The 54492-nt window shown below is 72.0% G+C and carries 55 protein-coding genes and 4 pseudogenes (1 of these 59 only partly in view); 32 read left to right on the forward strand and 27 right to left on the reverse strand.

The genetic code is table 11. The annotated features are described in order from the left end of the window. The 3 genes and pseudogenes from ACWCP6_RS25950 to ACWCP6_RS25960 form a co-directional block, all read right to left on the reverse strand. A pseudogene (locus ACWCP6_RS25950) lies at positions 1-96 on the reverse strand (electron transfer flavoprotein subunit beta); the annotation flags it as partial. Positions 97-409: 313 nt separating this feature from the next. Next, positions 410-916 carry a flavin reductase family protein gene (locus tag ACWCP6_RS25955; protein ID WP_450934958.1) on the reverse strand — a complete coding sequence of 169 codons (507 nt, stop codon included), beginning with the start codon at positions 914-916 and terminating at the stop codon, positions 410-412. 222 nt (positions 917-1138) lie between these two features. Continuing rightward, positions 1139-1567, reverse strand: a complete 429-nt coding sequence (locus tag ACWCP6_RS25960) for a TlpA family protein disulfide reductase (protein ID WP_450934959.1) — start codon at positions 1565-1567, stop codon at positions 1139-1141. A gap of 142 nt (positions 1568-1709) precedes the next feature. Between ACWCP6_RS25960 and ACWCP6_RS25965 the strand changes: the two genes are divergently transcribed. Next, the gene (locus ACWCP6_RS25965; RefSeq protein WP_450934960.1) at positions 1710-2123 is read left to right on the forward strand and encodes a DUF4395 domain-containing protein; all 414 of its coding nucleotides are present in this window, start codon (positions 1710-1712) and stop codon (positions 2121-2123) included. 177 nt (positions 2124-2300) lie between these two features. Next, the gene (locus ACWCP6_RS25970) at positions 2301-3029 is read left to right on the forward strand and encodes a lysophospholipid acyltransferase family protein (protein ID WP_450934961.1); all 729 of its coding nucleotides are present in this window, start codon (positions 2301-2303) and stop codon (positions 3027-3029) included. A gap of 78 nt (positions 3030-3107) precedes the next feature. Here ACWCP6_RS25970 and ACWCP6_RS25975 read toward each other — a convergent pair whose 3' ends face one another. The 7 genes and pseudogenes from ACWCP6_RS25975 to ACWCP6_RS26005 form a co-directional block, all read right to left on the reverse strand. Beyond that, complete coding sequence (locus ACWCP6_RS25975; protein WP_450934962.1) at positions 3108-3806, reverse strand: B3/B4 domain-containing protein; 699 nt, start codon at positions 3804-3806, stop codon at positions 3108-3110. An 8-nt stretch (positions 3807-3814) separates the two neighbouring features. Beyond that, positions 3815-4408, reverse strand: coding sequence for a transglutaminase domain-containing protein (locus ACWCP6_RS25980; protein WP_450934963.1), 594 nt, complete (start codon positions 4406-4408; stop codon positions 3815-3817). 88 nt (positions 4409-4496) lie between these two features. Further along, positions 4497-5567, reverse strand: a complete 1071-nt coding sequence (locus ACWCP6_RS25985) for a threonine aldolase family protein (protein ID WP_450934964.1) — start codon at positions 5565-5567, stop codon at positions 4497-4499. Next, positions 5564-6313, reverse strand: coding sequence for an SDR family NAD(P)-dependent oxidoreductase (locus tag ACWCP6_RS25990; RefSeq protein ID WP_450935061.1), 750 nt, complete (start codon positions 6311-6313; stop codon positions 5564-5566). Before ACWCP6_RS25990 ends, ACWCP6_RS25985 begins: the two co-directional genes overlap by 4 nt. Before the next feature lie 29 nt (positions 6314-6342). Beyond that, on the reverse strand, positions 6343-7740 hold the full coding sequence (locus ACWCP6_RS25995; protein ID WP_450934965.1) for a DUF6421 family protein: 1398 nt from the start codon (positions 7738-7740) through the stop codon (positions 6343-6345). A gap of 82 nt (positions 7741-7822) precedes the next feature. After that, on the reverse strand, positions 7823-8767 hold the full coding sequence (locus ACWCP6_RS26000; protein WP_450935062.1) for an alpha/beta hydrolase: 945 nt from the start codon (positions 8765-8767) through the stop codon (positions 7823-7825). Between the two features lie 164 nt (positions 8768-8931). Beyond that, positions 8932-9471 (reverse strand): annotated as a pseudogene (locus ACWCP6_RS26005) (LLM class flavin-dependent oxidoreductase); the annotation flags it as partial. Between the two features lie 191 nt (positions 9472-9662). Between ACWCP6_RS26005 and ACWCP6_RS26010 the strand changes: the two are divergent. The 3 genes from ACWCP6_RS26010 to ACWCP6_RS26020 all read left to right on the forward strand — a co-directional run bounded on the left by ACWCP6_RS26010 (position 9663) and on the right by ACWCP6_RS26020 (position 11721). Continuing rightward, entirely contained in the window at positions 9663-9794 is a 132-nt protein-coding gene (locus tag ACWCP6_RS26010) for a hypothetical protein (RefSeq protein WP_450934966.1), read from the forward strand. A 172-nt stretch (positions 9795-9966) separates the two neighbouring features. Then, a complete protein-coding gene (locus ACWCP6_RS26015; RefSeq protein ID WP_450934967.1) occupies positions 9967-10824 on the forward strand; it encodes a helix-turn-helix transcriptional regulator in 858 nt (285 codons plus the stop codon). 213 nt (positions 10825-11037) lie between these two features. Then, complete coding sequence (locus tag ACWCP6_RS26020; protein WP_450934968.1) at positions 11038-11721, forward strand: glycerophosphodiester phosphodiesterase; 684 nt, start codon at positions 11038-11040, stop codon at positions 11719-11721. Positions 11722-11778: 57 nt separating this feature from the next. Here ACWCP6_RS26020 and ACWCP6_RS26025 read toward each other — a convergent pair whose 3' ends face one another. Continuing rightward, positions 11779-12330, reverse strand: coding sequence for a GNAT family N-acetyltransferase (locus ACWCP6_RS26025; RefSeq protein ID WP_450934969.1), 552 nt, complete (start codon positions 12328-12330; stop codon positions 11779-11781). Positions 12331-12409: 79 nt separating this feature from the next. On the opposite strand from ACWCP6_RS26025, the gene ACWCP6_RS26030 reads away from it, so the two are divergent. Next, entirely contained in the window at positions 12410-12814 is a 405-nt protein-coding gene (locus ACWCP6_RS26030; protein ID WP_450934970.1) for a VOC family protein, read from the forward strand. A gap of 53 nt (positions 12815-12867) precedes the next feature. Here ACWCP6_RS26030 and ACWCP6_RS26035 read toward each other — a convergent pair whose 3' ends face one another. Next, complete coding sequence (locus ACWCP6_RS26035) at positions 12868-13344, reverse strand: hypothetical protein (RefSeq protein ID WP_450934971.1); 477 nt, start codon at positions 13342-13344, stop codon at positions 12868-12870. Between the two features lie 269 nt (positions 13345-13613). Between ACWCP6_RS26035 and ACWCP6_RS26040 the strand changes: the two genes are divergently transcribed. Then, a complete protein-coding gene (locus tag ACWCP6_RS26040) occupies positions 13614-14195 on the forward strand; it encodes an RNA polymerase sigma factor (protein WP_450934972.1) in 582 nt (193 codons plus the stop codon). Beyond that, positions 14188-14889 carry a hypothetical protein gene (locus ACWCP6_RS26045; protein WP_450934973.1) on the forward strand — a complete coding sequence of 234 codons (702 nt, stop codon included), beginning with the start codon at positions 14188-14190 and terminating at the stop codon, positions 14887-14889. Before ACWCP6_RS26040 ends, ACWCP6_RS26045 begins: the two co-directional genes overlap by 8 nt. A 7-nt stretch (positions 14890-14896) precedes the next feature. Here the strand turns inward: ACWCP6_RS26045 and ACWCP6_RS26050 are convergent, their stop codons facing one another. Both ACWCP6_RS26050 and ACWCP6_RS26055 read right to left on the reverse strand, forming a co-directional pair. Beyond that, positions 14897-15427, reverse strand: a complete 531-nt coding sequence (locus ACWCP6_RS26050) for a MarR family winged helix-turn-helix transcriptional regulator (RefSeq protein ID WP_450934974.1) — start codon at positions 15425-15427, stop codon at positions 14897-14899. After that, positions 15424-17076, reverse strand: a complete 1653-nt coding sequence (locus ACWCP6_RS26055; RefSeq protein WP_450934975.1) for an FUSC family protein — start codon at positions 17074-17076, stop codon at positions 15424-15426. Before ACWCP6_RS26055 ends, ACWCP6_RS26050 begins: the two co-directional genes overlap by 4 nt. Before the next feature lie 245 nt (positions 17077-17321). Between ACWCP6_RS26055 and ACWCP6_RS26060 the strand changes: the two genes are divergently transcribed. The 4 genes and pseudogenes from ACWCP6_RS26060 to ACWCP6_RS26075 all read left to right on the forward strand — a co-directional run bounded on the left by ACWCP6_RS26060 (position 17322) and on the right by ACWCP6_RS26075 (position 20442). Continuing rightward, entirely contained in the window at positions 17322-17879 is a 558-nt protein-coding gene (locus ACWCP6_RS26060; RefSeq protein ID WP_450934976.1) for a DUF5134 domain-containing protein, read from the forward strand. Between the two features lie 130 nt (positions 17880-18009). Continuing rightward, complete coding sequence (locus ACWCP6_RS26065; RefSeq protein WP_450934977.1) at positions 18010-18945, forward strand: M56 family metallopeptidase; 936 nt, start codon at positions 18010-18012, stop codon at positions 18943-18945. Between the two features lie 85 nt (positions 18946-19030). Next, positions 19031-19747, forward strand: coding sequence for a phosphatase PAP2 family protein (locus tag ACWCP6_RS26070; RefSeq protein ID WP_450934978.1), 717 nt, complete (start codon positions 19031-19033; stop codon positions 19745-19747). A 1-nt stretch (position 19748) separates the two neighbouring features. Then, positions 19749-20442: pseudogene (locus ACWCP6_RS26075) on the forward strand (HAD family hydrolase). A 12-nt stretch (positions 20443-20454) separates the two neighbouring features. On the opposite strand, the gene ACWCP6_RS26080 reads toward ACWCP6_RS26075, so the two are convergent. Then, a complete protein-coding gene (locus ACWCP6_RS26080; RefSeq protein ID WP_450934979.1) occupies positions 20455-20877 on the reverse strand; it encodes a (4Fe-4S)-binding protein in 423 nt (140 codons plus the stop codon). A gap of 42 nt (positions 20878-20919) precedes the next feature. Continuing rightward, complete coding sequence (locus ACWCP6_RS26085) at positions 20920-21165, reverse strand: DUF2630 family protein (RefSeq protein WP_450934980.1); 246 nt, start codon at positions 21163-21165, stop codon at positions 20920-20922. 223 nt (positions 21166-21388) lie between these two features. Here ACWCP6_RS26085 and ACWCP6_RS26090 point away from each other — a divergent pair, with 223 nt between their 5' ends. The 7 genes from ACWCP6_RS26090 to ACWCP6_RS26120 all read left to right on the forward strand — a co-directional run bounded on the left by ACWCP6_RS26090 (position 21389) and on the right by ACWCP6_RS26120 (position 29253). Continuing rightward, positions 21389-22069: a TetR/AcrR family transcriptional regulator gene (locus ACWCP6_RS26090; protein ID WP_450934981.1), complete on the forward strand. Its 681-nt coding sequence runs from the start codon at positions 21389-21391 to the stop codon at positions 22067-22069. 212 nt (positions 22070-22281) lie between these two features. Then, on the forward strand, positions 22282-23631 hold the full coding sequence (locus tag ACWCP6_RS26095) for an FAD-dependent oxidoreductase (protein ID WP_450934982.1): 1350 nt from the start codon (positions 22282-22284) through the stop codon (positions 23629-23631). A 177-nt stretch (positions 23632-23808) separates the two neighbouring features. Further along, the gene (mmuM, locus tag ACWCP6_RS26100; RefSeq protein ID WP_450935063.1) at positions 23809-24705 is read left to right on the forward strand and encodes a homocysteine S-methyltransferase; all 897 of its coding nucleotides are present in this window, start codon (positions 23809-23811) and stop codon (positions 24703-24705) included. Between the two features lie 238 nt (positions 24706-24943). Then, the gene (locus ACWCP6_RS26105; RefSeq protein ID WP_450934983.1) at positions 24944-26029 is read left to right on the forward strand and encodes a WD40/YVTN/BNR-like repeat-containing protein; all 1086 of its coding nucleotides are present in this window, start codon (positions 24944-24946) and stop codon (positions 26027-26029) included. A 307-nt stretch (positions 26030-26336) separates the two neighbouring features. After that, the gene (locus ACWCP6_RS26110; RefSeq protein ID WP_450934984.1) at positions 26337-27014 is read left to right on the forward strand and encodes a uracil-DNA glycosylase; all 678 of its coding nucleotides are present in this window, start codon (positions 26337-26339) and stop codon (positions 27012-27014) included. 23 nt (positions 27015-27037) lie between these two features. Further along, positions 27038-28042: an N-acetylglucosamine kinase gene (locus ACWCP6_RS26115; RefSeq protein ID WP_450935064.1), complete on the forward strand. Its 1005-nt coding sequence runs from the start codon at positions 27038-27040 to the stop codon at positions 28040-28042. A 287-nt stretch (positions 28043-28329) separates the two neighbouring features. Further along, on the forward strand, positions 28330-29253 hold the full coding sequence (locus ACWCP6_RS26120) for a sirohydrochlorin chelatase (protein ID WP_450934985.1): 924 nt from the start codon (positions 28330-28332) through the stop codon (positions 29251-29253). Positions 29254-29520: 267 nt separating this feature from the next. On the opposite strand, the gene ACWCP6_RS26125 is transcribed toward ACWCP6_RS26120, so the two are convergent. The 3 genes from ACWCP6_RS26125 to ACWCP6_RS26135 all read right to left on the reverse strand — a co-directional run bounded on the left by ACWCP6_RS26125 (position 29521) and on the right by ACWCP6_RS26135 (position 33939). Continuing rightward, positions 29521-30570, reverse strand: a complete 1050-nt coding sequence (locus ACWCP6_RS26125) for a lactonase family protein (protein WP_450934986.1) — start codon at positions 30568-30570, stop codon at positions 29521-29523. Positions 30571-30702: 132 nt separating this feature from the next. Beyond that, positions 30703-32112, reverse strand: a complete 1410-nt coding sequence (locus ACWCP6_RS26130; protein WP_450934987.1) for a nitric oxide synthase oxygenase — start codon at positions 32110-32112, stop codon at positions 30703-30705. Positions 32113-32286: 174 nt separating this feature from the next. After that, positions 32287-33939, reverse strand: coding sequence for an FUSC family protein (locus ACWCP6_RS26135; RefSeq protein WP_450934988.1), 1653 nt, complete (start codon positions 33937-33939; stop codon positions 32287-32289). A 281-nt stretch (positions 33940-34220) separates the two neighbouring features. Between ACWCP6_RS26135 and ACWCP6_RS26140 the strand changes: the two genes are divergently transcribed. Both ACWCP6_RS26140 and ACWCP6_RS26145 read left to right on the forward strand, forming a co-directional pair. After that, positions 34221-34703 (forward strand): Lrp/AsnC family transcriptional regulator, encoded by a 483-nt coding sequence (locus tag ACWCP6_RS26140; RefSeq protein ID WP_450934989.1) that lies wholly within the window; start codon positions 34221-34223, stop codon positions 34701-34703. Between the two features lie 31 nt (positions 34704-34734). Then, positions 34735-35460 (forward strand): HAD family hydrolase, encoded by a 726-nt coding sequence (locus tag ACWCP6_RS26145; RefSeq protein ID WP_450934990.1) that lies wholly within the window; start codon positions 34735-34737, stop codon positions 35458-35460. An 83-nt stretch (positions 35461-35543) separates the two neighbouring features. On the opposite strand, the gene ACWCP6_RS26150 is transcribed toward ACWCP6_RS26145, so the two are convergent. Then, positions 35544-36254, reverse strand: coding sequence for an HAD family acid phosphatase (locus tag ACWCP6_RS26150; protein ID WP_450934991.1), 711 nt, complete (start codon positions 36252-36254; stop codon positions 35544-35546). Between the two features lie 507 nt (positions 36255-36761). Here ACWCP6_RS26150 and ACWCP6_RS26155 point away from each other — a divergent pair. Both ACWCP6_RS26155 and ACWCP6_RS26160 read left to right on the forward strand, forming a co-directional pair. Further along, positions 36762-36977 (forward strand): DUF4177 domain-containing protein, encoded by a 216-nt coding sequence (locus ACWCP6_RS26155; protein WP_450934992.1) that lies wholly within the window; start codon positions 36762-36764, stop codon positions 36975-36977. A gap of 277 nt (positions 36978-37254) precedes the next feature. Next, positions 37255-37995: a class I SAM-dependent DNA methyltransferase gene (locus ACWCP6_RS26160; protein ID WP_450934993.1), complete on the forward strand. Its 741-nt coding sequence runs from the start codon at positions 37255-37257 to the stop codon at positions 37993-37995. A gap of 36 nt (positions 37996-38031) precedes the next feature. Here ACWCP6_RS26160 and ACWCP6_RS26165 read toward each other — a convergent pair whose 3' ends face one another. The 3 genes from ACWCP6_RS26165 to ACWCP6_RS26175 form a co-directional block, all read right to left on the reverse strand. Further along, the gene (locus ACWCP6_RS26165; RefSeq protein WP_450934994.1) at positions 38032-39516 is read right to left on the reverse strand and encodes a DEAD/DEAH box helicase; all 1485 of its coding nucleotides are present in this window, start codon (positions 39514-39516) and stop codon (positions 38032-38034) included. Between the two features lie 167 nt (positions 39517-39683). Then, positions 39684-39887 carry a cold-shock protein gene (locus tag ACWCP6_RS26170; RefSeq protein ID WP_067004365.1) on the reverse strand — a complete coding sequence of 68 codons (204 nt, stop codon included), beginning with the start codon at positions 39885-39887 and terminating at the stop codon, positions 39684-39686. A gap of 578 nt (positions 39888-40465) precedes the next feature. Beyond that, a complete protein-coding gene (locus ACWCP6_RS26175; RefSeq protein ID WP_450934995.1) occupies positions 40466-41038 on the reverse strand; it encodes a TetR/AcrR family transcriptional regulator in 573 nt (190 codons plus the stop codon). A gap of 121 nt (positions 41039-41159) precedes the next feature. Here ACWCP6_RS26175 and ACWCP6_RS26180 point away from each other — a divergent pair, with 121 nt between their 5' ends. Beyond that, complete coding sequence (locus tag ACWCP6_RS26180; protein WP_450934996.1) at positions 41160-41600, forward strand: nuclear transport factor 2 family protein; 441 nt, start codon at positions 41160-41162, stop codon at positions 41598-41600. Between the two features lie 192 nt (positions 41601-41792). Here the strand turns inward: ACWCP6_RS26180 and ACWCP6_RS26185 are convergent. Together ACWCP6_RS26185 and ACWCP6_RS26190 are read right to left on the reverse strand one after the other, a co-directional pair. Continuing rightward, positions 41793-41965: pseudogene (locus tag ACWCP6_RS26185) on the reverse strand (IS982 family transposase); the annotation flags it as partial. A 70-nt stretch (positions 41966-42035) separates the two neighbouring features. Then, entirely contained in the window at positions 42036-42458 is a 423-nt protein-coding gene (locus ACWCP6_RS26190) for a YjbQ family protein (RefSeq protein ID WP_450934997.1), read from the reverse strand. Between the two features lie 121 nt (positions 42459-42579). Between ACWCP6_RS26190 and ACWCP6_RS26195 the strand changes: the two genes are divergently transcribed. From ACWCP6_RS26195 to ACWCP6_RS26220, 6 genes are all read left to right on the forward strand, one after another. Next, positions 42580-42663, forward strand: coding sequence for a putative leader peptide (locus ACWCP6_RS26195; protein ID WP_351373514.1), 84 nt, complete (start codon positions 42580-42582; stop codon positions 42661-42663). 440 nt (positions 42664-43103) lie between these two features. Beyond that, on the forward strand, positions 43104-43928 hold the full coding sequence (locus tag ACWCP6_RS26200; protein ID WP_450934998.1) for an ABC transporter permease: 825 nt from the start codon (positions 43104-43106) through the stop codon (positions 43926-43928). Then, positions 43901-44740 carry an ABC transporter ATP-binding protein gene (locus ACWCP6_RS26205; protein ID WP_450934999.1) on the forward strand — a complete coding sequence of 280 codons (840 nt, stop codon included), beginning with the start codon at positions 43901-43903 and terminating at the stop codon, positions 44738-44740. Before ACWCP6_RS26200 ends, ACWCP6_RS26205 begins: the two co-directional genes overlap by 28 nt. A 91-nt stretch (positions 44741-44831) precedes the next feature. Continuing rightward, complete coding sequence (locus tag ACWCP6_RS26210; protein WP_450935000.1) at positions 44832-45875, forward strand: ABC transporter substrate-binding protein; 1044 nt, start codon at positions 44832-44834, stop codon at positions 45873-45875. 3 nt (positions 45876-45878) lie between these two features. Further along, positions 45879-47087: an LLM class flavin-dependent oxidoreductase gene (locus ACWCP6_RS26215; RefSeq protein ID WP_450935001.1), complete on the forward strand. Its 1209-nt coding sequence runs from the start codon at positions 45879-45881 to the stop codon at positions 47085-47087. A 58-nt stretch (positions 47088-47145) separates the two neighbouring features. Beyond that, complete coding sequence (locus tag ACWCP6_RS26220) at positions 47146-48240, forward strand: NAD(P)-binding domain-containing protein (protein WP_450935002.1); 1095 nt, start codon at positions 47146-47148, stop codon at positions 48238-48240. Positions 48241-48264: 24 nt separating this feature from the next. Here ACWCP6_RS26220 and mltG read toward each other — a convergent pair whose 3' ends face one another. Next, positions 48265-49128 carry an endolytic transglycosylase MltG gene (mltG, locus tag ACWCP6_RS26225; protein WP_450935003.1) on the reverse strand — a complete coding sequence of 288 codons (864 nt, stop codon included), beginning with the start codon at positions 49126-49128 and terminating at the stop codon, positions 48265-48267. Positions 49129-49171: 43 nt separating this feature from the next. Then, positions 49172-50971 carry an ABC transporter ATP-binding protein gene (locus ACWCP6_RS26230; protein WP_450935004.1) on the reverse strand — a complete coding sequence of 600 codons (1800 nt, stop codon included), beginning with the start codon at positions 50969-50971 and terminating at the stop codon, positions 49172-49174. Between the two features lie 212 nt (positions 50972-51183). Between ACWCP6_RS26230 and ACWCP6_RS26235 the strand changes: the two genes are divergently transcribed. Beyond that, the gene (locus ACWCP6_RS26235; protein ID WP_450935005.1) at positions 51184-51642 is read left to right on the forward strand and encodes a MarR family winged helix-turn-helix transcriptional regulator; all 459 of its coding nucleotides are present in this window, start codon (positions 51184-51186) and stop codon (positions 51640-51642) included. A gap of 38 nt (positions 51643-51680) precedes the next feature. Further along, positions 51681-54492 carry the 5' portion of an FAD-binding and (Fe-S)-binding domain-containing protein gene (locus tag ACWCP6_RS26240; RefSeq protein WP_450935006.1) on the forward strand. Its footprint extends 116 nt past the window's final position, so 2812 of the gene's 2928 nt are visible here — the first part of the coding sequence; the start codon lies at positions 51681-51683; its stop codon lies beyond the right edge, outside the window.

A 54492-nucleotide genomic window follows, 5' to 3' on the forward strand; every position in this document is an offset into this window, starting at 1 on the left:
CACATCGTCCCGGTCGACGGTCAGGTCATCGGCGAAGTGCCGGTCGCCAGTGGCGTCGGGCACGTACTTCACAGTGACAACGATCCTCAAGCTCACGCCGGCTCTCCTACTGCATCGTCATTTCCGAGCTGCCTTGTTTCAGGCAGCATAGGCGCCTGAAGCGGCCAATCCCGGTCGGGGCGAATCCACGCCCCGACAGAAATATTACTCGCCAGTACACCTCCGGCGCCGTCGCTAAGCAAGCGCTTTGCATGTGACCTTCGCAACGCTGCGTAATCGCCGAACGGCGACCGGAATTCCGCCCGGCCGTGGTCGCCGGACGGGGCGGGGGTCCGCAGGGCGCTCTTCGCGCCCGCCGGGCCCGCCGGACGTGAACCACGGCCCCGGTGGCCGGCAGGGCCGCGGTCCTTCAGTCGCGCAGCGCGGTGAAGCCACCCTGGTGATAGAGCAGCGGACGGCCCGCGCCGGCAGGGTCACCGACGACGGCTTCGGCGAGGACGATGCGGTGGTCCCCCGCGGGGACGCGGGCGACGACGCGGCAGACGAGCCAGGCGAGCACGCCGTCGAGGACGGGCACCCCTTCGGGGCCCTCGTACCAGCTCGTGTCCGGGCCGAAGCGGTCGGCGCCGCTGCGCGCGAACGTGGCGGCCAGCCCCTGCTGGTGCTCACCGAGTATGTGGACGCCGATGTGCGTCGCCCGGGAGACCACGGGCCAGCTGGAGCCCTCGGTGCCGATACCGAAGGACACGACGGGGGGTTCGGCGGAGACCGACGTGAGCGAGGTGGCGGTGAAGCCGACGGGGCGGTCCCCCTGCGCGGTGATGACCGCGACCCCGGCCGCATGGCGGCGGAAGACGGAGCGCAGCAGTTCCGGTGTGGCGAGGCGAGGGGCGCCGAGGTCGGGCGTGGCCGTCATGGAGTTGTTCCTTCTGCCGAGTCGTGACGAGCGGGTCCGTGGCTGCTCAACAGTGCGGACAGCGCGCGCTCGCGTTGCGGGCGAGGTCCACGTCGACGCGCTCATGGAGAAGGAGTTCCGGCGGCATGCCGTCAGACTGACGATAGGTGTGGCATGCAGTCAAGCGCGTTCCGCGATACGAGAGATCTGTCACGACGTCAGCCATCGGGCAAATCCCCCATGTCACGCGCGCTCCGCCCGGACGGCCTCGCCCAGTGCCGCGATGACGTCGGCCTTGCGCGGCTGTCCGCCGGCGCGGCGCACGATGCGTCCGTCGGCGTCGAGGACGAGCACGGTCGGCGTTTTGAGGATGCCGAGTTCGCGTACGAGGTCGAGGTGTTCCTCGGCGTCGATCTCGATGTGGGCGACGCCCGGCACCATCCCGGCGACGTCGGCGAGCACGCGGCGGGTGGCCCGGCAGGGCTGGCAGAAGGCGCTGGAGAACTGGACCAGGGTCGCCCGCTCCCCCGGCGGCTCGCCCAAGTCGTCCCTGCCGAGCCGCTGTCCGTCGTCGCGTGCGCGCACCCTCACCCTCCCGTTACGGCGCCGGTGCAGCACTCCGAAGGCACTCGCCACCGCGAGCACCGCCACGCACACCACAAGTCCGGTCATTGCAGGGCTCAGCATGCACCGGAGCGCGGAGATTCCCGTATTCACGAACTCGGCGCAGGTTTCACGAGCCCTGCGAACGGTTTCACAAGAACGCAAAGTTCTCCCGCTCCTCGTGGCGCCCCGGTTGCGGAATGCTTGATTCATGGACATCGACGCGAGGGGCCCCCGGTTCGGGGCGGCGGTGACGGCGGTGGTGCTGGCGGCGGTGTTGATCACCGGCAGTGTGTGGCTGCTGGCATGGCAGACGCTGTGCTTCGCTCTGGGCACGGCGGGCGGCACGGCGCGCTCCCCGTACGGCTGGCTGTTCCGGAAGGCGGTGCGTCCGCGGATCGGACCGCCGACGGAATTCGAGTCGCCACAGCCGCCGCGGTTCGCGCAGTGCGTGGGGCTGGCCTTCGCGCTGGTGGGCCTCGTCGGGTACGCGGCCGGGCCGGTGTGGCTGGGGCTCGCGGCGACCGGATGCGCGCTGGCGGCTGCGTTCCTGAACGCCGTGTTCGGCTACTGCCTGGGCTGCGAGGCGTATCTCCTGCTGCGCCGCCTGTCGGCCTCGGGCTGATCCCTGTGTGACCTCCGGATGAGCACAACGTGACGAGGATCTCGCCGCGCGGGGGCACCAGGACTGGCCAGTCGTCCGTTCTTGGGGCACGATCTCCGCAAAGCCGAAAACCTACGGCTGCGTAACTTCCCGCCGGGAGGGCCCCTCCCCAGGCAGAGAGAAGGGGTCTCCTCGTTCATGGCTGAGCTCGTCTACCGTCCGGTCATCGGTCTTGCCCAGGCGATGTTCAAGGCGCTCGATCTGAAGATCGACTGCAAGGGCTCCGAGAACATTCCGCGGACCGGCGGTGCGGTCCTGGTCAGTAACCACATCAGTTACCTGGACTTCATCTTCAACGGGCTCGCCGCGCTGCCGCAGAAGCGACTCGTCCGGTTCATGGCGAAGGAGGCGGTGTTCCGGCACAAGCTGTCGGGACCGCTGATGCGCGGGATGAAGCACATCCCGGTGGACCGCACACAGGGCGAGACGGCGTATGCGCACGCGCTGGACTCGCTGCGCTCGGGCGAGGTCATCGGGGTGTTCCCGGAGGCGACCATCTCGCAGTCGTTCACGCTCAAGGGCTTCAAGTCCGGCGCGGCGCGGCTGGCGCAGGAGGCGGGCGTGCCGCTGATCCCGATGGCCGTGTGGGGGACTCAGCGGCTGTGGACCAAGGGACAGCCTCGGAACCTGAAGCGCAATCACTTCCCGGTCACCATGCGCGTGGGCGAGCCGGTCCAGGCGCCGGGTGACCAGTACGCGGGCGCGATCACACGGCGGCTGCGCGAGCGGGTGCAGGAGCTGCTGGAGGCGGCGCAGCGGGCGTACCCGGTGCGCCCCAAGGGTCCGGACGACACCTGGTGGATGCCGGCCCACCTGGGCGGTACGGCGCCGACGCCCGCCGAGGTGAAGGCCGCCGAGGCGCGCTGAGCCGGGCACTGACGCCGAGCCCCCGCCCTCCGGGCGGACGACGGGGGTCCGGCGCAGGACCAGGGGGTTTCCTTTGGATCAGCCCCGCTCCGGGGCGTGGACGGTGATCCGTGCCCCAGGGCTGAACTTCTCCAGGAGCTCGGCGAGTTCGGCGCCCGCCGCCTCGACGTCGGTGACCGGCATCGGGGCCAGGCTCTCCAGCAGGAAGAGTGCGGAGACGGAGGCCTCGGTGAGGCGGGTGCGCACGCCCTGCCGCCAGTTCCAGCGGCGGCAGGTCACTCCGGCGTCGTCGCGCCAGATGATCTCACCCGGCTCGGGGTGCTCGACGACCGTCTCGCCCGCCGCGGCCGTGGCGAAGTCCTCCTCGCCGGTGGCCCGCACGAGCCGCATCGCGCCCTGGATGCGGTCGGCGTCCTCGCCGCCGACGGGGATGAGGTGGGCGACGCTGATCGCGTTGTAGAGGTCGACGAGAGCGTTGATCCGCGGCAGCCCGGCGTCCGAGAGAGCCCGCTTCGCCAGCGCCTCCGCCGAGTTGCGGGTGCGCGAGGGCTTGGCGCCGAACGCCGTGTAGGCCTCACGCCATGCGGCGATATGGGGGTCCTCGTGCGGGGCGCGCCCGCCGAGCCGGGCGGCGAGGCGTTGCGTGGCGTCGCCGAGGAGCGCCGAACCGGCTTCGGTACTGGGGCCGTTCACGAGCCCGTGAGCCTCGATCGCCACATGGGTGAAGCCGGGTACGAGGGTGCGTACGTCCTCGGACACGGTGAGCCGGATAGTCATCGTCTGCCTCAGAGTGCGGTGGGGAGCGTCTTCCAGAGGTTCGGCCGGTCGGGGGCGCTCCTGAGTGCGCGCACCACGACGGGATGCGGTTCAGCATACAGCACCGGGTAGTCCACTTCATTGGACTTCGGGTCGGGGATCCAGGCCAGCCGCTCACCGTCGAGCGAGAACCGTGCGTCGACGCCGGGCCCGTTCCCTCGGCAGTCCTGCCGGTGCCAGGCTCCGTCGAACCTCACCGCGACCAGGCCGTGCACCACGTGCCCACTGCCGTCGTCGTGCGTCAGCCGCTGGTAGCACAGGGCGGTGGGGATGCCCTCCGCGCGCAGCAGCGCGGCGAGCGCATGGGCCTTGGCGTGACAGATGCCGGTGCGCTGCTCCAGCACGTCGGAGGCGCGCCAGGTGACGCGGGGGTCGCCGGCATCCTGGGAGTGCGGGATGGCGTCCCGTACGAATTCATAGGCCGCTCGCGCATACGCATACGCGTCTTCCGCCTGCCCGGCCAGGCGTGCGGCCGTCTCCCGTACGCCCCCATGACAGTGATCGATGACCTCGTCAGCGGCCAAGTAGGCGGACAGGTCCGGGGTTTGCTGGATCAGCTCCATGCCCGCCGAGCATAGGAATGCGGCCGATCGAGAGTCAATGACTTTTCGATCGGCCGCATATCCATGCAACAAGACTTGTGGCGTCGTGCTAGCGCGCCATCTCCTCCTTGAGGGCGGCGACGAACCCGTCGACGTCCTCGTCACGCGTGTCGAAGGAGCACATCCAGCGGACGGTGCCGGCGGCCTCGTCCCAGAAGTAGAAGCGGTACCTCTTCTGCAGCCGCTCGCTGACGTCGTGCGGGAGCCGCGCGAAGACCGCGTTCACCTGGACCGGGTAGAGGATCTCCACACCGTGCACGGCGCGCACGCCCTCGGCCAGGCGCTGGGCCATCTCGTTGGCGTGCCGGGCGTTGCGCAGCCACAGGTCCTTGGCGAGCAGCGCCTCCAGCTGCACGGAGACGAACCGCATCTTGGAGGCGAGCTGCATGGACAGCTTCCGCAGATGCTTCATATGGCTGACGGCGTCCTGGTTGAGGACGACGACGGCCTCGCCGAACAGAGCACCGTTCTTGGTGCCGCCGAGGGACAGGATGTCGACGCCGACCGCGCTCGTGAACGTACGCATCGGCACGTCCAGCGAGGCGGCGGCGTTGGATATCCGCGAGCCGTCCAGATGGACCTTCATGCCGTGCGCGTGAGCGTGGTCGCAGATCGCCCGGATCTCGTCGGGGGTGTAGAGCGTGCCCAGTTCGGTGCTCTGGGTGATCGAGACGACCTGCGGCATCGCACGGTGCTCGTCGTCCCAGCCATAGGCCTGCCGGTCGATGAGCTCGGGCGTGAGCTTGCCGTCGGGTGTGGGCACGGTGAGCAGCTTGAGGCCGCCCATTCGCTCCGGGGCGCCGCCCTCGTCGACGTTGATGTGCGCGCTCTCCGCGCAGATCACCGCTCCCCAGCGGTCGGTGACCGCCTGGAGGGCGACGACGTTGGCTCCGGTGCCGTTGAAGACCGGGAAGGCCTCCGCCGTGGCGCCGAAGTGGCTGCGGATCACCTGCTGGAGGTTGGCCGTGTAGTCGTCCTCGCCGTAGGCGACCTGATGGCCGCCGTTGGCGAGGGCGACCGCGGCGAGGACCTCCGGGTGGGCGCCCGCGTAGTTGTCGCTCGCGAAACCGCGGACCTCGGGGTCGTGGTGGCGCCGTGCGTCGGTCTTCGGAGGGTTCACGGCTGCTCGGTCAGCCACAGGCGGTGTCCGTTCACTTCCCGGGCGGGCCTCTCCCAGACTCCGGCGATGGCCTCGGCCAGCTCCTTGACGTCGGTGAAGCCCGCGAACTTCGCATTCGGGCGCTCGGCGCGCATGGCGTCGTGCACCAGTGCCTTCACCACCAGGATCGTAGCCGCCGCCTGCGGCCCCTCTTCGCCCCCCGCCTTGCGGAAGTCGTCGGCGAGGGCGAGCGTCCAGGCCTCGGCCGCCGCCTTCGCGGCCGCGTAGGCGGCGTTGCCCGCCGTCGGCTTGCTCGCGCCGGCCGCGCTGATCAGCACATAGCGGCCGCGGTCACTGCGCCTGAGGGCTTCGTGGAAGGCGAGCGAGGTGTGCTGCACCGTGCGGATCAGCAGGTTGTGCAGCATCTCCCAGTCGCGGAGCTCGGTGTCCGCGAAGGTGGCGCCGCCGCGCCAGCCGCCGACGAGGTGGACCAGACCGTCGACGCGGCCGAAGTCCTTCTCGATGTGTGCGGCCCAGTCGCGCGTCGCCTGCGGGTCGAGCAGGTCGACGGTGTCGCCGACCACGGTGGCGCCGCCGTGCGCGTAGCGCGCCGCGTCCACGGCCTCGGCGAGACGGGTGGGGTCGGCGTCCGACCCGACCACCGTCGCGCCGGCCTCGGCCAGCCGCAGCAGGGTGGCGCGGCCCGCGGGACCACCGGCACCGGCGACCGCGATCACGGCGCCGCTCAGAGTCCCGTTGTTGTTCATCTTCCTCGCCTCCGGGCTGTGCTGGTCGCTCACGCGGCCACCTGCTCGGCGCCCGCCGCGGTGATGCCCTTGGTGGAGGCAATCACGTTCTTCAACTTCTTGGAAAGCGCCTCAAAGAACATGCTCAGCGGAAACTCGTCCGCAAGCACGTCGTCCACGAGCTTGCGCGGCGGCAGCGTCAGGTCGAGGGCGTCGGGACCCTTGGCCCAGCGGGAGCCCGGGTGCGGGGCGAGGTAGGTGGAGACCAGCTCGTAGCCGGCGAACCAGTGCACCAGCTTCGGGCGGTCGATGCCGTCCCGGTACAGCGTCTCGATCTCGGCGCAGAGCTGGTTGGTGACCTGCGGGGCACGCTCCCAGTCGATGCTCAGCTTGTTGTCGGTCCAGCGGACGACGTCGTGCTTGTGCAGGTACGCGAAGAGCAGCTGGCCGCCGAGGCCGTCGTAGTTGCGGACGCGGTCGCCGGTGACCGGGAAGCGGAACATGCGGTCGAAGAGCACCGCGTACTGCACGTCACGGCCGTGCGGGTTGCCCTCGGCCTCGAGCTTCACGGCCTCCTTGAAGGCGGTGAGGTCGCAGCGCAGCTCCTCCAGGCCGTACATCCAGAACGGCTGGCGCTGCTTGATCATGAAGGGGTCGAACGGCAGGTCGCCATGGCTGTGGGTGCGGTCGTGGACCATGTCCCACAGGACGAACGCCTCCTCGCAGCGCTTCTGGTCCTGCACCATCGCGGCGATGTCCTCGGGCAGCTCCAGGCCCAGGATCTCGACGGCGGCGTCGGTGACCCGGCGGAAGCGGGCGGCCTCACGGTCGCAGAAGATGCCGCCCCAGCTGAAGCGCTCCGGAGCCTCGCGCACGGCGATGGTCTCCGGGAACAGCACGGCCGAGTTGGTGTCGTAGCCCGCGGTGAAGTCCTCGAAGGTGATGCCGCAGAACAGCGGGTTGTCGTAGCGGGTCGCCTCGAGCTCGGCGAGCCAGTCGGGCCACACCATGCGCAGCACGACCGCTTCGAGGTTGCGGTCGAGGTTGCCGTTCTGCGTGTACATCGGGAAGACGACGAGGTGCTGCAGGCCGTCCTCGCGCTTCGCGGCGGGCTGGAAGGCCAGCAGCGAGTCCAGGAAGTCCGGCACACCGAAGCCGCCGTCGGCCCAGCGGCGCAGATCCTTCGCGAGGGCCTCGTGGTACGCGGCGTCGTGCGGCACCAGCGGCGAGAGCTGTCCGAGGGCGGCTATGACGCGCTCGACGGCCTGCTCGGCTCCGGAGCGCTCCGGGGCGCCCTCGGCGTCGAAGTCGATCGAGCCGTCCTTGGACTGCCAGGGCCGGATCTCCTCCACGGCATCCTTGAGCGTGGGCCAGGCCGGGTGCTCCACCACACGCTCGACGGGAGGAGTCATCTCCTCCACACCCACGGGCACAAGAATTTCCGTCATGTCTCTTCCTCCACAGGAGAACCTCGCGTACGGACACCGTATGCGTGCGAGGTTCCTCGGTACAAGTGGGGGGGTCGGGAAATTATCCTGCGCTCCCCCACCCTTCGCCCTCTTTTTTCCTGTCCGGCGCCAGTGATGCGATGACTTCTGTCACACCCCGGTGGGCGTCGCGGGCATCGGGGAGCAGATCCGGGAAGCCGAAGAAGCCGTGGAACATCTCCGGGTAGTGGGCCTCGGTGACGCCGACCCCGGCGGCTCTCAGCTTCGCCGCGTACTCCCGGCCCTCGTCGCACAGCGGGTCGCATCCGGCGGTGACGACATGCGCCGGCGGCAGCGCCGTGAGATCGGCGCGCAGCGGTGAGACATGGGGGTGGACCGGGTCGCCGTCCGGGCCGAGGTACTGCTCCAGGAACCAGCGGCAGTGGGCGGCGGTGAGGAAGTAGCCGGTGGAGTTCCGCGTGAACGACTCCCTTCGCCGACCGGCATCGGTCGCCGGGTACACGAGCACCTGCAGCGCCAGGCCGGGTCCGCCCCGGTCACGCGCCAGCAGTGCGACGACGGCCGCAAGGTTTCCGCCCGCACTGTCGCCCGCCACGGCCACCGCGGCCGGATCGCCGCCCAGTTCCGCGGCATGGTCCGCGGCCCAGCACACTGCGGCGTAGGCGTCGTCCACCGCGGCGGGGAACCGGGCCTCGGGGGCGAGCCGGTAGTCGACGGACACCACGGCCGCCCCGGCGTCGCGGCACAGCGCACGGGCCGTCGCGTCATGGCTGTCCAGGTCGCAGATGGTCCAGCCGCCTCCGTGGAAGAACACGACGGTGGGCCGGGGGCCCGGCGACACTGCGGGCTCCGGGAGATAGACACGTACCGGGATCTCCGGCGCCCCCGGCGGCCCGGGGACCGTCCGGTCCTCGACGGAACCGACGGCCGGCAGGCCGAAGGGGGACGGCGGTACAGCGGCCAGGATCCGGCGCGCCTCGGCTGCATCGGTGACGGTGCCCCCGAGGTCGGGGAAGAAGGCGGTCATCGCGTCGACCAGGATCCGGGTCCCGGGCGCGAGCCGGTCGGCCCCGGGTGGGAGGTCGCCGCCCTGGCCGCCGCCCCCGCCCACGGCATCGCCCGGTCCGGCCGCGCCGGCACCGATCGCCCGTCCCGTCTCCGCCTGCTCCCCGTCCCGCGCATCCGACCGCTTCATGGCCTCACCCTCTCCACGTCACCCCGATGTGTTCCGCCCGTGTCTTCCCCGGGCTTCCCGCGGAAATGCGGGATCACCTTCGCGCCCCACTGCCGCAGGGTCTCCAGGCAGGCCTCCTGGGGCACCGTGCCCATCTGGATCAGGCACATGACCTCGTCGGCGCCGGCGGCACGCAGCCGCTCGACATGGGCGATCGCGTCGTCGGCGGTGCCGTAGGCGTGATCGGCGTTGAAGGTGGCCGTCGAGGTCGGGCGGACGGGGATCCGCTGCTCGTGGAGGCGGGCCACGACCTGCTCGGCGGCCCGGCGCATCTCGACGGCCTCGTCCGCCCCTGCCACGACGGCCTCGTCGGGGATGCCCGCTCCGCCGTACCAGTGGCCGATGGACTGGGCGAAGAATCGCTGCCCGCGGATGCCGATGCGCCGCGCCTGCTCACGGTCGTCGAGGACGATCGTCGGGCAGAGCACCGAGAAATGGTCGTTGACGACGGTGGAGACGAAACGGTCCCCGGTGCGGGCGGCGCGTGCGGCGTCGTAATGCCTATTAGCTATATGACTAACCGTCAGATACAGAAGAAGCAAGGGCTGTCGACCGGAAAACAGTGGTTGCGGCCGTCACCGGCGGCTCCTGAGTCCCTCACGCCCGTCCGGTGTCGGACCGGGCGTTTAGGCTGTGCCGCATGTCCCCGAAACCTGATGCCTCTGGTTCCGTGCGGCCCGCTTCGGTCGTGAATGAACTGATACGCGCACTCTGGGCCCGCGCGGGCGCCTCGCTCACCGCCGAGGAGCGGGACGAGTACGTCCTGCTGGTGGTGGAGTGGGCGGAGGCGGTCCGCGGCGAGATCGTCGAGGCGGCGTGAGGGGCGGAGGCGGGACCGCCCGGGCGGCGCGGGGCGCCGGGCACTGCGCGAGAGCCGGGGAGGGAGCGGACGGCGCAGGAGCGCAGGGAGCAGGGCCGGGGTCCTCCGGGCAGCATGCGCGGAGCCCGGGGAGATCTTGCGCCGACCGGCCCGGCTTCACTTCAATCGGCACATGACAGGCCCCCGCACTCCCCGGACCCGGCGCCCTCACTCCGACCAGGACCTGCCCGCGACCGCGTGGGCCGTCCTGGGGCTGCTGTCCTTCCCGGGCGAGCGCACCGGTTACGAGCTGAAGAAGTGGGCCGACGCCTCGCTGCGGTTCTTCTACGGGTCCCCCGCGATCAGCCAGATCTACGCCGAGCTGCGCCGCCTCGAATCCCTCGGCTACGCCACATCGCGCCGCTCGGGCCCGGAGGAGCCGCGCACCAAACGGACGTACGCCATCACGGACGCGGGGCGCGACGCGCTCGCGGGCTGGGCGGGCGGCACCCAGGACGTGGGTCCGGCCGTGCTCAAGCACCCCGTGCTGCTGCGGGTGTGGCTGGGGCACCTGGCCGCGCCACGGCATCTGCGGGACCTGGTGTCCGAGCACATCGAGCACACCCGCGAGGAGCTGGCCGAGGTGCGGGGAGCGCTCGTGCGCGCCGACGGGGTCGAGGCCTGGGCGCATCCGCAGATCGCACTGCGCTGGAGCGAGCGGCGGCTGCTGGCCGAACTGGAACTGTCGGACGCCATGCTCGAGGACCTGGACGCGGTGCCGCCGGGGGCGGGTCCCGGCCCGGGCGCGGCGCCCATGGCGCCACCGCGGAGTCCGGGCGTGATGCACGCGGACCCGCCGCTGAATCCGGGCGTGACACCCACGGACCCACCGCGGAACCCGGACGCGGCGCCGCCGGACCGGCCCCGCGAGGCAGGTGCGGCACCGCACGCTCGGCCTCCCAACGAGGGCACCGCACCGCCGGAGCCGTTCGGGGAGCTCCACGCGCCGCCCGCGGGTCAACCCGTCCAGGACGCGCCCACCCAGGGGTGACACGAGCCCGCCGTCGCGGGGCGCTCAGGACGGCACCGGATGCCGGGGCGGGCCGAGCCGGAACGGGCGCGCCCAGGAGCGGACGCTTCCAGTCACCCTTGTCGGAGCGGTTCTTTCACGGAGTCCGGCGATTAGGCTGCGGCCTGCCGCGTGGGCATCACTCTCCATGCCCACGCGCGAGCCGAGCCGCCGTCGACGGAAGCGAGTTGAACCTTGAACTTCCTCACCATCGGTCATCGCGGAGTGATGGGCGTCGAACCCGAGAACACCCTCCGTTCGTTCATCGCAGCGGAGCGCGCGGGTCTGGACGTCATCGAACTCGATCTTCATCTGAGCAAGGACGGCGCCCTCGTCGTCATGCACGACGCCGACGTCGACCGTACGACCGACGGCCGCGGGGCGATCGCCGAGCAGACCCTCGCCGAGCTGCGGACGCTCGACGCGGGTCGTGGCGAGCGCATCCCGGTCTTCGAGGAGGTCCTGGACGCCGTGAAGGCTCCGCTCCAGGCCGAGATCAAGGACGTCGCGGCCGCACGTGCACTCGCCGATGTGATGCTCCGGCGCGATCTCGTCTGCCGGGTCGAGGTGCTGTCCTTCCACGACGAGGCGATCGCCGAGATCGCTCGGCTCGTCCCGGGCGTCCGCACCGCGCTCGTCGCCAGCCGGTACGGCACCGACGTCGTGGAGCGGGCCACGGCGGTCGGCGCCACGACCCTCGTGCTGAACATCCGGCGTCTGACCCTGGAGATCGTCGAGCACGCCCGCAAGGCCGACCTCCGGATCATCGGCTGGGTCGTCAACACGCAGGACCACCTGCGGCTGGTGCGCGCCCTCGAACTCGACGGCGCCACCACCGACTACCCGGAGATCAAGCGCACGGGCCGGTTCACGGCCTGAGTCCGGCAGGCCCGGGGACGAGGGGCTGGACGAGGAGAACCGCCCGCCGGACACCCCCTAGGCGAGTTCCTTGATCAGCAGTTCGAACTGCAGGCCGTCGCGCTGCGGGATGCCGAAGCGCTCGTCGCCGTACGGGAAGGGGCTCATCTCTCCCGTACGGCGGTAGCCGCGCCGCTCGTACCAGGCGATGAGGTCGTCGCGCACCGAGATGACGGTCATGTGCATCTCGCGCACGCCCCAGGCCTCGCGTGCCGCCCGCTCCGCCTCGGCGATGATCAGCTTGCCGAGCCCGGCGCCCTGGAGCGCGGGACGGACGGCGAACATGCCGAAGTAGGCGTTGTCCCCACGGTGTTCGAGCTGGCAGCAGGCGATGAGGTCGCCGTCGCGCTCCACGGCCAGCAGCCGGCTGTCCGGAGCCTCGATGACGTCGAGCACGCCCTGCGGGTCGGTGCGCTGTCCCTCGAGGATGTCCGCCTCGGTCGTCCAGCCGACCCGGCTGGCGTCACCGCGGTACGCCGACTCGATCAGGCCGACGAGGGCGTCCACATCGGAGGCGGTGGCGTCACGGAAGGTGAGTTCGGCGGGGGCGGTGCGCGAGGCGGTGTCCATGCGCGGTTCTCCGATCTGTGGCGCGGCGCGGGCACCGACGAGCCTAACGCGCCCCGATCGGCGGCTAGGGTGCGGCCGCATGGTGCACGTACTGAGCAGCCGGACCCTGCTCCACCCCACCGACCCGGACCGCTCCCGACGCTTCTACGGGGAGCAGCTGGGGCTGCCCGTCTACCGCGAGTTCGGGGCGGGACCCGAACGCGGCACGGTGTACTTCCTCGGCGGCGGGTTCCTGGAGGTCTCCGGCCGCGCGGACGCCTCGCCCTCCGCCGGAGCCCTGCTGTGGATCCAGGTGCCGGACGCGGCCGCCGCGCACGAGGAACTGGCCCGGCGCGACGTCGAGATCCTGCGGCCTCCCAGGACGGAGCCCTGGGGGCTGATCGAGATGTGGATCGCCGATCCGGACGGCAACCGGATCGTCGTCGTCGAGGTGCCGGCGGACCATCCGCTGCGGCGCGACCAGCGGGCCTTCGGCGGGACCTGAGCGGGCCCCGGGGGGCCCGGGCCGCCTGCTCCCCGTGGACCGGATCGGACCGGTCAACCACGCGTTCCCGGGACCCTGTTGTGCGGTGCCGAACGCTCCGCCGCCCGGGAGCCTCCGCCCGCCACACGCACCTGGGCACCGTGCATGTCGGGCACGGCCCGGGTCGATGCCAGCCAGCCCGCGAAGGCGAGCAGGAAGCCGGCCTCCGCGATCAGCGCGAGGGCGCCGTAGGGGGGTTCCATGCCCTGTTCGTGGTAGCCGGGGAGTCCGACCGTACGGGAGAGCACAAAGCCGACGATCATGCCCAGGCTCACGGCCGCACCGACGAGCCAGGCCACGACAGGTCGCGCGGACAGCGCGATGCCCGCTCCCGCGGCGAGCATGATCACACTGCCGACCAGGAAGAGAACACCGACGTAGAACATCTCCTCGAGATGGTCGGGGACCAGCAGGAGATGCACGACCGCGTTGGCGAGGGCGCAGCACACGGCGGCCCCGCGCCAGGCGATGGAAGTGGTTTCAGACGTCATCACGGCTCCAGGGAACTCCGGGGGCCGGCGGCCGCCGTGCACTCGTGTGGCTCGCGAGCGTCTGCTCCCGTGTCTACGGATGCGACCGGATTCGGGTTCATGATCAGCCGCAACACCCGGCCGAAACGCTCCTAAGCTGGATGGTGGATCCCTCGTGCGGCCGGCCGAACGGAGCCGGACCTTCGCTCGCACGGGGTCATGGCGGCACGACACCCGGTGAGGAATGCCTGGCCGGGGCAATCCCTGCGGGCCCGTGCCACGTAGGAGATATGCGCAGGATGGACCTTCCCCTGGAGCGGGTGTCCGACGAAGCGCTGCTGGCCGGCCTCATGACCGGCGATCCCGAGATCGCCCTGGCCTTCGTCCGGCGGTTCCAGCGCCGGGTCTTCGGCGTGGCCGTCGCCGTGGTGGGCGACCACCAGCTCGCCGAGGACATCGCGCAGGAAACGTTCGAACGGGCCTGCCGGCACGCGCAGGTCTACGACCCGCGCCGAGGGTCGGTTCCCACCTGGCTGGTCGCGATCGCCCACAACCTGGCGGTCGACGCGGTACGTGCCCGCAGGGTCACCCCGGTCGATCCCGGCGATCTGGAGGGCATGATGCAGTCCGTCACCGACACGCCCGAGCGGCACGCGCTCGCCTCCGAGACCACCACGGAGGTGCGCCGGGCGATCGCCGCTCTCCCGCGTGCGCAGGCCAGGGCCCTGGTGATGGCGGGCATCTACGGCATGACCGCGCAGCAGATCGCCGATCTCGAGAACGTCCCGCTCGGCACCGTCAAGACCCGGATCAGGGCTGCCATGGGCAAGCTCCGTGCAACCGTCGCCACCGGGCAGGCAGACGATGAGTGACACGGTCGGACCGGACTGCGACCGGCTACGGGACGTCGCCGAGGAACTGGCGTTGGGCGTACTGCCCGCGGGCGAGCGGGCCGCGGCCATGGAGCACCTGGACCGCTGCTCCGCGTGCCGAGAGCACGTGCACGAGCTGTCACGCACCGCGGACGCCGTGCTGGACCTGGTGCCCGCCGCTGATCCTCCCCCCGGCTTCGAGGAGCGGGTCCTGCAACGGCTCGGGCTGCCGGCGACACGCTCGTCGCGGCGCCCGCGGCGCGGGCGGCGGCTGGCCCTCGCCCTCGCCGCGGCCGTGGCGAGCGTGGCGCTGGGCGGCCTCGGCTGGACCCTGGGCACGAACTTCGGACAGCCACCGTCGATCACCTCGGCCCAGTCCCCCGGACAGCAGCTGCGCGCGGCCCGGCTCACCGGCGACGGCCACGAGATGGGGCACGCATATCTGTTCTCCGGCCCCTCGTCCTGGATGTTCATGTCCCTGGACGCGCCGGGGCACTCGGGTCCGGTCAGCTGCCAGCTGCAGCGCGCCGACGGTTCGCGCGTGACGGCCGGCACCTTCACGCTCCCGAAGGACGGTGACGGCTACTACGGCACCGGCTTCCCCGCGAGCAGCTCGCCGGTCACGGACGTCCGGCTCGTGCAGGCCGACGGCTCGGTGCTCGCCACGGCACACTTCGGACCGGCCACGGCCTGACGGCCGCTCACGGGCGGGGGCCGCCGAGACTGCCTTCGAGCTGGGCCAGGAGCGTGCGCAGCAGGCCGCTCAGCTCCTGCCGGCCGGAGGGCTCCAGTCCCGCCAGTACGTCCCGCTCATACGCCAGCTGGGCGGGGAGCACGGCGTCGACGAGATCGCGGCCCTTGTCGGTCAGGCGGACATGGGCCACGCGGCGGTCCCGGGTGTCGCCGCGACGGTCGACCAGCCCGCGTTCGGTGAGGGCCTTGAGGCGTTTGGTGACGGCGGCGCCGGAGGAGAACGTCTCACGGGCGAGGTCCCCCGGGGTCAGCTCGTGGCCGGTGCGGCGCAGCGCGCCCAGCAGGTCGAACTCGGGGCGGGTGAGCCCGGCGTGACGCAGGGGGGCGTCCTCGGCCTGCTGGAGCAGCGCGGCGCAGCGGTTGATGCGTCCGATGACCTCCATCGGGCCGGTGTCGATGTCCGGGTGCACCGCCCGCCACTGCCGGACCACCGCGGCCACGGTGTCCGGTGTCGCCGCGCGGCCTTTCGCTGTCGTCATGTCCGTGCGCCCTCCACGTCCAGTCTCTCCCCGTGCTGCGGTCCGTGTCGTCGTACCGCAGCGGCGAGCGTACGGTGCCCGGCACGCTCGGTGAGAATCAGGCGCTCCTCGGGCAGCGTGCGCTGCCACCACTCGCCGGACGCGGCGTCGGCCGTGGCGCGCAGCTCGACGAGTGCGGCGCCGAGCCGGCGACGGGCGCGCTCCACGGCGTGCCGGTCGGGGCGGTCGGCGGCGAGGAAGTGTTCGGTGCGTTCCCGGGCGTGCTGCGCGGCGCCGATGGCCTGCTCGAGGTGGTCGGCCGCGCGGCGGTTGGTGACGGCGAGGGCGGCTGCGACGCCGATGAGGGCACCCACGACGGTGTCGACGACACGGTCCAGGACGAGCTCGCCGGGCTGCTGGAGACGTGTGAACTCCGTGATCAGCAGGGCCATCGGCGTCACGCAGACGCTGCCGAGCCAGTAGTTGCGGCCGATCAGTGCCTCGGCGCCGAAGCTGAAGGCCAGGCAGCACAGGACGAGCGCGGTGTGACCGAGGTGGGCGAGCGGCGCGATCAGCGCGAAGAGCAGCACACCGGCGAGGTTGCCGACCACGCGCTGCACACCGCGGCTCCAGGTGAGCGTGACGTTGGGCTGGTAGAGGGAGGCGGCGGTGACGAGTGCCCAGTAGGGGCGGCCGGCTCCGAGGGCGAGGGAGGCGTATCCGGCCAGGGCGCAGCCGACCGCGGTGCGCAGGGCGATGGGCAGCAGCGGGGATCCGGAGCCGAGCTGGGGAAGGAGCCGGCGCCGGGCGGGCGCGGGGCCGGCGTCCCCGTCCAGGAGTTCGTCGGCGGCGTCGTCGATGCCGTGGGGGTGCGGGACGGGTCCGGTGCCGCGGAGCGCGCGGGCCAAGGAGCGCAGCTGCGCGGGGTCGGCCGCGGCGGGTGCGGCGAGGGCGGTCTCCGCGTGGCGGACGAGCCGTTCGAGGGAGCGGCGGGCGGGGGCGCGGTCGACGGCCGGGGGCAGCGACTGCCAGGCGGCGTGGACCGCGGCGGCCGCGTCCGCGCGGGTGCCTTCGTGGCCCGGTCCGGTGCCCCGGGTGCCGGCATGCGCGGCGGCCGCGTTCAGAGCGCGGGCGGTGGCACGACGCTCGGGGCCGTGGGGACGTACGAGTGCGGGTGCCATGCCCACGAGCCAGGCGACCGCCGCCGCGCCGGCCGTCAGCGCGAGGTGCCCGGGGACCTGGGCGGGGGTCTGCGGCGCGAACAGGCTCGCCGAGCTGACGAAGGTGAAGATCAGATGGCCGGGCGGGCCGATGCGGGTGGCGTCGCAGAGCGCCTTCTGCACGGCCGCGAGCAGCGCGCCGACCGCGACGAGTACCGCGGCGCAGTGGGTGAGGGACGCGGTGACCAGCGCGACCGCGACGCCGGCCAGCATGCCGAGTGCCACCCCCACGAGGGCGCGGGCCCGGGCGGCGTAGGGGAGGTGGTGGGCGTACAGGGCGCAGAACGACCCCGCCATCGTGTGGACGACCAGGTCGGGCCGGCCCAGGAGGAGCAGCGTCAGATCGGGTATCGCGGCGGCCACCACGACGCTCGTCGCGGGCTTGAACCAGATGTCGGAGGGCCTGCCCAGGCGCAGCACTCCGGCCAGCGGGAGGGGACGGATGCTCATACAAAAATGTTAGCAGGTGTTTTACTAGAAAAAGATCTGCCCACGGCGGAGGAGGCGTCGGTGCCGGCCCCCTGCGCCGGCGACATCCGGACCTCTGCACACGCCGCTCGGCAGCACGGCCTCCCGCGGTCCTGCGCCCTCTTCTGCACGCCGTGCGCCCGTGTACGCCTGTGCGCCTGCGTGCGCATCGCGGCCTTCGGGCATTCCTTCCTGGAATCCGACACCGTCGAGCGGGGAGGTGCGCGGTGCACGGACCGGTGACGGCCGGCTGGCTGCTCGTCGCGCTGTGCGCGGCGGCCGGGGCGTACTGTCTGCTCCGTCTGCGCAGCGCAGTCGAGGAACAGCGCCGCACCGCGGGCGCCGAGGCACTGATGGGGTTCGGCATGGCGGTCATGGCCGTGCCCGCCGCGGCGGTGACGCCACCGCGTGCGGCCTGGGTGGGGTACGCGGTCGTGTTCGGCGCGGCGGCTCTGTGGTCCGTCGCCGCGGCGCGCCGCAGCCCGCACCATCTGCACCATGCCGTGGGCGTGTTCGCCATGGTGTACATGGCCGTGGTCATGGCGACGGCCCCTGCGGAGCACGCCGGGCACGGGGGCGCCGGGGTGCCCGCGCTGACCGGGGCCCTGCTGCTGTACTTCGCCGGGTACGTGCTGTGGGCGGGCGTGCGGCTGATACCGATGGCCCCGGCCGCCGGGGCGGGTGCGGGCGCCGGCGCCGTCGGATGGGGCGACCGGCCGGAGGTGGCGCGGGCCTGCCGGCTGTCGATGGGCATGGCCATGGTGGCGATGCTGCTCGCGATGTGAGCGGGCCCTTCCACGGCCCGGCGGGCCGAACTGCCCGGCACGATGCGGCGGTCTGCGGAAAACCGTGTTGTGCGTCACTTGCCCGGAGCGGCCATACCCATGGGTAGCGCCGCGCTCATAGGCTGGGCGCATGATGGTCCCTGTGGCACTGCTGCTGCTCGGCGCCCTGACCGCCGTCGTCGCTCCGCGGGTGCTCGCGCGGGCCCGGTGGCCGGAACGGGAACCGGTGGTCGCCCTGTGGGTGTGGCAGTGCGCGGTGGCGGGGGTACTGGTGTGCTGTGCCCTGTCCATGACGCTGTGTGCCGCGGCGGCCTGGCAGGCGGTGCGCGGCCATGTGTTCGCACCGGCGCCGCACGCCGTCGTCGAGGCCTACGCGCTTCAGGCGGCCGGGCCGTGGGCACCGACGACGGCCGTCGTACTCGCCTGCGGCGGCCTGTGGACGGCGGCGATGCTGACCCGCGAGGTCGTACGGGCCAGGGCGCGCCGTCTGCGGAGCCGGGCCGAACTCCTCCTGCGTGCACCGCTGTTGCCCGGCGAGGAGCCGGCAACGGACCGGCTGGTGGTGCTCGAGGGCGAGCGTCCGGACGCCTGGTGGCTGCCCGGTCAGGCGCCGCGGCTGGTGGTCACCACGGCCGCGCTGCGCCGGTTGAAGGGGCAGCAGCTGGACGCCGTACTGGCCCATGAGCAGGGGCATGCGCAGGCCCGCCACGACTGGCTGCTGCACTGTTCGGCGGCGCTCGCCAACGGGTTTCCGCAAGTGCGGGTCTTCGCCGCGTTCCGCGACGAGATGCACCGTCTGGTCGAGCTCGCCGCCGACGACGTCGCGTCGCGCCGCTTCGGCCGCCTGACCATCGCCCTGGCCCTCGTCGAACTCAACGAGGACCGGGGCGTTTTCGGTCCCTGCCCCACGCCGCAGGCGCATGTGCCGCAGCGCGTGCACCGCCTGCTCACCGCGCCGGCCCGGCTCACCCCGGCCCGCCGTCTCCAACTGACCGCCGCCGCGGCGCTGGTGCCGGTGGTGCCCCTTCTGGTGGCGTTCGTCCCGGCGTTGCGGGCCCTGGGGTAACCGGGCCCGCGGCCCGTACAACACGCCCACCACGCCGCGGCGCGGAGTCGGTCCGGTCTCTCCCTCCATCGGCGAGGATCACCGTATGGCCGTCACCCCGCCCCCGAAGTCCCCGTCGCATCCGAACCGGGCGCGGGGTGCGGGGCGGGCGGCCTGTGCCATCGCCGTGCCGGCGCTCACCCTGCTGGTGCTGGTCGCGGTGCGCTGGCACCCCCTGCTGGCGGCGGACGGCGACATTGCGCGGGCCCTGCATCACCGTGCGGTGGCCGACCCCGGCCTCACGGACGTCACCCGTGTGCTGACGGACCGGGTGTGGGATCCATGGACGATGCGCGCCCTGTGCGCGCTGGCCGTGCTGTGGCTGCTGTGGCGGCGGGCCTGGTCGCTCGCCGCCTGGGTGGCGGGGGCGTGCGTGGCGGGAGCCCTGCTTCAGCAGGCGCTGAAGGCGACGGTCGACCGGCCCCGGCCCGTCTGGCCGGACCCGGTGGACTCGGCGCACTACGCGGCCTTCCCCTCCGGCCACGCCATGACGGCGACGGTGGTCTGGGGCCTGCTGCTGTGGCTCCTGCGCCTGTACGGCGCCGGACGCGCCCTGTGGTCCACGGCGGTCGCGCTCGCGGTCCTCTCCGTACTCGGTGTCGGTCTGACCCGCATGTGGCTGGGCGTCCACTGGCCGTCCGACGTGCTGGGCGGCTGGCTGTTCGGGGCCCTGGTCGTGGCGCTGACGATCGTGTCGTACGCGGTGAGTGCCCGCCGCCCGAAACGGCGGGAGCAGCCGCCCGCGCCGCGCGAGGCCGGATAGATTGCGCCCCGCGGACGCCGTGTTGTTCGATTTCCGGGACCTTGTTCGGAAGCGAATCCGCCGCATCGTGGCTGCGAGCCGCGCTCGACGCGTCCGGAACGGCGCTCGAGGAGCCGGAGTTCTCACGCGCAGCCGCAGCCCTGGAGGCCGCGGGCGCACAGCCGGGCGGGGCTCCTGCCCAGCGGGTACCGGCCGGGCCGGCCGATGCATGGGCCGTCCGCGACCGGAGCGCCGGACTCCACCGCGCCGCCTACACGGGACTGTCGCGCACGGTGCCGCTGCCCGACCCCCGGCTGCACGACCTGCTCTACGACCGCCACCGGGAGCCGGCGGCATGGCAGCCCTGTCCGGACGCCCTGGACGTCCTGCGCGAGGTGCGGGCCGGGGCGTGCGGATCGGTGTGGTGAGCAACATCGGCTGGGACCTGCGGCCGGTGTTCCGCGACCACGGTGTGGACCCGTACGTCGACGCGTACACGCTGTCCTGCGAACACGGCTTCCAGAAGCCCGATCCCCGGCTCTTCGCGATCGCACTCGACGCACTCGGCCACGCCGCACGACACACTCATGGTCGGCCACGACCGGCACGCGGACGGCAGCGCCGCCCTGCTCGGGTGTGCGGTGCACTTCGTCGACCACCTGCCGGTGGCCCGCCGTCCCGACGCCCTGCGGCCGGTGGCGGCGATGGTGGGCTGAGCGCTTCCCGCGTCAGTCGCGCTCCGCGTCGCCGCACGGGCCGGAGTGGTCGCAGAACGGGACGCGGCCCGTGGCTCCGCAGCCGCAGAGGGTGGCCCGCGTCTCCCGCTGTGTCGTGCCGTCCGCGACCGTGACGCTCAGGTCGCCGCGCATCACGAGCCGCCCGTCGGGTTCCCGGTGGACGGTCGTGGGCGCCTGCGGAGCCTCCGGGGTGCCGTCGGCGAGCGCGTACTGCAGTGCCCCGGAGGGGCAGCGCCGTACGACCTCGGCGACCTTGTCGGCGGGCGCTCCGTCGGGCGAGATCCATGGTCGGCGCTCGGTGTCGAACACCGCGGGCAGACCTCGCACGCACTCCGCCGCGTGCAGACACCGCTTCCCGTCGAAGGAGACCGTGACGGCCTCGCCCTTGTACGCCTTTCCGCGCTCAACGCCCATGGCGTCCCACCCCCCGATAGGTTCCCGCCGGATGTGCGGCAGTCATCCTTCGTATCCCTCGACCTGCGAGGACGGGCGCGCCCGCGCCGCATCCGGATTCTCACCGATCTCGCTCAGGGCCCGCCGCTGGCGCAGCAGGTCCCAGTACTGGTCGAGCGCCTGTTCCAGCTCGGCGAGCCGCTGGTGCTCGGTCTCCGCGTCGATGCGCCCCTGCGCGAGGGACTCGCGCAGCTGTCGCTCGTCGTCGACCATCGCCGTGATCCGCGCCAGGATCTGTTCCTGATCCATGTCCGTACGCCTCCTCGGCCTCCAGGGGCCACTCTAGGAAGACGGGGGCGGATCCGCAGGAGGAACCGGCACATTGCGGCGGCGAAGCAGCACACGGCCGCCGCATCGGACGATCCCCCGCGTCGCCCGATGCGGACGGCCGCCCCGGGAAGGGACCGCACGGGCCCCGACCGGGACGCTCTGAGTATATTGGCTGCGAGCCAGTCAACGCAGGAGTTACAGCATGTCCCCGCGCAGCGCATCGGTCAATGAAGAGTTGCGACGACGTTCACGCGAGCGGCTTCTCCAGGCGACCGTGGAGCTGGTCGACGAGCACGGCTACGAGGCGACGACGCTCGCCGACATCGCCGACCGTGCGGGATCGGCGCGCGGACTGGTGTCCTACTACTTCCCGGGCAAGCGGCAGCTGCTCCAGTCCGCCGTGCACCGGCTGATGCACCGCACGCTGCACGAGGCCCTGGAGCGGGAGCCGTGCACCGAGGACGGGCGGGAACGGCTGGCCCGGGCCGTCGACGCGATCCTCGGGCTCGCCCACGAGCGCCCCGTGCTGATGCGGACCCACATGGCGGGCATCCTGCAGGCCGAGGGCTTCGTCCAGGACGCGGAGCAGCAGCGGCTCGCCGAGCTGCTGCGGGACACGGTCGAGCGCTACGGCTCCCGGGACCCCGACCAGGACTACCGGCTGCTGCGGGCCCTGCTCATGGGTGCGGTGTTCGCGGTGCTGCTACCGGGCGCCCCGATGCCGGCGGGAACCCTGCGTGCGGAGCTGTTCCACCGCTACGGCCTGGACTGGGGACTGGGCAGGCCGCCGCAGGACGAGCCGCCCGGCGGCGCGCTGTCGGGGGAACTGCCGGACTTCTCGCAGTACTTCGATGCCGACGCGCACAGGCGGGAGAACGGGTGAGTTCCGCGGGCAGCGCGGAATGTCGTGCTGCCCGGGAGGCCGTCGGCGTGATGGGGTGAGTGCGCGGCGGCCGGGCACGGATGCGTGGCCTCCGATCAGGAGTGTGGCCTCCCGCGCCCTCCCCCTCGACGCACCGGGGTGCCATGCTGGAGGCAGCCAGCCGCAGTCACCTCGCCGTCGCCGGGTGGCCGCCTCGCGGAGGGAGATCCGCCGTGCTGCAGGTCGCCGTCGTCGGTTCCGGACCGAGCGGGGTCTACACCGCGCAGACCCTGGTCGAGCAGGACCGCGTGCCCGGAGTGCGGGTCGACGTGTTCGACCGTCTCCCGTGCCCGTACGGCCTGGTGCGCTACGGCGTCGCCCCGGACCACGAGAAGATCAAGTCGCTGCAGAACAATCTGCGGGCGGTGCTGGAGCACGAGCGCGTACGGTTCCTCGGCGGTGTCGAGGTGGGCCGGGGATGGCTGAGCACGGCCCGCCTGCGGGAGATGTACGACGCGGTCGTGTACTGCGTCGGCGCCGCGACCGACCGCCACCTGGGCGTCCCGGGCGAGGACCTGAAGGGCAGCTGGTCGGCGACCGAGTTCGTGTCCTGGTACAGCGCCCACCCGGACGCCACCGAGGACGGCTTCCTCGACGGCACCGAGTCGGCCGTGGTGATCGGCGTGGGGAACGTCGCGGTCGACGTGACCCGCATCCTCGCCCGCGGTGTCACGGAGCTGCGCCCGACCGACATGCCGCAGCCCGCGCTGAGCGCGCTGGGCGGCAGCCGGGTGCGCGAGATCCAGATGGTGGGGCGGCGCGGCCCCTCACAGGCCCGCTTCACCACGAAGGAGCTCCGCGAACTCGGCGCCCTGCCGGACACGGATGTGATCGTGGACCCCGAGGAGCTGGCGCTCGACCCCGCGTACGCCGACCCGTCCGGGCTGCCCGCGGTACACCGGCGCAATGTCGAGGTGCTGCGCGGCTGGGCCGAGCGGCCGCCGCAGGGCCTGCCCCGCACCATCCGGCTGCGGTTCTTCCTGCGGCCCGTCGCGCTGCTGGACGCCTCGGGCCGCGTCGGAGCGGTGCGCTTCGAGCGGACCGCACCGGACGGGCAGGGCGGCGTGACGGGGACCGGGCGGTACGAGGACGTGGCGGCCCAGCTGGTGCTGCGCTCGGTCGGGTACCGCGGCGTGCCGCTGGCCGGGCTGCCGTTCGACGAGAGGCACGGGACGGTGCCGCACACGGCGGGACGGGTGCTGCGTGACGGCACCGTGTCGCCGGGCGAGTACGTCGCGGGCTGGATCAAACGTGGACCGACCGGCGTGATCGGCACCAACCGGCCCGATGCCAAGGAGACGGTGACCTCACTCCTCGAGGACGCCCCCGCGCTCGTGCACGGCAGCCGCTCCGCCGATCCGCTGGACCTGCTGCGCGCCGCCGGACTGCAGCCCGTGGAGTGGTCCGGCTGGCAGGCGATCGAACGCGCGGAGGCGACGCTCGGGGCGTCGCTGGGGCGCGGGACGGTGAAGATCCCGGAGTGGTCGGGGCTGTGGAAGGCGGCACGGACGGCCGTCGTCTGACGCTGCACGGCCGGAGCACGGCGCCCTCGGGCGCCGTCCGGTACGGGGCGGCGGGCACGGCGTTGCGCGCGCGGCCGTTCCGGCCGTGCGTCGACTAGCGTCGACGGCGTGAACGACGGACGGGAACAGGACGTACCGGCTCGGGGCGCACACCGGCGGACCCACGACGCGGCCGGCCTGGTGGAGGCGGTCGCGCGGGGTCCCGTCGTCCTCGACGGAGGGATGTCGAACCAGCTGGAGGCGGCCGGATACGCCCTGGGCGACGAGCTGTGGTCGGCCCGGCTGCTCGCCGACCGGCCCGTGGCCGTCAAGGACGTCCACCTCGCTTACTACGAGGCGGGCGCGGACGTCGCCATCACGGCGAGCTACCAGGCCACCTTCGAAGGATTCGCACGGCGCGGCATCGGCGCCGACCGCACCGGCCGACTGATGCGGTCCAGCGTCGAGTTGGCGCGCGAAGCGGCACACCAGGCACGCGTGGACCGCCCGTTGTGGGTGGCCGCGTCGGTGGGCCCCTACGGGGCGATGCTCGCCGACGGCTCCGAGTACCGCGGGCGCTACGGGCTGAGCGTGGCCGAGCTGGAGCGCTTCCACCGCCCCCGGCTGGAGGTCCTCGCCGATGCGGCGCCCGACGCGCTGGCCCTGGAGACCGTCCCGGACACGGACGAGGCGCGGGCCCTGCTGCGGGCGGTACGCGGCCTGGGTGTGCCCGCGTGGCTGTCGTACAGCATCGCCGGGGACCGTACGCGGGCCGGGCAGCCGCTCGCAGAGGCGTTCGCGCTGGCCGCCGACGCCGACGAGGTCTTCGCGGTCGGTGTGAACTGCTGCGATCCGGCGGACGCCGGCGCCGCGGTGGCGCTCGCGGCGCGGATCACCGGGAAGCCGGTGGTCGTCTACCCCAACAGCGGCGAGCGCTGGGACGACGGGACCAGGTCCTGGGTGGGGCCGAGCCGTTTCGCTGCCACCCGGGTCGCGGAGTGGCGGGCCGCCGGGGCACGGCTGATCGGCGGCTGTTGCCGAGTCGGGCCCGGGGTGATCGCATCGGTCGCGGCGCGTCTGCGCGCGGGCGTCTGAGCACCGCAGGGCGCCGCAACCCTGCGGGCGGACCGCTGCCCATCGCGGTGGCCGGAACCCGACGCCCGGGCACCGCGCACCGCGGTGGCCGAAACCCTGTGGGTGAACCACGGCGGAGATCCGGGGTCGCGCGGACCGCGCCGCGCTGAGCTGGGCTAACGTCCGCCCGGGGGTGACTGTCAGTGGTGAGGTGCAGACTGGCCCGTGTCTGAGACAACGACGTCCGGAGGTGGTCGGCATGGCCGACGTACTGCTCACCGTAGGCACGCGGAAAGGTCTGTTCATCGGGCGACGGCACAGCGGGCGGTGGGAGTTCGACGACGACCCGTACTTCACCGCGCAGGCCGTGTACTCGGTCGCGATCGACACCCGCGACGCCGTACCCCGGGTGCTCGCCGGAGGTACGGACTCGCACTTCGGCCCGTCCGTGTTCCATTCCGACGACCTGGGCGCCACCTGGTCTCAGCCCACCGAGCCGGCCGTCAGGTTCCCGAAGGACACGGGCGCGTCGCTGGAGCGGGTGTGGCAGCTCCATCCGTCCGCGGCCGAGCCCGAGGTCGTCTACGCGGGCACGGAGCCGGCGGCGCTCTACCGCTCCGAGGACCGTGGCGAGACGTTCCAGCTGGTGCGCTCGCTCTGGGAGCACCCGACGCGCTCCCAGTGGGTGCCGGGCGGTGGCGGTGAGGGGCTGCACACGGTGATCACGGACCGGCGTGACCCGCAGACGGTGACGGTCGCCGTGTCCACCGCGGGAGTGTTCCGGACCCGGGACGGCGGGGCGAGCTGGTCCCCTTCGAACGCCGGGGTCTCCGCGGTGTTCCTGCCCGACCCCGACCCGGAGTTCGGGCAGTGCGTCCACAAGATCGCACAGGACGCGGCCGACCCGGACCGGCTGTACCTCCAGAACCACTGGGGCGTCTACCGCAGTGACGACGGGGGCGGGCGGTGGACCGACATCGGCGCTGGGCTGCCCTCCACCTTCGGCTTCGCAGCGGCCGCGCACCCCCATCGCGCCGACACGGCCTACGTGTTCCCGATCAACGCCGACTCGGACCGTGTCCCCGCCGGACGCCGCTGCCGTGTCTACCGCACCGCCGACGCCGGCAGAACGTGGGAGCCGCTGGCCACCGGACTCCCGGACGGTCACCACTACGGCACGGTGCTGCGCGACGCGATGTGCACGGACGACGCCGACCCGGCGGGCATCTACTTCGGCAACCGCAACGGCGAGGTGTACGCGTCGTCGGACGACGGCGACAGCTGGCAGCAGTTGGCCCGGCACCTGCCGGACGTGCTGTGCGTACGGGCGGCAGTCGTCGGCTGACGGGCGCGGCGCCCGGGTGCGACAGTCCGCGACCGAGGGCAGGGGCGTGCACGGGCAGCGGGCGTCCCGGTGGGGCGTGCGCCGGCGGGAGTGGCCGGCCGGCGGACCGGCGGCTCCGGCGCGTGGCTGCGATCGACGGACGAGGCGGGCGCGCAACGGTCCGCGCGGGACTGCCGGTTCGGGCTGTGTGCCGCGGCCGCATCGCGCTGCGTGAGACCGCCGGTTCGGGCTGCGCCCGCGAGGCGGTGCCGAGGCCTTCGGCCAACGGTTGATCGCGTGCGCCGGTACGGCAGTAGAGTGACGCCCCGTGGCATCACGACCCTTGCATGAAATCGTCGAGGCGGGCTGGGCGAAGGCCCTGGAACCCGCGGCCGGGCGGATCGCCGAGATGGGCGACTTCCTCCGTGCGGAGATCGCCGCCGGCCGGACCTATCTCCCCGCGGGACAGCATGTGCTGCGCGCCTTTCAGCAGCCCTTCGACGACGTCCGGGTGCTGATCGTCGGGCAGGACCCGTACCCCACGCCGGGGCACGCGGTGGGGCTCTCCTTCTCCGTCGCACCCGATGTGCGGCCGCTGCCCGGCAGCCTGATCAACATCTACCGCGAACTGAACACCGACCTCGGCGTGTCCCAGCCGTCCAACGGCGATCTGACGCCGTGGACCCGGCAGGGCGTTCTGCTGCTCAACAGAGCGCTCACGACAGCGCCCCGGCGCCCCGCCGCGCACCGCGGCAAGGGCTGGGAGGAGGTCACCGAGCAGGCGATCCGTGCGCTGGCCGCCCGGGGCAAGCCGCTCGTGTCGATCCTCTGGGGCCGTGACGCGCGCAACCTCCGCCCGCTGCTCGGCGACCTGCCCTCGGTGGAGTCCGCCCACCCGTCCCCGATGTCGGCGGACCGCGGCTTCTTCGGCTCCCGGCCGTTCAGCCGGGCCAACGACCTCCTGGTCCGGCAGGGAGCCGAGCCCGTGGACTGGCGGCTGCCGTGACCGGGCCGGGCGGCGACGACACGGTGCCCGGCCGCACGGCCGGGCCGAACCCCTGCCCGCCGCCCTCCGTCCTGGCTGTCGACTCCGGCGGTTCCGGGCTGCGGGCCGTCGTCGCGGTGCGCGGCAGCGCCGGCACAGCGCAGGCCGTCTCCTCCGTGGCACGGTCCGCCGAGCCGGTGCGGACCGGGGCCCGCGGCATCGACCCCGGGCACTTCGTCGAACAACTCGTGCCCCTGGCCAGGCAGTTGATGGCAGAGGCGGGCGTCGGCGAGTTCCCGGCCGTCGCCATCGGGGCGGCCGGTCTCGCGACGCTCGGCGACGCGCTGCGCGCGGAGCTGCCCGCTGCACTCGGACGGCAACTGGGCGTGCGCCGGCTCGCGCTGGCCGCCGACGCCGTCACGGCGTACGTGGGGGCTCTCGGGGCCCGTCCCGGTGCCGTCGTCGCCGCGGGCACCGGCATGATCGCGATCGGCACCGATCTGACCACATGGCGCCGGGCGGACGGCTGGGGTCATCTCCTGGGCGACTGCGGCGGCGGTGCGTGGATCGGACGGGCCGGCCTGGAGGCGGCGCTGCGCGCCCACGACGGGCGGCGCGGCGGCTCCTCGGCGCTGCTGGCCCGCGCCGAGGCGGTGTTCGGCCCCGCGTCCGGCCTGCCGGGCAGGATCTACCCCCGCACCGACCGCCCGGCGGTCCTCGCCTCCTTCGCCCCCGAGGTCGCCGCGTGCGCCCCGGACGACCCGGTGGCCGTGGCCGTTCTGCGGGACGCCGCGCACCACATCGCCGATGCCGCGGCTGCCGTGTGCCCGCCGGGAGAGGGGTGCGAAGTCGCTCTGACCGGCGGCCTGTTCAAACTCGGCGACCCGCTCATCGGTCCGGTCCACGAGGAGTTGGCCCGACTGGTGCCGCGGGCCCGGGTCGTGTCCGCGGCGGGCGATCCGCTGGCCGGCGCCGTACGCCTCGCGGTTGACCTCGCCGACGACCGCCTGGCACTCCCGCACGACGAGCGGATGCTGCAGGTTTTCTGATACCCGCCGGGTGCTTTCCCCTACCTCGCGGGGTCTTCCCCTTTTGCCCGGCACACGCCGCTTCTGCCCGGTCGGTCGGTGACCGAACGACGCCCGTCGGGCAGTTCGACCCGGCGCAAGGGGGACGGCGCGCCATCCCACGCCCTCTCCAGCCCATCAGAATACGACAGTTGAACCTTACCGCACTATAAACCCGTACGTTATTCATCAGACAAAGTCGGACAGATACCGCTCACCTGCACCCTCCCCGAACAGGGAAGCACCCAAAGCCAGTAGCATGCGGCGCCATGAGCTCCCCCACTGGGCCCGCGTCCGGCCTGCCTGTACGAATGCCGCGACCCCGACAGTCCGGACGGCACCGCCGCCCGGAACCCGCGGTCGCACCGGAGAACGCCCCGGCGCTGGTTCTCGCCGTGCCGGGGACGCCCAGCACCGCCACACGCGGCCTCGCCGAAGAGGTCGTGAGCATAGCCCGCTCCGAGCTGCCGGGCCTGGACGCCCGTATCGGGTATGTCGAGGGGAACGACGCCGAGTTCCCCGCACTGCAGTCCGTGCTGGCGCACACCGCCGCGGAGCGCACCGCCCGCTACGAGCAGGCCCGTGCCGCCGGTGTCGAGGTGGCCGAGCCCGACGGTCCGGTGGCCGTGGTGGTGCCGCTGCTGGCCGGCCCGGACAGCGCCCAGCTGCGTACGATCCGGCAGGCCGTCATGGACAGCCGCGCCGCCGCCGAGCTGACCGATGTGCTCGGCCCGCACCCGCTGCTCGCGGAGGCACTGCACGTGCGCCTGTCCGAGGCGGGGCTGGCGCGCGCCGACCGCGCCCGTCTGTTCACCGTGGCGACCGCGGCGGACGGCATCATCCTCGCATCGGTGGGCGGCGACGAGGCCGTGCAGGCCGCCGGGATCACCGGCATGCTACTGGCCGCACGTCTCGCAGTGCCGGTGATGGCGGCCGCGCTGGACCAGGAGGGCGCCATCGCGGCGACGGCCGAGCAGCTGCGTTCCTCCGGTTCCTCGCAGCTCGCGCTGGCGCCGTACCTGATCGGGCCGGAGATCGAGCCCGCACTGCTGGAGGCCGCCGCGCAGGAGGCGGGCTGCGCCACCGCGGAGCCGCTCGGCGCCTACCCGGCGATCGGCAAGCTCGCGCTGTCCAAGTACACGGCGGCGCTGGGCATCGCCCCGCAGCAGGCCACGGGCATGCCGGTGCTCTGACGCCACGGCGGCCGCTGCACGACGACGAGGGCCCGCTCCCCGAGTATGGGGGGCGGGCCCTCGGTCATGACCACGGCGGCCTCGGCCAGGGCCGCGCGGGCCGCGTCGGGCACGGGCCGGCTCGGCCACGGGCCGGGCGCGGGCCGCGTCGGCTCGGGCCGCCTCGGGCGACCGTCGCGTACGCGGCCGCTGGGCGCTTCTAGCGGCACCACGCACGCCGCCGCGGACCGCTTCAGGCAGACACCACACCCGCAGCCGAAAGCCGCATCAGGCGAGCACCACGCACGCGGCCGCCGGAGTCGGGACCGAGCCGCCGCGGCGCGGGACGCCGGTGTCCGGGTCGACGGTGTACCAGGTGACGTTGCCCGAGCGCTCGTTCGCGACGTAGAGGTGACGGCCGGACGCGGACAGCGCCAGGTCGCGGGGCCAGCGGCCGCCGCAGGGCACCGTGGCGGTCAGGGTGGGCCGCTCCCCCGCCGGATCGAGGGCGAGGACGGAGATGACGTCCTCGCCACGGGTGGCCGTCCACAGGAACCGGCCGTCGGGCGCCACGACGACCTCGGAGGGGTAGGCGGCGCCGTCCGGCGAGCCGGGCAGCACGGGGATCTCGGTGAGCGGCCGGAGCGTGCCGTCGGCGGCGTCCCAGCGGCAGACCGTGAGGGTCGGCGCGAGTTCGTTGAGGACGTAGGCGTGCTCGCCGTCCGGGTGGAACGCGAGGTGGCGCGGGCCTGAGCCGGGCCGGAGCGCGGTCTCCCGGTGCAGTACGAGACCGCCCGCGGCGTCCAGGGTGCAGGACCGGACCGAGTCCGTTCCGAGGTCCACGCTGACCGCCCAGCGACCGCTGGGGTCGGGGAGCACCTGATGGGCGTGCGGCCCCTGCTGGCGCTGCGGATGCGGTCCGGCCCCCTCGTGCCGGAGGACCTCCGGGACGCCGGTGTCGAGGCTGCCGTCGGGGCGCACGCGGAGGGCGGAGACGCCGCCCGAGACGTAGTTGGCGGTCAGGACGTACCCGGCGTGCAGGGCGAGGTGGGTGGGACCGCTGCCGCCGACCGGGACCGGTTTGCCGACCGGTTCGGCCGTGCCGCCGGTGAGGCGGTACACGGCGACCGCGCCCTCGTCCGTCTCGCTGACCGCGTACAGCAGGTCGCCCTCGGGGGCGAGTGCGAGATAGGAGGGATCGGCGACGGAGTCCGAGGCGCCGAGCAGGGTGAGGGCGCCGCTGTCGGGGTCGACGGCCGCCGTGACGACGCCGGGGCCCCCGGCCGCGGTGAAGGATCCGATGTACGCGCGCCCGGTTCGTGACCCACCGACTGCCACTGCTGTCCCCTCTCGGTGTCCTGTCGCCGAGGCCCCGCCGGATGCCCGGTGCTGCCGTGCCGGACCCCGGCCGCTGGTGCCGTACCGGCGCCCTGCTGGTGCGGCCGACGGTAGCAGCCCTCGGGGATCGGTCTAGACCAAGGGATCGTCGGTTGCGCCGTGTGCCCGGGCCAGGGCCTCCGGGTGCTGCGCGAAGGCGGGACGCTGTTGGACGGTGTCGTACGTGCGGTGGAAGACGGGCGTGGCGCAGCCGGAGATGGGCGGCACGATCCAGGCCCAGTCGGCTCCCACGGTGCGGCCGCCGCGCTGCTCGCGCTCGAGGTGGGTGAGGAACCGCAGGGACTCGGTGTGGTGGTCGGCGACGGTGACCCCGGCCGTGTCGAAGGAGTGCAGCACGGAACGATTCAGCTCCACCAGCGCGCGGTCCTTCCACAGGGAGCGGTCGGTGCCCGTGTCCAGGCCGAGCCGGGCGGCCACGACGGGAAGCAGGTCGTAGCGGTCGGTGTCGGCGAGGTCGCGGGCTCCTATCTCGGTGCCCATGTACCAGCCGTTGAACGGCGCCGCCTGGTAGCAGATGCCGCCGATCTCCAGGCACATGCCGGACAGGGCGGGGACTGCGTGCCAGCGCAGGGCGAGTTCGCCCCACCAGGCGTACTCCGGGTGCGTGAGCGGCACTTCGAGCACGGCGTCGGACGGCAGCTGGAACCAGCGCGGCTTGTCGTCGGTGCCCTGGACGACGAGGGGCAGCACGTCGAAGGGGGTGCCCGGGCCGCCGGGCCAGCCGAGCCGCCGGGCGAGTGCGGTGATCCCGGTGTTGCGGGGGTCGCCGAGCACGCCGCCGTCGGGACGCGGGTATCCGGCGTAGCGGATGAGCTGCTCGTTCCAGATGCGCGGACCCCGGCGCTCGGGCGTGTCGGGGGCGAAGACCGTGAGCACCGGTCGGATCCTGCCGTCGCGTGTGGCCTGCCGCAGATGGTCCACGCACCCGTCGACCACCTCCTCGGCCGACGTGGCGTCCCTGCGGTCGCGCACGCACAGGGAGCGCCAGTAGAGCCGCCCGATGCACCGGTTGGAGTTCCGCCAGGCCACCCGGGCGCCGAAGGTGAGCTCCTCGGGCGTGTGCCGGTACGTCCCCGTCCCGGCGATCTCGGACCACACGGCCGCGAGGCGCGGGCCGGGGTCGCCGAGCTTCTCCTCGCGGTGCCGCAGGGTGATGAAGGCGACGGCTTCGGCCCACAGACCGGGAGCGGCCGGCGTGCGCCCGCCCTCGGCAGGGCCGGCGCTCGGCGAGGCGGCGCCGTCGATCGCCGCGGCGATCGCGCCGTGGGTCAGGCGGGGCACGGTCGCGGAGCGGGGTTCGTGCGAGGACTCACGCGCCCGTGGAAGGCGTGGGCGCGCATGGTGGTCCGCCGCTCCGCCACGGTGCACCGGACACCCGGAGACCTGGCTCGCCGTCGCCTCCTCGTCCCCTGCCCTGTCCAGCCAGCCACCTGGCTCGTCGATGGCCGAGTCTCGTGCGTCGTCGCGGGCGGACTTCCCCATCACGTACCCCCAAATCGGGCGGCTCCCGCGGCCGCCGCTCCCCTCCGGCCCCGCAATCCCGGGCGGACATGCCGCAGGGGTTACCCCCGGGCAACCCTGATCCACCCTGTGAGGGACCGGTGAAATTGCGTCAATCCGGGGCGAGTGTCACACGCGTTGGGGTGGCGATGCGGGTCAGGCGTTGACGAGGGTGGAGCGCGGAGGAGTGCGAAGGGGCGCATGAAGTGCAACGAGCGCTCCCTCAAGACCGTGGAGGTGCGCCAGGGCACGGTCCGCCGCGGGGTGGGGCGCGAGGGGGTCCCCGCCGCCCGGGCGGCGGACGACGGCGTCCGACGAGCCGGGCCGGCCGATGACGAGGACGTGGCGGCCACGGCCGTGAGCGGCGGCGTCGGCGCGGTCGCGACCGCAGGTCGCACCGTGATCGACGGCGGTCGGCTCCACCTCGGCGGAGGCCGGGGGAACCACGGTCATCGGATGCCGGGGCGTCGCGCCGACAAGGGTCTCCATGGCCGATTCCACACGGTCGCAGGCGGCCGTCAGCCGGGCGTCGTGGGAGGCCACGGGATGGGCGGCCACGGTGGCCAGGCCCCGTACCTCGCGCGCGCAGTCGTCGAGCAACGCCAGCACCTGACGCGCCCGCGCCTTGCGCGCCCGAAGCGGGCTCAGGGGGTGGACCAGAGGGGCGAGTGCCATCCGCACCCGCCCGAGCAGCGCCTCGACCTCCGCGACGTGCGGCGCGGGGTCGGCGCCCTCGTCCCCGGCGATGCGGCGCGCCGCCTCCCCGGTGCACACGTGGACGGCATGCAGCGCGCGCCGGATCCACTGGTCGGTCGCGGCGTGGGTGGTGATCGGAAGGATCAGGGCGACCGCGATCGCGGCGCCGACGGCCCCCGCCGCCGTCTCGGCGAACCTGAGCGCCAGCAGGCCCGGGTGCAGCACGCCCAGCAGCCCGTACAGCAGGCCCGCCATGACGGTGACGCAGAACATCATCCAGCTGTAGGACACCGGGGCCGAGTAGAAGATGCCGAAGACGCAGCCCGCCACGAGGACGGCGGTCGGCGCAGGCGCGCCGTGCAGGGGCACGGCGACCAGAAGGCTCGCGGCGATTCCGGCGACCGTGCCGAGGACGCGCCGGAAGCCGCGTACCAGCGTCTCGCCGCGCGAGGCGGTGTTCACGAAGATCCACCAGGCGGTGCCGACGGCCCAGTACCAGCGGTCGTGCGACAGCACCTGCCCGGCGGCCATCGCGAACGCGCAGGCCGCCGTCGTCTGGAAGGCCTGCCGTGTCGCGGGCCTGGCGAGTCCCCGGCCGTCCAGCGGCGCGGGCGCTGCGGGCGGCGGGACGCGCCGCTCCAGGCACCAGAGGCCGAACCGCACGAGCGCGGCGGAGGCGAGCGCCAGCGCCACCGCTCCGTACAGCTCGGGCAGCTGCTGCGGTACGGCGTGCAGGAACTGCGTGGTGAAGAACATCATGAAGGCGAAGATGCCGAGGGCGTTGCCGCGGGCACCCCAGCGCCGTGCGTACACGCCGGCGAAGACGACCGCGAGCCAGCTCGTGTCGCGCACTAGCGGCTGCGCGTGCAGTGCGGTGGCCAGCGCGAGCACGGGGAACCCGGCGGCCGGCAGCAGCGCGGTGGTGACGGCCTGGCGCCGCACGGTCGCGTCGGCGACCGTGAACAGCGAGAGGAGGGCGGCGAGTCCGCCCGTGATCGAGGCGACGAGGGAGAGTCCGGCGAGCTGCGCGGCGGTGACCGCGAGGCCGATGCCGAGCACCGCGCGCAGGGACACACGCAGCCGTACCAGCCCCGGGTCCGGAGCCATGAACATCTTCTTCACCGTCGTACGCCCGCCCCGACTTCCTGTTCGGCCCGCTTGTTGGTTCGGGCATCCGTCCGTCGTCGGACGGCCAGCCCTCGGCCGGCGTCCCGCGGACATGGGAAAGGCGCCGCGGGTTCCGGACGGCCCCGTTGCCGTCCGGCGCTGCGCAGCGCCATCGATACGGACAGGATTAGCAAAGACCGGGGCAGTGGCTCAACAGGCCGGGCCCGGGCTGCGCCATTGGTACAGTCCTGGAAGGAGATCAGCGACCGGGAGGAGGCCAACGGACCATGGCCGTCGACGAACTGGACACCCGCATCCTGCGGCTGCTCCTGGAACAGCCGCGCACGAGCGTGCGCGAGTACGCCCGGATCCTGGGTGTCGCCCGGGGGACCCTCCAGGCCCGTCTGGACCGTCTCGAACGGGACGGCGTGATCACCGGGACGGGACCTTCCCTGTCGCCCGCGGCCCTCGGTCATCCGGTGCTGGCGTTCGTCCACATCGAGGTCACTCAAGGGCATCTGGACGATGTGGGCGACGCGCTCGCGGCCGTGCCGGAGATCATCGAGGCGTTCTCGATCACGGGCGGAGGCGATCTGCTGACCCGTGTCGTCGCCCGGGACAATGCCCACCTGGAGGACGTCATCCAGCAGCTGATCCAGCTGCCCGGAGTGGTGCGCACCCGCACCGAGGTCGCCCTGCGCGAGCGCGTCCCGCACCGGCTCCTGCCGCTCGTGCAGTCCATCGGCCGCGCGGCACGCCCCCAGCGCTGACCTTCGGCACGCCACTGGAATCCTGGAGGCCATGAACCTGCGCCGCCTCGCCGTGGTCCTCGATCTGGACGGCACCCTCGTCGACAGCGAACCGAACTACTTCGAGGCGGAGCGCGGCCTGCTCGCCGAGCACGGCATCACCGACTTCACCTGGGCGGACCACGAGGCCTACGTCGGGATCAGCACCCTGGAGACGATGCGACTGCTCAGGGAGCGCCACGGCATCGGCGCGACCGTCGGCGAACTGCTCGCGGACATGAACCGCCGCTACCTGGAGCTGGCCCGCGCGGCCACACCGGTCTACCCGGAGATGCGCCTGTTCGTGGAGCGGCTGTACGAGGCCGGGGTGCCGATGGCCGTGGCGTCCGGTTCCTCACCGGAGGCCATTCATGCCGTCCTGGCGGGCTCGGGACTCGCCGCACTGCTTCCGCTGGCCGTCTCGGCCGACGAGGTCGCGCACGGCAAGCCCGCTCCGGACGTGTTCCTGGAGGCCGCACGCCGGCTGGGCGTGGCACCGGAGGACTGCGTGGTCCTGGAGGACGCGGCTGCGGGGGCGGCGGCAGCGCGCGCGGCGGGCATGCGCTGCATCGCCGTTCCGTATGTGACGGCGCAGGCCGACGACCCGGCGTTCGCGGGGGCGGACCTGCTGTTCCGCGGCGGGCAGCGGGACTTCGGAGCCCGGCAGGCCCTGGACTGGCTGGGGCTCGGTGCGGCGGTTCCGAAAGCGTCGCCCGGTCCGCCCGCTCCGCCCTCCTGATCCCGCCCCGTGGGCGCTGACGGCACTGGAGGGCTCCGGCGCACCGGAGCCCTCCAGGCCCTCTGCGGACACCTGGTGACCGGTTACGACAACTTGCCGTCGTAGTCGGGCAGCTTGAACGTCCGCTCGGCGTGGCCGCCGGCCAGGTCGGAGTCGTGGTTGCCCACGTTGGCGATGATCGTGTAGCCCTGCGCCTCGATCTCGGCCCGCTTGGCGGTCTTGTAGGCGCTGACCTCGTCGAAGAGGTCCGCCAGATCACGCACGTAGATCCCGGAGACCGGGTAGCCCACGGACTTCAGGTTGTACTTGGTGATGCCCTCGATGATGCCCGGGCGGGCTGTCACGAAGAACACGTCCACACCACGGGACTTGGCGTACCGGGCCAGGTCAAGGGAGGGCCCGACGGCCGGGGTCGGGTACTGGTACCAGGGGTGGAAGTCGGTCTCCAGCGTGGTGTTGTCCACGTCGAAGACGATGGCGAGCTTCTGGCCGGCCGCATGGGCGGTGCGCTCGGCGACGTACGGCTTCGCCTGGTCGATGACGGCCTGTACGTCGCGCTGCCAGGTGCCGTAGTCGACGCCGGCCGCCTGGGCCGCCGGCGTTCCGAGCGGGGCCGCCAGGCCCTTGGCCGAAGCCGGTACGTTCGCGGCCGGGGCCGAGATGCTCGCGGCGGTGCGCGCCTCCGCTCGCGGCGCCGCCGCCGCGGATGCGGTGCCGGCGGCCGTCCCACCCAGCCCCAGCATCATGACCGCTGCCCCCGCGCCGAGCTTTCGGCTCACTCCACGTCCTGCCATACCGTTCCCTCTTTTCTTGTCGGCCCGGCGCGGCAACGGTGGTCCGACCGCCCGCACGCCTGTCATGGCCACGACTTGAACGGCAGGGAAACACGCCAAAGTTACTTACGGGTAGACAATGTATGGCCACACTCTGATCACGCTCTGATTGCTGCGCGCCCATCCTCGATCGCCCCGGCGATGCGTCGCAGATGCTGCCGGACGGTGCAGGAGGGGTCGGTGGCCCGCCGCGCGGGACAGTGGTCGAAGCCGCTCTGCCGGCGCAGTGTCCCGCCCCGCCCGGATGCGGCGTGCCTGCTCACGTCCGGTGCGCCCCATCTCCGCCGCCGTCGCCTGCACAGCCCCTCGGGTGGCCGTGCAGGTGAGGAGCGGGCGAGAAGTGCTCGGCCGGCGAACGCCGTGGACCCACCGATGACATGACCCCCACCCCGCCGTGTGGAGCGACGGCGAACGGTGATTGGCTGTCCCCGCTTCCGTCAGCCAGTCCGTCCACGAAAGGCCCCAGCCATGAGCAACCCCTACGCACTCGAATACAAGGTCGTCACCTTCCGCGAGTCACTGATCGGAGACGCGCTGGACAGCGGCAAGCTGGAGAAGGTTCTCAACAAGCACGCCGAGGACGGCTGGGCCCTCAAGGCGATCACGTCCGCCGACGTCAAGGGCCGTATAGGGCCCGGTGCGGTCGAGGGCCTGCTTCTCACTTTCGAGCGTCCGCGCCGCTGACGGCTGCGGGTCCCGCACTGCAGGGCGAACGGCGCTGTCGCACGGACCGACAGAGTGCCCTCCGTCGTCGGGGTCCGTCGCCGCGTCCGGGTCGCGGACTGCTGCACCGCGGCCCGGCGTGTACGCGCGGCCGTGTGGAGTGGCACCGGGCGAGCGCGGCGGGCGTTCGGTCGGTCCGTAGTCCTCCGACGCGGCACGTTCCCCGCCGACGAGCGGTTACGGGGCGGAAGGTAAGTGCGTCGACAGCGCCCCGCCGTGCCCGGCAAAGTGGCGGCCCGTGACGAGCAGTGAGCTATGGACCCGTGCGACCGCCGGCCGCTACGACGCCGAGGAGAGCGAGATGTCCTCGGCCGCCGTGCTCGGACCGACTCTCGCCTTCCTTGCCGAACTCGCCGGAGACGGCCGGGCGCTGGAGTTCGCCATCGGAACCGGACGCGTGGGCGTCCCACTCCGGGAACGAGGCGTGCCGGTGGTGGGCATCGAACTGTCCGAGCACATGGCGGCGGTCCTGCGGCGCAAGATCGACGAGGGCAGGCTCCCGGTCACCGTCGGGGACATGGCCACGACAGCCGTCCCCGGCGAGTTCACCCTGGTCTATCTCGTCTACAACACCATCACGAACCTGCTCACGCAGGACGAGCAGGTCGAGTGCTTCCGCAACGCCGCACGCCATCTGGCGCCCGGCGGCCGGTTCGTCATCGAGCTGGGCGTACCGCCGCTGCGGTTCCTGCCGCCCGGGCAGGTCGCGGTGCCGTTCGACGTCTCCGAGCGGCATCTCGGCTTCGACACCTTCGACCTGGTCGAGCAGATCCTGGTCTCGCACCACTTCACCCGCGACGGCCACGACGGCTGCTACCGCCGCGGCAGCTCCCGGCACCGGTACGCGTGGCCGGCGGAGCTCGACCTGATGGCACGGATCGCGGGGCTCGAGCTGGAACGACGCGTCGCGGACTGGGACGGGGCGCCGTTCAACCAGGACTCCACCAAGCACATCTCCGTGTGGCGCAAGCCGGGTTGATTCACGCACACAGCGTACGAGGGCACCGTTGCCGGCCTATGCGCCGCGACGGACCCGGGCTGCCTTGCGGGCCTCGGCAAGCCGACGTGCCTCAGCGGACCGGCGAGTCTCGCCACCGCCGTCGGGCCGGCCCGGGCGGGTGCCCAGACCGCGGAAGGGGGCGCCGCCGCGCTTCGGGCGCTCCGCGACCGGCCCGCTGCCGTCGGCAGGGACACCGGAGGGGGCCTGGGCGCCGGTGATGCGGCTCAGCTCGGCCTCGCCGGAGCGGACCTGCGTGATCTGCGGCCTGATGCCCGCGTCGGACATGAGACGGGCCATGTCCCGGCGCTGGTCGGGGAGGACCAGCGTGACGACCCTGCCGGACTCGCCGGCGCGGGCCGTACGGCCACCGCGGTGCAGGTAGTCCTTGTGGTCGCCGGGCGGGTCGACGTTGACGACGAGATCGAGGTCGTCGATGTGGATGCCCCGGGCCGCGACGTTGGTGGCCACCAGCGCCGTGACGTCTCCGGTCTTGAACCGCGCCAGGGTACGGGTGCGCTGGGGCTGCGACTTCCCGCCGTGCAGCGCCGCGGCCTTCACACCGCTGCTCAGCAGGTGCTTGGTGAACCGGTCGACGGCATGCTTGGTGTCCAGGAACATGATCACGCGCCCGTCGCGGGCAGCGATCTCGGTGGCGGTGGCGTACTTGTCGGCTCCGTGCACCTGCAGCACGTGATGCTCCATCGTGGTGACCGCGCCCGCCGACGGGTCGACCGAATGGACCACCGGGTCATGGAGGTAACGACGGACCAGAAGGTCGATGTTGCGGTCCAGCGTGGCCGAGAACAGCATGCGCTGGCCGTCGGGACGTACCTGGTCCAGCAGTTCGGTGACCTGAGGCATGAAACCCATGTCCGCCATCTGGTCGGCTTCGTCCAGGACGGTGATGTTCACTCGGTCCAGGCGGCAGTCCTTGCGCTCGACGAGATCCACGAGGCGGCCAGGAGTCGCGACGACCACCTCGGCCCCGGCCCGCAGTGCGCCGGCCTGCCTGCCGATCGACATGCCGCCGACCACAGTGGCCAGCCGCAGCTTCAGCAACCGGGCGTACGGTGTGAGCGCATCGGTGACCTGCTGGGCCAGCTCACGCGTGGGGACGAGGATCAGGGCCAGCGGCTTCCGCGACTCGGCACGCTGCCCGGCCGTGCGCACGAGGAGCGCCAGACCGAAGGCGAGCGTCTTGCCCGATCCGGTGCGCCCGCGGCCCAGGACGTCACGTCCTGCGAGGGAGTTCGGCAGCGTGGCGGCCTGGATCGGGAAGGGCTCGTTCACGCCGAGACCGGTGAGCATCTTCAGCAACTCGACGGGCATGTCCAGTTCACCGAAGGTCGCAACCGCGGGGAGGGCCGGGGTGACGGTGACCGGCAGCGCGAACTCCCCCTGTGGCGCGGAGGGACGGCGCCCGGTGTCATCGGGACCGGCGCCGGGGCGGCCCTGACCCTGTGGACGGAAACGGTCGTTCGTGCGAGCTGAACGGCTCATGGAGAACCTTCCTCGGCAGGGCACGCATCGAGGAATTCCCGACAGGAATGAGCCGGATGAATTGCAAGAACGGGCCGGATGTGACACTGAAAGAAGCGGAATGCAAAAAAGCAGTAAGCTGGGGCCCCGCCGCAAGGCGGGGCCCCAGCCAACTCATACCGTCGACGTCAGGCGGGAGTGATGTTCTCCGCCTGCGGGCCCTTCTGGCCCTGCGTGACGTCGAAGTTCACCCTCTGGCCTTCCTGGAGCTCACGGAAGCCCTGGGCCGCGATGTTCGAGTAGTGGGCGAAGACGTCCGGGCCGCCGCCGTCCTGCTCGATGAAGCCGAAGCCCTTTTCCGCGTTGAACCACTTGACGGTGCCAGTAGCCATGTCACATCTCCTTGGGGGCAGTGCCCGCGGGCCCACACCGTGTGAACCCCTGCGTTGCCACAATGAACCCCGTCCGGATGAGCACCGGAGATACAAAATTGCCCGACGCCATACAGCCGCCAAGGCAATTGAAGTTTCGGGAACCACAACTGCAACTATTGTCAAGTTTAGCACGGTGCACACATCCGCACCAATTTCACCCGTGCCGCCAAGCCTCGGCCTCGCGGCAGCACCGGATCGGTACGTCGGTCAACGCCAACGCACGTCCCCTGCGGAAGAACCCCTTTCGTTGCCCGAGGAAAGTCAATCGCAGCTCTCGGCTCGGAATTTCCTGATTCGCCTCCACGAAAGACGGCGGAATCCCTCGGTGTCGGGCTGTTCGAATCCCCGACGCCCCCGATGACGGAGCCGCCCTTGACCCCTCCCGGACCGATACCCACCGCACTTCCGGCCAGGAAGATCGGGGCTCCTCGGGTGCCCCGATGATCGACCCCAGGGGGCAGGCCGCCGACCCTCGCAACGGCGGGCCGACCCGCGGTCCGTTGCGCAAGGCCCGGGGGGATTCCGACGCGCCCGGTTCAGCGCGGCCGCAACCCGTCGAAGACCACCTCGAAGATCCGCTGCCGGGCCGCCCGGTCGGCTCCGAGGTGCTCCATCGTCGCGCTGGTGCCGACCAGCAGGGCGATCAGCTCCGGCAGGCCCAGCTCCGGACGGACCGCCCCGGCCTGTTGCGCCCCGACCAGTAGCTCGGCCAGCTGCGCCTGGATCACCGCACTGGACTCCCGCAGGGCCTCGTGCGCGTCCACCCCGGCAGCGGCGAGTGCCTGGGCGAACTCGTTCTTGCCCTCGGACCGGTCGATCACCAGACGGAAGCAGCCGAAGAAGGCCTCGGCGGGCTCGGACTCGGCGGCCAGCTGCGCGGCCTGGGCGGCGATCGCCTCCAGCCTGCGCACCATCACCGCCTCCAGCAGTGCCTCCTTGGTCGGGAAGTGCCGGAAGAGCGTGCCGACCCCGACCCCGGCGGCCCGGGCGATCTCTTCGGTCGGCACGCCGACGCCGCGGGTGGTGAACACCTCCGTGGCGACGTCCAGCAGCTTGGCCCGGTTACGGGCCGCGTCCGCCCGCAGCGGACGTTCCCGAGCGCCGCTCATCCCTCCCACCCTTCCCCGCCGACGGCAGAGTCACCCTGGACAACCGGAGTCGCCAGTCCGTATCGTTTGAAACCGGAGTCGCTAGTCCGATTCTAGCGACGTAGCCGGCTGGGGGTTGATCATGTCTGAAACGCTGTCACCGCGCGAGGTCTTCCAGAAGCTGCTCAAGGGCATCACCGCGGGGCGCTTCTCGGAGCTGGCCGAGCTCTACGCCGAGGACGCCCTGGTGGAGACTGTCTTCCAGCCGGTCGGACCGCGCCGGTTCGAGGGGCGGGCCGCACTCGAGGAGCGGTTCGCGGAGGTCGCCGTGCATTCGCCCGTGGAGCTGACCTCGACGAATGTGGTGATCCGGGAGACCGACGACCCGGAGGTGATCGTCGCCGAATGGACCTACCAGGTGCACCACCGGGTGACGGAGCGGAACTTCGAGGTCGCCAACATCCAGGTGCTGCGGGTCCGCGACGGCCTGATCGTCAGCAGCAGGGATTTCCACGATCACCTGGCCCTCATCGTGGCCGGCGGCGACCTGCCGCAGCTGGTGGCGGCGCTGGATGGCAAGTAGCGCGAGTGCAGGGCTGCGGGCCGGGACTCCCCCAGGGGTCTCGGCCCCCGGCACCCCCCGCCGACAGCGGCCTCGGTCGGACTCGCTGTGAGGACAGCCGCTCCGGCTCGGTGTCGTGCAGTGCCGCGCAGTGCCGTGTCGTGCAGTGCCGCGCCGCGCCGCGCCGCGCCGCGCCGACGAGCGTCTTCCGCGTCACTGATCACGGGCTGTCAGTGACCGCATGACCGGCCGGCGGGTGTGGTGGTTGTGCCCAATGGCAGCGGTCGGCGCGGGGATCCGCCGGAGCACGCGCCCGATCGCACCGCCGGGGTGCGACCTCGGCGGCGCTCAAGGTCGAGCTGTCCCTTGAAGGTCTCGTCGATCGACCCGCTGACTGCCCCCGGGCCTGCTGGGAGCGGCCGGACATCCGGGCCACGGTCGTCCCTCCGCGCCGCCTCAACCCAGGAACGACAGTCGGACGTTCCGGTTCGGGTTGTCCCTGTTCGTATCGACGAGGCAGACCGATTGCCACGTCCCCAGTTCCAGGCTTCCCCGCAGCACCGGCAGCGTCGCGTGCGGCGGGACGAAGGCGGGGAGCACATGGTCACGGCCGTGGCCGGGGCTGCCGTGGCGGTGCTGCCAGCGGTTGTCGGCCGGCAGAAGGGTGTGCAGCGCGGCGAGCAGATCGTCGTCGCTGCCGGCGCCAGTCTCGATGATCGCGATCCCGGCCGTGGCATGCGGGACGAAGATGTTGAGCAGGCCGTCGCGGCCCGCCGCGACCTCCGCCAGGAAGGACTCGCAGTCCCGGGTGAGGTCCTTGACGGTCTCGGCCGATCCGGTGGCGATCTGCAGAACACGGGTGGTGAAGGCATCCGACATGGGTCCATCGTCGCGCACTTGGCGCCACGAGGACCGCGAGGCACGCTCGTTCCCCGGACCCTGCGTCCGCCTTTCGAGACGCCGTTGACCACGCGGCGGCACTGTGGCTACTTTCAGCCGCATGTTGCGTTCAGTTCTGCTCACCACGCGCGGTCACATCGACCTGCTGCGGGTGGCCTCCGCCGCGTGTCGCCGCGGGCACTGACGCCCTTTCACCTCAACTTCCCGCTCCGCGGCTCCCGTCGCATCCCATGGCCGTACCCGGGCTGTCTGTTGCCCTTGTGCGGTCGCCGGGGTGTCCGGACCGAGCCGCTGAAGCACTGCGGCCCGTCCGTCAGTCGGGCGTAACGCCTCGCCCGGCCAACGCCTTCCCGTCCAGCCGCCTTCGGTCCTGCTGACATCGGCCCCGGGGACTTCGTTCCCGGGAACTTGGGCCTGCCGGCTTCGGTGCTGGTGACTTCGGCCTGCCGACTGCGTTCCTGCGGTCCCGGATGGCGGACTCCTCGGCTCTCCACCTCCCTCTTGCCTCCCCCCTCCTGCCATGGAGCCCTCGTGAGCATCAGTCATGCCCCGCCCGGTTCGCCCGCCCCAACCGGCACTCAGGACATTTCCAAGGTCGATGTCCGGAGTGGAAGCCGGGCGGCCGTGGCGCAGGTCTCCGCCTCCCTCCAGCTGGAGGCCCTCGTCCCGTCCTCCGCCCGCCGCGCCCGGGTCCCCCGCTGGCTCCGCCGCACCACCGGCCCGGTCCTGTTGCTGATCGTGTGGCAGATCCTCAGCGCCACGGGCGTGTTGGCGACGTCCGTGCTCGCGTCCCCCGGCACCATCGCCCGGGTGGGCGGTCATCTGATCGCCGACGGTTCACTGCCGTCCGCGATGGGGGTCTCGCTTCAGCGTGTCGCGGGAGGCCTGCTGCTGGGCACCGTCGTCGGCACGACGCTCGCGCTTCTCGCCGGACTCTTCCGCATCGGCGAGGACCTGGTGGACACGACCGTCCAGATGCTGCGCACGGTGCCGTTCGTCGGGCTCATTCCGCTGTTCATCATCTGGTTCGGCATCGGCGAGGCCCCCAAGATCGCCATCATCACGTTGGGCGTCTCCTTCCCGCTGTATCTGAATGTGTACGCGGGCATCCGTGGCGTCGACGCACAGCTGATCGAGGCCGGGGAGTCACTCGGCCTGTCCCGCTGGGGACTGGTGCGCCACGTCGTCCTGCCGGGCGCACTCCCCGGGGCGATGACCGGGCTGCGCTACTCGCTCGGTATCGCCTGGCTCGCCCTCGTCTTCGCCGAGCAGGTCAACGCCGACGCCGGCATCGGATTTCTGATGGTGCAGGCGCGCGACTTCCTGCGGACCGACGTGATCGTGGTCTGCCTCATCGTCTACGCCTTCCTCGGCCTGATCGCCGACTTCGTGGTACGCACTCTCGAAAGGCTGTTGCTGCAATGGCGTCCGACGTTCACGGGGCGGTGACCGCCGTGCCCGGCACCCCCGCTCAGACCCTGCCCGCGACACGGCGGGCGGCCGACGGCATCGGCCCGGAAGGTGCCCCGGAGAGCGGCCGCTCCGCGGTCCGCGTGCAGGGGCTCACACGCACCTTCGGCGGCCGCGCCGTCATCGACGGCCTCGACCTCGACGTACGGGCGGGCGAATTCGTGGCTCTGCTCGGACGCAGCGGTTGCGGAAAGTCCACACTGCTGCGGATCCTCGCGGGGCTCGACCGTGACATCGAGGGCAGCGTGCTCGTCCCCCGGCGCAAGGCCGTGGCCTTCCAGGCCCCGCGACTGATGCCGTGGAAGAAGGTGTGGCGCAATGTGCTGCTCGGAGTACCCGGCGGACCCGAGCGCGTGGTCGCCGAGAAGGCGCTGACCGAGGTCGGCCTCGCGCACCGCTCGGACGCCTGGCCCAAGACGCTCTCCGGCGGCGAGGCCCAGCGTGCGTCCCTGGCCCGCGCTCTGGTCCGCGAGCCCGATCTGCTGCTGCTCGACGAGCCGTTCGGCGCGCTCGACGCGCTGACGCGGATCAGGGCACAGCGGCTCGTGGGTGAACTGTGGCAGCGCCGCGGCTGCGCCGTACTGCTGGTCACCCACGACGTGGAGGAGGCGCTGCTGCTCGCCGACCGGGTGCTGGTCATGGACAGCGGCGTCATCGCGCACGAGTCCCGGGTCGGCCTGGACCGTCCGCGCGACATCGCCGACCCGCGCTTCGCGGAGCTGCGCGCACGTCTCCTGAACCGCCTCGGTGTCCACACGACGACGGACGCCCGAGCTGCCGGCCGGTCCTGACGCCCTCGGTGCTCCCCGCTCCCTCCCTCTGTCCCCTCTCGCCGGCCCAACCGGGCCACCCCTGCTCATGAACGGATCGAACGGACCCAGCATGCAACAACGTCCAGCCCCCGCACTGTTGCTCCTCCCCCTGGCCCTTCTGCTCTCCGCCTGCTCCGGTATCTCGTCCGCCGACACCTCGTCCGGTGGCGCGGGCGGCGGCCGCACCGACGGCAAGGGCTCCCTCACGCTCAACGTCGGGGACCAGAAGGGTGGTTCCGAGGCGGTACTGCGCGCTGCCGGAGAACTCGACGACATCGACTACAGGATCCATTGGTCGACCTTCACCTCGGGCCCGCCGCTCCTCGAGGCCATCAACGCCGAGGCCGTCGACATCGGCGGTGTCGGCAACACCCCGCCGGTCTTCGCCGCGGGCGCCGACTCGAAGATTGCCGTCGTGGCGGCGTCCCACGGTACGTCGAAGGGCGAGGCCATCCTCGTCCCCCGTCACTCACCCCTGACGAGTCCACGGGACCTCAAGGGCAAGTCGGTCGCCGTGGCTCAGGGTTCCTCCGCGCACTACCAGTTGATCGCCTCGCTGAAGGCGGTCGGGCTCACCCTGCGGGACGTCAAGGTCAGATACCTCCAGCCCGCGGACGCGCTGGCCGCCTTCACGAGCGGCAAGGTGGACGCGTGGGCGGTCTGGGACCCGTACACCTCACAGGTGCTCCAGGCGAAGCAGGGCCGCATCCTCACCACGGGCGAAGGCCTGGTGAACGGCCTCGGCTTCCAGGTCGCGGCGCCCGGCGCACTCGAGGACAAGAAGAAGGCCGCTGCCATAGCCGACTACCTCAGGCGCCTGAACCGCGCCCAGGTCTGGGTCCACCAGCACCCCGAGCAGTGGGCGAAGGTCTGGGCGAAGGACACCGGCCTTCCCTACGACGTTGCACTCGCCTCGGTGAAGCGCAGCAACGGCACACGCGTGCCCGTCGCCGTGGACAAGGCCGCCGTCGCATCGGAACAGCGGATCGCCGACGCCTTCAGCGACCTGAAACTGATCCCCCGGAAGATCGACTTCAGCAGCTTCGTGGACCCCCGCTTCAACGGCGACCTGCCGCCGTCGACCACCGCCCCGCTCACGTACAAGGAGTCCTGAACCATGACCGTGCACCTTCACTGGTTCCTGCCCACCGGCGGTGACGGCCGGACGCTGGTCGACCGGCATGCCTACACGGACGGCGGCATCACGCGCTCCCGCATCACCCCGGTCGGCGGAGTGCGGGCGCCCGACATCGACTATCTGACGCAGATCGCCAAGGCCGCGGAGCAGCTGGGCTTCGAGGCCGTGCTGACACCGACGGGCACATGGTGCGAGGACGCCTGGCTGACCACGGCTGCACTGGCGCAGCACACCGATCGGCTGAAGTTCCTGGTGGCGTTCCGGCCGGGCGTCATCTCGCCGGTGCTGGCGGCGCAGATGGCGGCCACCTATCAGCGCATCACCCGTGGCCGGCTGCTGCTGAACGTCGTCACGGGCGGCGACTCGACCGAGCAGCGGCGGTTCGGCGACCACCTGGACCATGACCGGCGCTACGCCCGCACCGACGAGTTCCTGTCCGTGGTGCGCGGGGTGTGGGAAGGCAGGCCGTTCGACTTCGCCGGTGAGCACTACCGGATCGAGGGCGGGCTGACGGCGCTGCCGCCGGACCCGCTTCCGGAGATCTTCTTCGGCGGTTCCTCACCGGCCGCGGGCCCGGTCGCCGCGCGGCACTCGGACGTCTATCTGACCTGGGGCGAGCCGCCGCAGCAGGTCAAGGAGAAGACCGACTGGATCCGTGGTCTCGCCGAGCGGGAGGGGCGCACGGTGCGCTTCGGTATCCGCCTGCACACCATCTCGCGGGACTCGTCGGCGGAGGCATGGGCGACCGCGAACCGGCTGCTCGACGACCTCGACGCGGACACGGTCGCCGCCGCCCAGCAGGCGCTCGGCAGGAGCGAGTCGGTAGGGCAGCAGCGCATGCTCGCCCTGCACGGTGGTTCCCGGGACGGCCTGGAAATCTCCCCGAACCTGTGGGCGGGCGTGGGTCTGGTGCGCGGGGGCGCGGGCACGGCGCTGGTCGGGAGCCACACCGAGGTCGCCGACCGGATCGAGGAGTACCACGCGCTCGGCATCGAGCACTTCGTGCTCTCCGGGTATCCGCATCTGGAGGAGGCGTACTGGTTCGGCGAGGGCGTGCTCCCCGACCTGGCAAGCCGCGGGCTGCTGCCCCGCATTCCGCCGTCGCCCCTGTCCGGGGTTCCGGCGGCGAACGGACGCCCGGCCTCGGCTCCGGGCGGGGCGCCGCTGCTGGTGGCCGGAGGGAGGTAGCTCCCGGTATCCCCGGCTGCCGGGGAAGATCTCGCACCACGACAGAGTTAGTGGAAGCGTGAACAACATCGGGGCGCGTAACGCGGCACAGGACGTGGACGTGGTCGTCATAGGCGCTGGACAGGCGGGTCTGTCCAGCGCCTATCACCTGCGTCGGACCGGTTTCGAACCGGAACGGGACTTCGTGGTCCTCGATCACTCGCCACACCCGGGCGGCGCCTGGCAGTTCCGCTGGCCGACGCTGACGTACGGCAAGGTGCATGGCATGCATGCCCTGCCCGGCATGGAGCTGACCGATGCGGACCCCTCGCGCCCGTCGGCCGAAGTGATCGGCGAGTACTTCGACCGGTACGAGCGCGCCTTCGACGTGCCGGTGCGGCGTCCGGTGGATGTACATGCCGTGCGGGAGGGGCAGGAGGGACGACTACTCGTCGAGTCGTCCGCGGGACCGTGGGCCCCGCGGGCACTGATCAACGCCACGGGCACCTGGGACCGCCCCTTCTGGCCGCGCTACCCGGGACAGGAGACCTTCCGGGGCCGGCAGCTGCACACCGCGCAGTACCGGGGCCCCGAGGAGTTCGCCGGGCTGCGGGTGATCGTGGTGGGCGGGGGCACGTCGGGCACCCAGCATCTGATGGAGATCGCTCCGTACGCGGCCGCGACGACATGGGTGACGCGCAGGCCGCCGGTCTTCCACGAGGGGCCCTTCGACGAGAGTCACGGGCGCGCCGCCGTCGCCCTGGTCGAGGAGCGGGTCAGGCAGGGGCTGCCGCCCCAGAGCGTGGTGTCGGTCACGGGCCTCGGCGTCAACGACGCGGTCCGCGCGGCACGGGCCCAGGGCGTTCTGGAGCGCCTCCCGATGTTCGCGCGCCTCACACCGGAAGGTGCGCAGTGGGACGACGGGAGCCGGGTCGAGGCCGATGTGGTCCTCTGGGCAACCGGATTCCGGGCTGCGATCGACCATCTGGCGCCGCTGCGACTGCGCCAGCAGGGCGGCGGCATCCGCGTCGAGGGGACCCGTGCCGTCGCCGACCCACGTGTCCATCTCGTCGGCTACGGGCCTTCCGCGAGCACGATCGGCGCCAATCGGGCCGGGCGCGCCGCGGTGACGGACATCAGGCGGCTGTTGGCGGAGGTGCCGGCCGCGGCCTGAGGACCGGGGCCGCGGCCGGACGGGTCACCGAAGTGCCGTCGGTGTACCGGAGGGCTTGGCACTCTGGTGGTACTGGTTGAACTCCGTCACGTTCTTCTGCTGTTGCTCGAAGTCCGCGGTGAAGCGGGTGTCACCCGGTTTGACGGTGACGAAGTACAGCCAGTTGCCGGGAGTCGGGTTGAGGGCCGCCCGCATGGCGTCATCCCCGGGGTTGGCGATCGGGGTCGGCGGCAGCCCCATGCGGCTGTACGTGTTGTAGGGGCTGTCGATCTTCGTGTCGTTCAGGGTGGTGGTCGGCGAGTTCCGGTTCAGCGCGTAGTTGATGGTCGAGTCCATCTGGAGCGGCATACCGTGTTCGAGCCGGTTGTAGACGACCCGCGCGACCTTGCCCATGTCCTTCTTGTCGGCGGCCTCGGCCTGGACGATGCTGGCGACGGTCACCGTCTGGTAGGCGTTCAGCGAGTTGCGTTGGGCGCCCGCCGTGACCTTGCCGCCGCCGAACCGCTTGTTCGCCGTGTCGACCATGTACGCCAGCAGCGTTTCCGGGGTCGACTTCTCGGTGACCGGATAGGTGGCCGGAAAGAGGTACCCTTCCGGGTTCTTGCCGGCGTCGCGCGGAAGTTTCAGATCGACCTGGCTCGCGGCCTTCTTCGTGGATCCCGCCGGCACACGAAGAATTTTGTCCACGGCCTCGTACACCTGTCCGGCTCGCCACCCCTCGGGGATGACCAGCGACACGGGCTGCCTCGCCTCATCGCCGCCACCCGGCATGAGCAGCAACGGCACCGCGACCCCGGCGGCCACCATTGCGGCTCCGGTCGCGATGAGGAGGATCCGGCCCCGGCGCGTCAGTCGCAGGGGGCCTCGTCGCGGATTGTTCGTCTGCATGCGGGCACGGTAACCCGATATGTCCTATAAACCTCGCATATGTTCATCTTGTCGGCTCCAGTTGGGCGTCCCGGTGGACCAGGGCGGCGTAGCGCCCCTCCTGCTCCAACAGCTCGTCGTGCGTGCCCTGCTCGACGATCGCCCCGGAGTCCAGGACCACGATCCGGTCGGCGCCACGGATGGTCGACAGCCGGTGCGCGATGGTGATGGTGGTGCGGTTGGCCGACAGGGCGTCGATCGCCTCCTGCACGGCGTGCTCCGTACGGGTGTCGAGGGCGCTGGTCGCCTCGTCGAGGATGAGCACGGGAGGGTCGCGCAGGATCGTGCGCGCGATGGCGAGCCGCTGCTTCTCGCCTCCGGAGAATCGGTGCCCGCGCTCACCGACGACGGTGTCGTAGCCGTCGGGCAGCGAGGCTATGTGGTCGTGGATCTGTGCCGCGCGGGCCGCGGCCTCCAGTTCCTCGTCATCGGCGTCGGGCTTGGCGAAACGCAGATTGTCCGCGACGGAGGCATGGAACAGATACGTCTCCTGGGAGACGACACCCACCGCGCGGGCCAGGGTGTCGAAGTCGAGATCGCGTACGTCCACGCCGTCGAGCGTGACGCGGCCCCCGGTCACGTCGTAGAGCCGCGGCACCAGATAGCTGAGCGTGGACTTGCCGGATCCGGTCGCCCCGACGACGGCCAGGCTGCCGCCCGCCGGCACGCTGATGTCGATTCCGCCGAGGACGGACCCGGTCTTGTCGTCGTAGTGGAACTCGACGTCCTCGAAGCGGACTTCGCCCTTGACCTGGTCGAGACGGACCGGCCGCTCGGCCTCGGTGATGTCGATCGGCAGGTCCAGATACTCGAAGATGCGCTGGAAGAGCGCGAGCGAGGTCTGGATCTGGACGCCGGTGGACAGCAGACTGACGGCCGGCCGGAACAGGCCCTGCTGCAGCGAGACGAAGGCGACGAGCGTACCGATCGACACCGTGGGGCCGCCGAGTTCGAAGGCGATGCCCGCGGCCCAGTAGATCACCGCGGGCATGGCCGCCATGACGATGGTGATGACGGACATCCGCCAGCGACCGGCCATGCTGGAACGCACCTCGAGGTCGACCAGACGCTCGGACTCATCGGCGAACGAATGCGTCAGCGACTCGGCACGGCCCATCGTGCGGCCCAGCAGAATGCCGCTGACGGAGAGCGACTCGGTGACGGTGGCGGCCATGGCGGCCATCTGCTTCTGCCGCTGGGTCGCTATCTTCTTGCGCTCGCGCCCGACCCGGCGGCTGATCCACACGAACACCGGCAGCAGGAGCAGTGAGACAACGGTGAGCCGCCAGTCCAATGCGACCATCGCGACGATGGTCGCGACGACCCCGGTGAGGTTGGAGACGAGGGACGTCGCGGTCGAGGTGACGGTGGCCTGCATGCCTCCGATGTCGTTGGCGATGCGCGACTGCACCTCACCCGTTCGGGTTCGGGTGAAGAACGCGAGCGACATCCGCTGCAGCCGTCCGTAGACGGCGGTGCGCAGATCGTGCATGACACGCTGGCCGACCGTCGTGGAGATGAGGGTCTGCAGTACGCCGAAGACGCTGGTGACGACGGCGCTGACGATCATGCCGAGGGCGAGCAGGCTCAGCAGGCCCGTCCGCCTCTGGGGGATCGCGGTGTCGAGGATCTCCTTCAGCAGGAACGGCGTGGCGACCGAGACCAGTGAGGATGCGCAGACCAGCAGTCCTACGGCGGCGAGGCGACCTCGGTAGGGGACGAAAAGCCGGAGGATACGGCGCATCTGCCGCGGGTGCTCCTCCGACGGAGCGGGCGGCGTCCAGGTGGATTCGTCGTGATGCATGGGCTCCTACGCGGATGGGATGACTGTGACGGGGCCGAACCGCCCGACCGCCCGATCACCGGACGAACTGACGGCTGACGGCTGACGGCTGACGGCTGACGGCTGACGGCTGACGGCTGACGGCTGACGGCTGACGGCTGACGGCTGACGGCTGGAGCATAGCTCATTGTTACCTATACTCACAATGCACAAGGTCCTGATATCGTTCCCGTATGAGCACCCCAGACGCCGACGGCCTGCTCGCCGAGCAGTTGCTGCGCCTGACCCGCCGCGTCCACCGCATTCAGAAGCGCCATCTCGAGCAGTGCGGGCTCGGCATCACGCCCGCCCAGTCGCGTCTGCTGCGCACGCTCGCCCACTACTCGTCGCCGCCCCGCATGGCCGACCTGGCGGAGCGCCTCGAAGTGGTGCCCCGCGCCGTGACGACGCTGGTCGACGGCCTGGAGGCGGCGGAAAAAGTGCGCCGGGTGCCCGATCCCACCAACCGCCGCGTCATCCGCATCGAACTGACGGACTCCGGGCGACACGCGCTGCGCGAGCTGCGTGGCGCCCGCCGGGCGGCGGCGGAGGACATCCTGGCTCCGTTGAGTGCCGACCAGCGCGAGGAGCTGGGCGGGCTGCTGGCCGCTCTGATGGGAGGGACCGGCGGGCCGGAGGGCCTGCGCTGCTGACCGGGCGGTGGCGGGCAGCGACGACGTGAGGAGTGGCCATGCCCCTGCTGGAGCCCGACCCGAGCGCGCTCCGCCCGCCGTCCCGCCCGGCCCGGCCCGCCCCCGACCGGGTTCCGCAGGACCGGGCCGGCGGCACCCCCGAGCCGCTGCGCGGCGACCTGGTCGCCCTGCTCGGCGCGGACAAGGTCCTGACGGGTGTCTCCGACCTGGTGCGGTACGCATCGGACGCGAGCCCCTATCGCTTCGTTCCACAGGTCGTGGTGATCGCGGAGGATGTCGACGACGTGTCGGCCGTTCTCTCGTACGCGCGTGGCAAGGGGCGCAATGCGGTGTTCCGCGCCGCCGGGACCTCGCTCAACGGGCAGGCCCAGGGCGAGGACATCCTCGTCGACGTACGCCGGCACTGGACGGGCATCGAGGTGCTGGACGACGGGGCACGGGCACGTATCCAACCCGGTACCACCGTCTTCCGCGCAAACACCACCCTCGCCCGGTACGGCCGCGTGCTGGGCCCGGACCCGGCGAGTGCGATCGCCTGCACGATCGGCGGAGTCGTCGCCAACAACGCCTCGGGGATGACGGCAGGCATCACACGCAGCTCCTACCGGACGGTCGCCTCGCTCACCTTCGTCCTGCCGTCGGGCACGGTCGTCGACACGGCGCGCGCGGACGCGGACGCGCAGCTGGCGCACGCCGAACCGGCCCTGTGCGCGGGCCTGATGGCACTGAAGGACGAGGTCGAGTCGGATCCGGAACTCGTCGCGCGCATCCGGGCCAAGTACGCCATCAAGAACACGAACGGCTACCGCCTGGACGCCTTCCTCGACGGAGCGACCCCGACGGAGATCCTTCGCGGTCTCATGGTCGGCTCCGAAGGGACCTTCGGCTTCATCTCCGAGGTCGTCTTCCACACGCTCCCCCTGGACCGTCATGTCACCGCGGGCCTGCTGTTCTTCCCGTCCCTGCCGGCCGCGGCCGCCGCCGTCACGCTCTTCAACGAGGCAGGCGCCCATGCCGTCGAACTCATGGACGGCAACACACTGCGGGCCTCGGTCAGTGTCACGGGCGTCCCCTCCGACTGGGCCTCCCTCCCCAGGACGACGACCGCGTTGCTGGTGGAGTTCCGCGCTCCGGACGAGGCTCGGCTGGCCGCCTACGAAGGGGTGGCGGGGGACGTCCTCCGACGACTCGAAACGGTGGCCCCAGTGGCCTCGGTGACCAACGCCTTCACCCGCGACGCGCAGGCGATCACCGGGTACTGGAAGGCCCGCAAGGCATTCGTCACGGCCGTCGGTGGCTCCCGTCCGCCCGGGACGACCCTCATCACCGAGGACTTCGCGGTGCCGCCGGACCGACTCGCGGAGGCCTGCGAAGCACTGCTGGACCTGCAGACACGGCACGGATTCGACGCCGCCGTCGCGGGTCACGCCGCGCACGGCAATCTGCACTTCCTGCTCGCCTTCGACGCGGCCGATCCCGCGGACGTGGAGCGGTACGCCTCGTTCATGGACGACTTCTGCCGCCTGACGGTGGAACGCTTCGACGGCTCACTCAAGGCCGAGCACGCGACGGGCCGCAATATCGCCCCGTACCTGGAGCTCGAATGGGGCTCCAGGGCAACGGAGTTGATGTGGCGCACGAAGCAGGTCATCGACCCGCACGGCGTGCTCGCGCCGCGCATCGTCCTCGACCGCGATCCCCGGGCCCATCTGCGAGGCCTGAAGACCATCCCCAGGGTGGAGAAGGTCGCCGACCCGTGCATCGAGTGCGGCTTCTGCGAACCGGACTGCCCCAGCCACGATGTGACGACGACGCCGCGCCAACGAATCGTGCTGCGCCGCGAAATGATGCGCCAGGCTGCAGGTTCCGCGGTGGAGGACGGCCTCCTGGCGGCATACGGCTACGACGCCGTGGACACCTGCGCCGGCGACTCCGTGTGCAAGCTGGCCTGCCCGGTCGGCATCGACACCGGCACGCTGATGACGGCCTTCCGGCATGCCCGGCACACCGCACGCGAGGAGAAGGCCGCGGAGCTGACCGCCCGGCACTTCAAGACTGTCGAGAGGTCGGCCCGGCTCGCCGTCGCGGCGGCCGGCCGCGTCGACGACCGCATCGTGACCGCCGTGACCCGTACCGCGCGCACGGCGGTACGCCCCGACCTCGTCCCCGAATGGCTGCCGGGCCTCCCGGGCGCCGCGCCCCGCGAACTGCCCCGCACCGAGCGCGTGGGTGCGTCCGCCGTCTACTACCCGGCGTGCGTCAACCGCATCTTCGGGGGCCCGGAGGGGCGACAGGGTCCCTCACCGGCGCAGGCCCTCGTCGCGGTCTCCGCACGGGCGGGAAAGCCGGTGTGGATCCCGGACGACGTCACAGGCACCTGCTGCGCGACGATCTGGCACTCCAAGGGGTACCCGGCGGCGAACGCCGTCATGGCCAACCGCATCGTCGAAGCCGCCTGGGGGTGGACGGCCGGCGGCGCGCTGCCCCTCGTGATCGACGCCTCGTCGTGCACCCTCGGCCTCGCCCAGGAGGTCGTACCCCATCTGACGGACGACAACAGGGAGTTGCACGAGGAGCTGACCATCCTGGACTCGGTCGTGTGGGCCGCGGAAGAGCTCCTCCCCCGCCTCACCGTGCACCGCACGATCGGTTCGGCGGTACTGCATCCGACCTGCTCGATGCGCCACCTCGGCGACGACCTCCAGTTGCGGGTCGTCGCCGAGGCATGCGCGGACGAGGTGGTCGTACCGGACGACACGGGGTGCTGTGCCTTCGCAGGCGACCGGGGCATGCTCCACAAGGAGCTCACCGAAGCGGCCACGCGCAAGGAGGCCGCGGAGGTCACCTCCC

The organism is Streptomyces sp. NPDC002004, from assembly GCF_053593975.1.

Coding starts and splice junctions, on each gene's coding strand:
- ACWCP6_RS26015 (WP_450934967.1), top strand. CDS start 9,967: ATGACAGGCCCCCGCACTCCCCGGACCCGGCGCCCTCACTCCGACCAG.
- ACWCP6_RS26040 (WP_450934972.1), top strand. CDS start 13,614: ATGCGCAGGATGGACCTTCCCCTGGAGCGGGTGTCCGACGAAGCGCTG.
- ACWCP6_RS26190 (WP_450934997.1), bottom strand. CDS start 42,458: ATGTCGGATGCCTTCACCACCCGTGTTCTGCAGATCGCCACCGGATCG.
- ACWCP6_RS26180 (WP_450934996.1), top strand. CDS start 41,160: ATGTCTGAAACGCTGTCACCGCGCGAGGTCTTCCAGAAGCTGCTCAAG.
- ACWCP6_RS26025 (WP_450934969.1), bottom strand. CDS start 12,330: ATGGACACCGCCTCGCGCACCGCCCCCGCCGAACTCACCTTCCGTGAC.
- ACWCP6_RS26035 (WP_450934971.1), bottom strand. CDS start 13,344: ATGACGTCTGAAACCACTTCCATCGCCTGGCGCGGGGCCGCCGTGTGC.
- ACWCP6_RS25990 (WP_450935061.1), bottom strand. CDS start 6,313: ATGAACAACAACGGGACTCTGAGCGGCGCCGTGATCGCGGTCGCCGGT.
- ACWCP6_RS26000 (WP_450935062.1), bottom strand. CDS start 8,767: ATGACCGCCTTCTTCCCCGACCTCGGGGGCACCGTCACCGATGCAGCC.
- ACWCP6_RS26135 (WP_450934988.1), bottom strand. CDS start 33,939: ATGTTCATGGCTCCGGACCCGGGGCTGGTACGGCTGCGTGTGTCCCTG.
- ACWCP6_RS26155 (WP_450934992.1), top strand. CDS start 36,762: ATGAGCAACCCCTACGCACTCGAATACAAGGTCGTCACCTTCCGCGAG.
- ACWCP6_RS26085 (WP_450934980.1), bottom strand. CDS start 21,165: ATGGATCAGGAACAGATCCTGGCGCGGATCACGGCGATGGTCGACGAC.
- ACWCP6_RS26210 (WP_450935000.1), top strand. CDS start 44,832: ATGCAACAACGTCCAGCCCCCGCACTGTTGCTCCTCCCCCTGGCCCTT.
- ACWCP6_RS26175 (WP_450934995.1), bottom strand. CDS start 41,038: ATGAGCGGCGCTCGGGAACGTCCGCTGCGGGCGGACGCGGCCCGTAAC.
- ACWCP6_RS26205 (WP_450934999.1), top strand. CDS start 43,901: ATGGCGTCCGACGTTCACGGGGCGGTGACCGCCGTGCCCGGCACCCCC.
- ACWCP6_RS26150 (WP_450934991.1), bottom strand. CDS start 36,254: ATGGCAGGACGTGGAGTGAGCCGAAAGCTCGGCGCGGGGGCAGCGGTC.
- ACWCP6_RS26130 (WP_450934987.1), bottom strand. CDS start 32,112: ATGGGGAAGTCCGCCCGCGACGACGCACGAGACTCGGCCATCGACGAG.
- ACWCP6_RS25995 (WP_450934965.1), bottom strand. CDS start 7,740: ATGACGGAAATTCTTGTGCCCGTGGGTGTGGAGGAGATGACTCCTCCC.
- ACWCP6_RS26120 (WP_450934985.1), top strand. CDS start 28,330: ATGAGCTCCCCCACTGGGCCCGCGTCCGGCCTGCCTGTACGAATGCCG.
- ACWCP6_RS25955 (WP_450934958.1), bottom strand. CDS start 916: ATGACGGCCACGCCCGACCTCGGCGCCCCTCGCCTCGCCACACCGGAA.
- ACWCP6_RS26170 (WP_067004365.1), bottom strand. CDS start 39,887: ATGGCTACTGGCACCGTCAAGTGGTTCAACGCGGAAAAGGGCTTCGGC.
- ACWCP6_RS26080 (WP_450934979.1), bottom strand. CDS start 20,877: ATGGGCGTTGAGCGCGGAAAGGCGTACAAGGGCGAGGCCGTCACGGTC.
- ACWCP6_RS25980 (WP_450934963.1), bottom strand. CDS start 4,408: ATGGAGCTGATCCAGCAAACCCCGGACCTGTCCGCCTACTTGGCCGCT.
- ACWCP6_RS26105 (WP_450934983.1), top strand. CDS start 24,944: ATGGCCGACGTACTGCTCACCGTAGGCACGCGGAAAGGTCTGTTCATC.
- ACWCP6_RS26045 (WP_450934973.1), top strand. CDS start 14,188: ATGAGTGACACGGTCGGACCGGACTGCGACCGGCTACGGGACGTCGCC.
- ACWCP6_RS26235 (WP_450935005.1), top strand. CDS start 51,184: ATGAGCACCCCAGACGCCGACGGCCTGCTCGCCGAGCAGTTGCTGCGC.
- ACWCP6_RS26145 (WP_450934990.1), top strand. CDS start 34,735: ATGAACCTGCGCCGCCTCGCCGTGGTCCTCGATCTGGACGGCACCCTC.
- ACWCP6_RS26140 (WP_450934989.1), top strand. CDS start 34,221: ATGGCCGTCGACGAACTGGACACCCGCATCCTGCGGCTGCTCCTGGAA.
- ACWCP6_RS26070 (WP_450934978.1), top strand. CDS start 19,031: ATGGCCGTCACCCCGCCCCCGAAGTCCCCGTCGCATCCGAACCGGGCG.
- ACWCP6_RS26165 (WP_450934994.1), bottom strand. CDS start 39,516: ATGAGCCGTTCAGCTCGCACGAACGACCGTTTCCGTCCACAGGGTCAG.
- ACWCP6_RS26065 (WP_450934977.1), top strand. CDS start 18,010: ATGATGGTCCCTGTGGCACTGCTGCTGCTCGGCGCCCTGACCGCCGTC.
- ACWCP6_RS26030 (WP_450934970.1), top strand. CDS start 12,410: ATGGTGCACGTACTGAGCAGCCGGACCCTGCTCCACCCCACCGACCCG.
- ACWCP6_RS26090 (WP_450934981.1), top strand. CDS start 21,389: ATGTCCCCGCGCAGCGCATCGGTCAATGAAGAGTTGCGACGACGTTCA.
- ACWCP6_RS25975 (WP_450934962.1), bottom strand. CDS start 3,806: ATGACTATCCGGCTCACCGTGTCCGAGGACGTACGCACCCTCGTACCC.
- ACWCP6_RS25970 (WP_450934961.1), top strand. CDS start 2,301: ATGGCTGAGCTCGTCTACCGTCCGGTCATCGGTCTTGCCCAGGCGATG.
- ACWCP6_RS26230 (WP_450935004.1), bottom strand. CDS start 50,971: ATGCATCACGACGAATCCACCTGGACGCCGCCCGCTCCGTCGGAGGAG.
- ACWCP6_RS25965 (WP_450934960.1), top strand. CDS start 1,710: ATGGACATCGACGCGAGGGGCCCCCGGTTCGGGGCGGCGGTGACGGCG.
- ACWCP6_RS26055 (WP_450934975.1), bottom strand. CDS start 17,076: ATGAGCATCCGTCCCCTCCCGCTGGCCGGAGTGCTGCGCCTGGGCAGG.
- ACWCP6_RS26215 (WP_450935001.1), top strand. CDS start 45,879: ATGACCGTGCACCTTCACTGGTTCCTGCCCACCGGCGGTGACGGCCGG.
- ACWCP6_RS26195 (WP_351373514.1), top strand. CDS start 42,580: ATGTTGCGTTCAGTTCTGCTCACCACGCGCGGTCACATCGACCTGCTG.
- mltG (WP_450935003.1), bottom strand. CDS start 49,128: ATGCAGACGAACAATCCGCGACGAGGCCCCCTGCGACTGACGCGCCGG.
- ACWCP6_RS26050 (WP_450934974.1), bottom strand. CDS start 15,427: ATGACGACAGCGAAAGGCCGCGCGGCGACACCGGACACCGTGGCCGCG.
- ACWCP6_RS25960 (WP_450934959.1), bottom strand. CDS start 1,567: ATGACCGGACTTGTGGTGTGCGTGGCGGTGCTCGCGGTGGCGAGTGCC.